Source organism: Pseudomonas sp. TH34 (genome assembly GCF_016650865.1).
Taxonomy (GTDB): domain Bacteria; phylum Pseudomonadota; class Gammaproteobacteria; order Pseudomonadales; family Pseudomonadaceae; genus Aquipseudomonas; species Aquipseudomonas yamanorum.
Map to the genome: position 1 here is coordinate 57,672 of NZ_JAEKFB010000025.1, position 57,671 is coordinate 115,342.

50 protein-coding genes and 2 pseudogenes (2 of these 52 cut by a window edge) are annotated in these 57,671 nt (G+C 57.0%); 25 read left to right on the forward strand and 27 right to left on the reverse strand.

From position 1 onward, the window contains the following. From JFU58_RS20115 to JFU58_RS20160, 10 genes are all read left to right on the forward strand, one after another. Window positions 1-299, forward strand: the 3' end of a protein-coding gene (locus tag JFU58_RS20115; protein ID WP_201141840.1) for an ABC transporter substrate-binding protein. The gene continues 1,339 nt to the left of window position 1, outside the view; only the last 299 of its 1,638 coding nucleotides appear in the window; its start codon lies off the left edge, out of view; its stop codon occupies window positions 297-299. Window positions 300-312: 13 nt separating this feature from the next. After that, window positions 313-1,269: an ABC transporter permease gene (locus JFU58_RS20120; protein WP_201141842.1), complete on the forward strand. Its 957-nt coding sequence runs from the start codon at window positions 313-315 to the stop codon at window positions 1,267-1,269. Beyond that, the gene (locus tag JFU58_RS20125) at window positions 1,266-2,141 is read left to right on the forward strand and encodes an ABC transporter permease (RefSeq protein ID WP_201141844.1); all 876 of its coding nucleotides are present in this window, start codon (window positions 1,266-1,268) and stop codon (window positions 2,139-2,141) included. The genes JFU58_RS20120 and JFU58_RS20125 overlap by 4 nt, the downstream gene beginning before the upstream one ends. A gap of 1 nt (window position 2,142) precedes the next feature. Further along, complete coding sequence (locus JFU58_RS20130) at window positions 2,143-3,984, forward strand: ABC transporter ATP-binding protein (RefSeq protein ID WP_201141846.1); 1,842 nt, start codon at window positions 2,143-2,145, stop codon at window positions 3,982-3,984. Beyond that, entirely contained in the window at window positions 3,981-4,289 is a 309-nt protein-coding gene (locus JFU58_RS20135; RefSeq protein ID WP_201141848.1) for a (2Fe-2S)-binding protein, read from the forward strand. Before JFU58_RS20130 ends, JFU58_RS20135 begins: the two co-directional genes overlap by 4 nt. Beyond that, a complete protein-coding gene (locus JFU58_RS20140) occupies window positions 4,271-5,647 on the forward strand; it encodes an FAD/NAD(P)-dependent oxidoreductase (protein ID WP_201141850.1) in 1,377 nt (458 codons plus the stop codon). The genes JFU58_RS20135 and JFU58_RS20140 overlap by 19 nt, the downstream gene beginning before the upstream one ends. Continuing rightward, the gene (locus tag JFU58_RS20145; RefSeq protein ID WP_201141852.1) at window positions 5,644-6,798 is read left to right on the forward strand and encodes an NAD(P)/FAD-dependent oxidoreductase; all 1,155 of its coding nucleotides are present in this window, start codon (window positions 5,644-5,646) and stop codon (window positions 6,796-6,798) included. The genes JFU58_RS20140 and JFU58_RS20145 overlap by 4 nt, the downstream gene beginning before the upstream one ends. Next, the gene (argE, locus tag JFU58_RS20150; RefSeq protein WP_201141854.1) at window positions 6,795-7,952 is read left to right on the forward strand and encodes an acetylornithine deacetylase; all 1,158 of its coding nucleotides are present in this window, start codon (window positions 6,795-6,797) and stop codon (window positions 7,950-7,952) included. Before JFU58_RS20145 ends, argE begins: the two co-directional genes overlap by 4 nt. Window positions 7,953-8,080: 128 nt before the next feature. Further along, entirely contained in the window at window positions 8,081-9,538 is a 1,458-nt protein-coding gene (locus JFU58_RS20155; RefSeq protein WP_201141856.1) for an NAD-dependent succinate-semialdehyde dehydrogenase, read from the forward strand. 26 nt (window positions 9,539-9,564) lie between these two features. Next, window positions 9,565-10,647 carry a tartrate dehydrogenase gene (locus JFU58_RS20160; RefSeq protein ID WP_201141858.1) on the forward strand — a complete coding sequence of 361 codons (1,083 nt, stop codon included), beginning with the start codon at window positions 9,565-9,567 and terminating at the stop codon, window positions 10,645-10,647. Window positions 10,648-10,686: 39 nt separating this feature from the next. Here JFU58_RS20160 and JFU58_RS20165 read toward each other — a convergent pair whose 3' ends face one another. Then, complete coding sequence (locus tag JFU58_RS20165; protein WP_201141860.1) at window positions 10,687-11,613, reverse strand: 2-hydroxyacid dehydrogenase; 927 nt, start codon at window positions 11,611-11,613, stop codon at window positions 10,687-10,689. Between the two features lie 193 nt (window positions 11,614-11,806). Between JFU58_RS20165 and gabT the strand changes: the two genes are divergently transcribed. The 7 genes from gabT to JFU58_RS20200 all read left to right on the forward strand — a co-directional run bounded on the left by gabT (window position 11,807) and on the right by JFU58_RS20200 (window position 20,158). Continuing rightward, window positions 11,807-13,099, forward strand: a complete 1,293-nt coding sequence (gabT, locus tag JFU58_RS20170; RefSeq protein WP_201141862.1) for a 4-aminobutyrate--2-oxoglutarate transaminase — start codon at window positions 11,807-11,809, stop codon at window positions 13,097-13,099. A 68-nt stretch (window positions 13,100-13,167) separates the two neighbouring features. Then, window positions 13,168-13,812, forward strand: a complete 645-nt coding sequence (locus JFU58_RS20175) for a 2-haloalkanoic acid dehalogenase (RefSeq protein WP_201141864.1) — start codon at window positions 13,168-13,170, stop codon at window positions 13,810-13,812. A gap of 45 nt (window positions 13,813-13,857) precedes the next feature. Then, window positions 13,858-14,346: an Lrp/AsnC family transcriptional regulator gene (locus JFU58_RS20180; protein WP_003174918.1), complete on the forward strand. Its 489-nt coding sequence runs from the start codon at window positions 13,858-13,860 to the stop codon at window positions 14,344-14,346. A gap of 354 nt (window positions 14,347-14,700) precedes the next feature. Beyond that, the gene (locus tag JFU58_RS20185) at window positions 14,701-15,471 is read left to right on the forward strand and encodes a DUF4198 domain-containing protein (RefSeq protein WP_242488289.1); all 771 of its coding nucleotides are present in this window, start codon (window positions 14,701-14,703) and stop codon (window positions 15,469-15,471) included. Between the two features lie 28 nt (window positions 15,472-15,499). After that, entirely contained in the window at window positions 15,500-16,705 is a 1,206-nt protein-coding gene (locus tag JFU58_RS20190; RefSeq protein WP_201141868.1) for a DUF1624 domain-containing protein, read from the forward strand. Between the two features lie 63 nt (window positions 16,706-16,768). Beyond that, window positions 16,769-18,115, forward strand: a complete 1,347-nt coding sequence (locus JFU58_RS20195) for an OprD family outer membrane porin (protein ID WP_201141871.1) — start codon at window positions 16,769-16,771, stop codon at window positions 18,113-18,115. An 852-nt stretch (window positions 18,116-18,967) separates the two neighbouring features. Then, complete coding sequence (locus JFU58_RS20200) at window positions 18,968-20,158, forward strand: MFS transporter (RefSeq protein WP_201141873.1); 1,191 nt, start codon at window positions 18,968-18,970, stop codon at window positions 20,156-20,158. A gap of 820 nt (window positions 20,159-20,978) precedes the next feature. Here the strand turns inward: JFU58_RS20200 and JFU58_RS20205 are convergent. From JFU58_RS20205 to JFU58_RS20230, 6 genes are all read right to left on the reverse strand, one after another. After that, window positions 20,979-21,788: an oxepin-CoA hydrolase, alternative type gene (locus JFU58_RS20205; protein WP_201141875.1), complete on the reverse strand. Its 810-nt coding sequence runs from the start codon at window positions 21,786-21,788 to the stop codon at window positions 20,979-20,981. A gap of 159 nt (window positions 21,789-21,947) precedes the next feature. Beyond that, window positions 21,948-24,074, reverse strand: coding sequence for a 3-hydroxyacyl-CoA dehydrogenase NAD-binding domain-containing protein (locus JFU58_RS20210; protein WP_201141877.1), 2,127 nt, complete (start codon window positions 24,072-24,074; stop codon window positions 21,948-21,950). A gap of 78 nt (window positions 24,075-24,152) precedes the next feature. Beyond that, window positions 24,153-25,415, reverse strand: a complete 1,263-nt coding sequence (locus JFU58_RS20215; RefSeq protein ID WP_201141879.1) for an MFS transporter — start codon at window positions 25,413-25,415, stop codon at window positions 24,153-24,155. 47 nt (window positions 25,416-25,462) lie between these two features. Then, window positions 25,463-26,440, reverse strand: a complete 978-nt coding sequence (locus JFU58_RS20220; protein ID WP_201141881.1) for an NAD(P)H-dependent flavin oxidoreductase — start codon at window positions 26,438-26,440, stop codon at window positions 25,463-25,465. A gap of 36 nt (window positions 26,441-26,476) precedes the next feature. Then, window positions 26,477-27,151, reverse strand: a complete 675-nt coding sequence (locus tag JFU58_RS20225) for a 3-oxoacid CoA-transferase subunit B (protein ID WP_201141882.1) — start codon at window positions 27,149-27,151, stop codon at window positions 26,477-26,479. Continuing rightward, window positions 27,148-27,834, reverse strand: a complete 687-nt coding sequence (locus tag JFU58_RS20230; protein ID WP_201141884.1) for a 3-oxoacid CoA-transferase subunit A — start codon at window positions 27,832-27,834, stop codon at window positions 27,148-27,150. The genes JFU58_RS20225 and JFU58_RS20230 overlap by 4 nt, the downstream gene beginning before the upstream one ends. Before the next feature lie 184 nt (window positions 27,835-28,018). On the opposite strand from JFU58_RS20230, the gene JFU58_RS20235 reads away from it, so the two are divergent. After that, window positions 28,019-28,993, forward strand: coding sequence for a LysR family transcriptional regulator (locus JFU58_RS20235; RefSeq protein WP_201141886.1), 975 nt, complete (start codon window positions 28,019-28,021; stop codon window positions 28,991-28,993). A gap of 19 nt (window positions 28,994-29,012) precedes the next feature. On the opposite strand, the gene JFU58_RS20240 is transcribed toward JFU58_RS20235, so the two are convergent. The 3 genes from JFU58_RS20240 to JFU58_RS20250 are packed head-to-tail and all read right to left on the reverse strand — an operon-like array spanning window position 29,013 to window position 30,849. After that, window positions 29,013-30,056, reverse strand: a complete 1,044-nt coding sequence (locus tag JFU58_RS20240; protein WP_201141888.1) for a DJ-1/PfpI family protein — start codon at window positions 30,054-30,056, stop codon at window positions 29,013-29,015. Between the two features lie 11 nt (window positions 30,057-30,067). Further along, window positions 30,068-30,496 carry a CopD family protein gene (locus JFU58_RS20245; protein WP_201141890.1) on the reverse strand — a complete coding sequence of 143 codons (429 nt, stop codon included), beginning with the start codon at window positions 30,494-30,496 and terminating at the stop codon, window positions 30,068-30,070. Continuing rightward, window positions 30,493-30,849 (reverse strand): DUF3817 domain-containing protein, encoded by a 357-nt coding sequence (locus tag JFU58_RS20250; protein WP_242488291.1) that lies wholly within the window; start codon window positions 30,847-30,849, stop codon window positions 30,493-30,495. Before JFU58_RS20250 ends, JFU58_RS20245 begins: the two co-directional genes overlap by 4 nt. A gap of 30 nt (window positions 30,850-30,879) precedes the next feature. Between JFU58_RS20250 and JFU58_RS20255 the strand changes: the two genes are divergently transcribed. Together JFU58_RS20255 and JFU58_RS20260 are read left to right on the forward strand one after the other, a co-directional pair. Continuing rightward, entirely contained in the window at window positions 30,880-31,935 is a 1,056-nt protein-coding gene (locus JFU58_RS20255; RefSeq protein ID WP_242488292.1) for a GlxA family transcriptional regulator, read from the forward strand. A 40-nt stretch (window positions 31,936-31,975) separates the two neighbouring features. Next, entirely contained in the window at window positions 31,976-32,593 is a 618-nt protein-coding gene (locus JFU58_RS20260; RefSeq protein WP_201141892.1) for a TetR/AcrR family transcriptional regulator, read from the forward strand. Window positions 32,594-32,646: 53 nt separating this feature from the next. Here the strand turns inward: JFU58_RS20260 and JFU58_RS20265 are convergent, their stop codons facing one another. The 4 genes from JFU58_RS20265 to JFU58_RS20280 form a co-directional block, all read right to left on the reverse strand. Next, window positions 32,647-33,738 (reverse strand): Zn-dependent alcohol dehydrogenase, encoded by a 1,092-nt coding sequence (locus JFU58_RS20265; protein WP_201141894.1) that lies wholly within the window; start codon window positions 33,736-33,738, stop codon window positions 32,647-32,649. Window positions 33,739-33,801: 63 nt separating this feature from the next. Beyond that, complete coding sequence (locus JFU58_RS20270; RefSeq protein WP_201141896.1) at window positions 33,802-34,371, reverse strand: hypothetical protein; 570 nt, start codon at window positions 34,369-34,371, stop codon at window positions 33,802-33,804. Next, window positions 34,368-35,009: an MFS transporter gene (locus JFU58_RS20275; protein ID WP_201141898.1), complete on the reverse strand. Its 642-nt coding sequence runs from the start codon at window positions 35,007-35,009 to the stop codon at window positions 34,368-34,370. Before JFU58_RS20275 ends, JFU58_RS20270 begins: the two co-directional genes overlap by 4 nt. A 105-nt stretch (window positions 35,010-35,114) precedes the next feature. Next, window positions 35,115-36,746, reverse strand: coding sequence for an aldehyde dehydrogenase family protein (locus JFU58_RS20280; RefSeq protein ID WP_201141900.1), 1,632 nt, complete (start codon window positions 36,744-36,746; stop codon window positions 35,115-35,117). 116 nt (window positions 36,747-36,862) lie between these two features. Between JFU58_RS20280 and JFU58_RS20285 the strand changes: the two genes are divergently transcribed. Then, window positions 36,863-37,849: a zinc-dependent alcohol dehydrogenase family protein gene (locus JFU58_RS20285; protein ID WP_201141902.1), complete on the forward strand. Its 987-nt coding sequence runs from the start codon at window positions 36,863-36,865 to the stop codon at window positions 37,847-37,849. 535 nt (window positions 37,850-38,384) lie between these two features. On the opposite strand, the gene JFU58_RS20290 is transcribed toward JFU58_RS20285, so the two are convergent. Beyond that, window positions 38,385-39,431: an NAD-dependent epimerase/dehydratase family protein gene (locus JFU58_RS20290; protein WP_201141904.1), complete on the reverse strand. Its 1,047-nt coding sequence runs from the start codon at window positions 39,429-39,431 to the stop codon at window positions 38,385-38,387. 106 nt (window positions 39,432-39,537) lie between these two features. Here JFU58_RS20290 and JFU58_RS20295 point away from each other — a divergent pair, with 106 nt between their 5' ends. Beyond that, window positions 39,538-39,999, forward strand: a complete 462-nt coding sequence (locus JFU58_RS20295; protein WP_201141906.1) for a winged helix-turn-helix transcriptional regulator — start codon at window positions 39,538-39,540, stop codon at window positions 39,997-39,999. Between the two features lie 1,787 nt (window positions 40,000-41,786). On the opposite strand, the gene JFU58_RS20300 is transcribed toward JFU58_RS20295, so the two are convergent. After that, entirely contained in the window at window positions 41,787-45,755 is a 3,969-nt protein-coding gene (locus JFU58_RS20300) for a YobI family P-loop NTPase (RefSeq protein WP_201141908.1), read from the reverse strand. Window positions 45,756-46,166: 411 nt separating this feature from the next. Between JFU58_RS20300 and JFU58_RS20305 the strand changes: the two genes are divergently transcribed. Then, window positions 46,167-47,117, forward strand: coding sequence for a hypothetical protein (locus JFU58_RS20305; protein WP_201141910.1), 951 nt, complete (start codon window positions 46,167-46,169; stop codon window positions 47,115-47,117). 74 nt (window positions 47,118-47,191) lie between these two features. Here the strand turns inward: JFU58_RS20305 and JFU58_RS20310 are convergent, their stop codons facing one another. From JFU58_RS20310 to JFU58_RS20320, 3 genes are all read right to left on the reverse strand, one after another. After that, window positions 47,192-48,262 (reverse strand): UvrD-helicase domain-containing protein, encoded by a 1,071-nt coding sequence (locus JFU58_RS20310; protein ID WP_201141912.1) that lies wholly within the window; start codon window positions 48,260-48,262, stop codon window positions 47,192-47,194. Then, window positions 48,255-49,859, reverse strand: coding sequence for an ATP-dependent nuclease (locus tag JFU58_RS20315; protein ID WP_201141914.1), 1,605 nt, complete (start codon window positions 49,857-49,859; stop codon window positions 48,255-48,257). The genes JFU58_RS20310 and JFU58_RS20315 overlap by 8 nt, the downstream gene beginning before the upstream one ends. Window positions 49,860-50,032: 173 nt before the next feature. Continuing rightward, the gene (locus JFU58_RS20320; protein ID WP_201141916.1) at window positions 50,033-50,401 is read right to left on the reverse strand and encodes a hypothetical protein; all 369 of its coding nucleotides are present in this window, start codon (window positions 50,399-50,401) and stop codon (window positions 50,033-50,035) included. A gap of 125 nt (window positions 50,402-50,526) precedes the next feature. On the opposite strand from JFU58_RS20320, the pseudogene JFU58_RS20325 reads away from it, so the two are divergent. Next, window positions 50,527-50,991: pseudogene (locus JFU58_RS20325) on the forward strand (site-specific integrase); the annotation flags it as partial. Window positions 50,992-51,803: 812 nt separating this feature from the next. Here the strand turns inward: JFU58_RS20325 and JFU58_RS20330 are convergent. From JFU58_RS20330 to JFU58_RS20345, 4 genes and pseudogenes are all read right to left on the reverse strand, one after another. Then, window positions 51,804-51,968 (reverse strand): annotated as a pseudogene (locus JFU58_RS20330) (transposase domain-containing protein); the annotation flags it as partial. 49 nt (window positions 51,969-52,017) lie between these two features. Beyond that, on the reverse strand, window positions 52,018-52,491 hold the full coding sequence (parS, locus tag JFU58_RS20335; RefSeq protein WP_201141918.1) for a type II RES/Xre toxin-antitoxin system antitoxin: 474 nt from the start codon (window positions 52,489-52,491) through the stop codon (window positions 52,018-52,020). 481 nt (window positions 52,492-52,972) lie between these two features. Further along, a complete protein-coding gene (locus tag JFU58_RS20340) occupies window positions 52,973-53,758 on the reverse strand; it encodes an SIR2 family NAD-dependent protein deacylase (protein WP_201141920.1) in 786 nt (261 codons plus the stop codon). Window positions 53,759-54,340: 582 nt separating this feature from the next. Beyond that, window positions 54,341-54,613 carry a helix-turn-helix domain-containing protein gene (locus JFU58_RS20345; protein WP_177072429.1) on the reverse strand — a complete coding sequence of 91 codons (273 nt, stop codon included), beginning with the start codon at window positions 54,611-54,613 and terminating at the stop codon, window positions 54,341-54,343. Window positions 54,614-54,805: 192 nt separating this feature from the next. Between JFU58_RS20345 and JFU58_RS20350 the strand changes: the two genes are divergently transcribed. After that, window positions 54,806-55,222: a hypothetical protein gene (locus tag JFU58_RS20350; protein ID WP_242488294.1), complete on the forward strand. Its 417-nt coding sequence runs from the start codon at window positions 54,806-54,808 to the stop codon at window positions 55,220-55,222. 163 nt (window positions 55,223-55,385) lie between these two features. Here JFU58_RS20350 and JFU58_RS32295 read toward each other — a convergent pair whose 3' ends face one another. The 4 genes from JFU58_RS32295 to JFU58_RS20365 form a co-directional block, all read right to left on the reverse strand. After that, a complete protein-coding gene (locus JFU58_RS32295; protein ID WP_242488295.1) occupies window positions 55,386-55,724 on the reverse strand; it encodes a hypothetical protein in 339 nt (112 codons plus the stop codon). A gap of 4 nt (window positions 55,725-55,728) precedes the next feature. Then, window positions 55,729-56,094, reverse strand: coding sequence for a hypothetical protein (locus JFU58_RS32300; protein ID WP_242488296.1), 366 nt, complete (start codon window positions 56,092-56,094; stop codon window positions 55,729-55,731). Continuing rightward, window positions 56,060-57,154: a fimbrial protein gene (locus JFU58_RS20360; RefSeq protein ID WP_342215288.1), complete on the reverse strand. Its 1,095-nt coding sequence runs from the start codon at window positions 57,152-57,154 to the stop codon at window positions 56,060-56,062. The genes JFU58_RS32300 and JFU58_RS20360 overlap by 35 nt, the downstream gene beginning before the upstream one ends. 204 nt (window positions 57,155-57,358) lie before the next feature. Then, a protein-coding gene (locus JFU58_RS20365; protein WP_201141922.1) for a two-partner secretion domain-containing protein crosses the window boundary here: on the reverse strand, window positions 57,359-57,671 show its 3' portion. 2,705 nt of this gene lie beyond the right edge of the window; 313 of the gene's 3,018 nt are visible here — the last part of the coding sequence; its start codon lies beyond the right edge, outside the window; it ends in the stop codon at window positions 57,359-57,361.

Below are 57,671 nucleotides of genomic sequence, written 5' to 3' on the forward strand. Positions count from 1 at the left end.
ATGCCGACGTGATGTTTTCGCAGTTCTTCCAGTCCAAGGCGCCGTGGAACGAGTCCGGCTGGCAGAACGATCAGTTCGACCAGTTACTGATGTTGGCCCGTGGCGAGACCGATGACGCCAAGCGCGCCAAAATGTACGGCGATATGCAGACCCTGGTTCACGACCACTGTGGCATCGGCGTGCCGGTATTTATCAGCAACATCGACGGCGTCGACCAGCGCGTCAAAGGCTACGACACCAACCCGCTGGGTGGTTTCATGGGTTACATGTTCGCCGAGCAGGTGTGGTTGGACGCTTGAGGAGGGCAGTGCGATGAATAGCCATACACTGTGGTTGATCTGCCGGCGCTTTGGTGCCGGTGCGGTGACCTTGTTGATCGTGTCCATGGTCGTTTTTGCGATCACGGCAGTACTGCCGGGGGATGCTGCGCAGCAATCCCTTGGCCAGTTCGCGACCCCGGAACAGGTGGCGGCACTGCGCCTGAAGCTGGGGTTGGACCAGCCCGGTGTGTTGCGGTACTTGCACTGGTTGATGAGCCTGCTCACCGGCGACATGGGGGTGTCGGTGTCCAACGCGATGCCGGTGGGTGAATTGATGGCGGGGCGAGTGCCCAACACCCTGATGTTGGCGGGTGCCACGGCGCTGGTCTCGGTGCCGTTGGCGCTGGTGCTGGGCATCGGCTCGGCGATGGGCCGGGGTGGGCGCATCGACAGCTGCCTGAGCTTTGTCACCCTGGCGATGGTCGCGGTGCCGGAGTTTCTGGTGGCAACCCTGGCGGTGCTGATTTTCGCGGTCAACCTCGGTTGGTTATCGGCACTGTCTTATGCCAGCGACATTACCTCACCCCTGCAATTCATGCGTACCTATGCCTTGCCGGTGATGACGCTGTGCTGCGTCATCGTCGCGCAAATGGCGCGCATGACGCGCGCTGCGGTGATCGATCAGCTCGACAGCCCCTACGTCGAAATGGCGCGCCTCAAAGGCGTCAGCCCGATACGTATTGTGCTGCGCCATGCCTTGCCCAATGCCATCGGGCCGATTGCCAACGCCATCGCCCTGAGCCTGTCGTACCTGTTGGGCGGGGTGGTGATCGTCGAAACCATCTTCAACTACCCCGGCATTGCCAGCTTGATGGTCGATGCCGTGACCAACCGCGACATGGCGCTGGTGCAGGCTTGCACCATGTTGTTCTGCGCGGCCTACCTGGGCCTGGTGCTGCTCGCCGACCTCTGCGCAATCCTGTCCAACCCGAGGCTGAGAAACCAATGAACAATCTCATTGCGAAGTCAAAGCCTGTGTCCTCAGCCCTGGCACTCGCCAAAGTCTCCAGCGGTCCGTCCTGGTTGGGGCTGGTGGGGGCGATGGTGTGTGTGGCCTGGTTGCTGGTGGCACTGTTTGGCCCCTGGCTGGCGCCACATCCCGTGGGTGAAGTGGTGTCCGATAACATCTTCGAAGGCTTTAGCCTCGCACACCCGTTTGGCACCGATTACCTGGGCCGCGACATGCTTAGCCGTGTGTTGGTGGGCGCCCGGTTCACCGTCGGGCTGGCGCTGGTTGCGGCGTTACTGGCCAGCACCCTGGGCACCGGTTCTGCGCTGTTGTCGGTGGTCGCGCCCAAGTGGCTGGACGAAATCATCAGCCGCATCATGGACGCCTTCATTTCGATCCCCAGCAAAATGCTTGCACTGATCATGGTGTCGGCATTTGGATCGTCAGTGACGCTGCTGATCTGCACCGCCGTTATCAGCTATATCCCGGGTGCGTTCCGCGTTGCTCGCAGCATGGCGGTCAACATTGAAACCCTGGAATACGTGCAAGTCGCCCGTACCCGAGGCGAGCGCCGGTTGTACGTGGCGTGCATGGAAATCCTGCCGAATATGCTCAACCCCGTATTGACCGATCTCGGGTTGCGTTTCGGCTACATCGTGCTGTTGCTCAGCGGCATGAGCTTTCTGGGCCTGGGCGTGCAACCGCCGGACGCGGACCTTGGCTCCCTGGTACGGGAAAACATCGGCGGCCTCAACCAGGGCGCGCTGGCCATCATCATTCCGGCGCTGGCCATTGGCACGCTGACCATTGGTGTGAATTTGCTGATCGACCATCTGTCGTCCCGGCGTAGTCGACGCATGGGAGGCCATTGAAATGAGTGAATTGATTCGCGTTGAAGACCTGCGTGTGGTCGCCGGTGGTGAGCGTGGCGAGGTTGAAATCGTTAAAGGGGTGAGTTTTTCTCTTAAAAAAGGCGAGGTCCTCGCGTTGATCGGTGAGTCCGGCTCGGGCAAGACCACCATCGCCCTGGCGTTACTCGGCTATGCGCGGCGGGGCTGCCGCCTGTCCGGCGGTGTGGTGCAGGTTGGCGATCACGACATGCTTGCCCTGAACGAAAAGCAGCTACAAGGCCTGCGCGGTAACCGGGTGTCCTACATCGCGCAAAGCGCGGCGGCGGCGTTCAATCCGGCGAAAAGACTCATCGACCAAGTAGTGGAGGGCGCGTTGATCCATGGCCTGGGCACCCGGGCCGAGTTGCAAGCCAAAGCCATCGGGCTATTCCGCGACTTGGCGCTGCCAGACCCGGAACGCATCGGCCGACGCTATCCGCATCAGGTCTCTGGCGGGCAACTGCAACGGGTGATGGCGGCGATGGCGCTGATCAGCGACCCGCTTTTGGTGGTGCTCGACGAGCCGACCACAGCGCTTGATGTGACCACCCAGATTGACGTGTTGCGTGCCTTCAAACGTGTGGTGCGCGAACGGGGCACCACGGCGGTGTATGTCTCTCACGACCTGGCCGTGGTGGCGCAGATGGCCGACCAGATCGTGGTGCTCAATGGTGGGCGGATCTTCGAACAGAGCGCCACTGCGCCGCTGCTCAAAGCCCCGACCCATGAGTACACGCGCAGCCTGCTGGCGGCCGCGCGCCCCGACACCACCATCCGTCCGCCTTGCGGGATTGCCGAAGATGTACCGCTGCTGACCATCCGCGGCCTCACCGCCGGCTATGGCAACAAGAACCTGCAAGGCATGCCGTCGATCCGGGTACTCGAAGATATCGACCTTACCGTGCGACGCGGCCAGGCCATTGGGGTGATCGGCGAGTCGGGCTCCGGCAAGTCGACCCTGGCCCGCGTGGTTGCGGGGCTGCTGACCCCGGCCCTCGGCGGGCTGACATTCGATGGCCAGCCTTTGGGCGCGAGCCTGTCCGAGCGCAGCCCCGAGCAGTTCCGACGGATTCAAATGGTGTTTCAAAATGCCGACACCGCACTGAACCCTATGCACAGCGTGGCGACCATTCTCAGTCGGCCGCTGAAAATGTATTTCGGCCTCAAAGGCGCGGCGCTGCAAACGCGCATTGGCGAACTGCTCGACCTGGTGCGCCTGCCCCGCGCAATGGCCGAGCGGCGCCCCAATGAGCTGTCTGGTGGGCAGAAGCAGAGGGTCAACCTGGCTCGGGCGCTGGCCGCCAAGCCCGACCTGATCCTTTGCGATGAAGTGACCTCGGCCCTGGACACTGTGGTGGGCGCGGCGATTCTCGAACTGCTGCGCGACTTGCGTCAGGAGCTGGGCGTGTCCTACCTGTTTATCAGCCATGACATCTCCACGGTACGTGCGCTGTGCGACGACATTGTGGTGATGTACAGCGGCCATAAGGTTCAGGCCGGCAGCCGCCAGTCGTTTGCCGAGCCGCCGTTTCATCCCTACACCGACGTGTTGATTCATTCGGTGCCTGAGCTGCGCCAAGGTTGGCTGGAAAGCTGTGGCGCCACCGGTGGCGCGTTGCCCCCCATTGGCGTACGCGCCAACGTGCAGGAACTCTGCACTTTCCTCAATCGCTGCCCGGTGCGGGTCGACGGCCTGTGCAACCTCACCGCGCCGAGCCGCCGCAGCCTGGAGAACGGTGGTGAAATCCTCTGCCATCACGACACGGCCCAATTGCTGAAGACTCAGCAGGGCATTACCACCATGACTTTGGGAGCCTATGCATGAAAGGGCGTTTTGTGAGGATGGCCGAGCAGGGCCGGCCGACGGTCAGCCTGACCGTGGATGGCGCACCCATCAACGCATTGCAGGGCGATACGTTGATGGTGGCCTTGCTGACGCAGGGCAACACGTTACGTCAGTCGGAGTTCGACACCGGTCGTCGCGCAGGCTTCTGCCTGATGGGTGCCTGCCAGGACTGCTGGGTGTGGACCCGCAACGGCGAACGGCTGCGTGCCTGCTCTAATGAGGTCCGCGAGGGCCTGGATATTGTCACCACACAACCGGAGGCAACATGGCCATTGCACGGGTAGTCATAGTGGGCGCTGGGCCGGCGGGTGTTCGTTGTGCAGAGACCCTGGTGAGCGCCGGTATCACACCGATCCTGATCGATGAAAATCGCCGCGACGGCGGGCAAATCTATCGGCGCCAACCCGAAGGGTTTACCCGCGACTATACGACCTTGTACGGCAGTGAAGCCGCCAAGGCCCAGGACCTGCACCAGAGTTTCGATCGCCTGCGCGGCGCCATTGATTACCATCCCGACACGTTGGTGTGGAACCTCACACCGGGGCAATTGTGCTGCGTCAGCCAGGGCCGACACAGCACGGTGGATTACGACGCACTGATCCTATGCACCGGCGCTACCGACCGCTTGATGCCCATCGAAGGTTGGCAACTGGCGGGTACCTATAGCCTCGGTGGTTCGCAGATCGCGCTGAAAAACCAGGCAGTATCAATTGGCCATAACGTGGTGTTCATGGGCAGCGGGCCTTTGCTGTACCTGGTCGCCAGCCAGTATATAAAAGCGGGCGCGAACGTGGCGGCGGTACTGGATACGTCGCCGATGAGCCTACGTATCAAAGCCTTGCCCAAGCTGCTGGCGCGCCCCGGCTTGCTGTTCACGGGAATCAAGCTGCTGGCACAGCTGTACCGGGCCAAGGTCGCAGTGCACCTGGGAATCAAGCCGTTGCAGGTCCTAGGGGATGCCGCAAGCGGCGTCAGCGGTGTGCGGTTCAGCACCGCCAAAGGGCGAACCCTGACAGTCGAGGCCGACGCTGTGGCGGTCGGTTATCACTTGCGCCCGGAAACTCAACTGGGAGACCTGGCCGGCTGCAAGATGGCGTTCGATGAGCCTTCAAGTCAATGGTGTCTGGCAGTGGATGACGCCGGACGTACTTCGGTCAAGGGTGTATACGCGGCCGGCGACGGTTCGAAAATTCGCGGCGCCGATGCGGCCGAGCATGCTGGGCGCCTGGTGGCGCTGACCCTGCTGGAGGATTTGAAGCAACCTTTCGATATCGGGCTGCGGGACGCGCAACGCCAGGCGCTGGAAGTAATGGACCAGTTTCGCCTCGGCCTGGCGCAGGCGTTCCCTTGGCCTAGCGAGCAGGCCAAGGCCCTGCCTGACAGTGCGATTGTGTGCCGTTGCGAGATGATCAGCACTGGCGAGTTGCGTCGCACAGTCAGTGAAAAAGGCGCTTGCGAAGTGAACCGGGCCAAGGCGTTCAGCCGGGTCGGCATGGGCCGTTGCCAGGGCCGTTATTGCTCCCAGGCCGGGGCGGAAGTGATCGCGGCCGCTGCTGATGTCCAGGTGCGGGAGGTGGGCCGCCAGCGTGGCCAGGCACCCGTCAAACCGCTGTCGATGCTCACCGAGGAGGTCGCTCCATGACCGTGCAAAAAGCAGACGTGGTGATTGTGGGCGGTGGCCTGATGGGGGCGGCGAGCGCATTTTTTCTGCGCAGGCGTGGCCAGTCGGTGATCCTCCTGGAGCGCGATCAGATCGGCCAATATGCCAGCGGCGTCAACTTCGGCAACGTGCGCCGGCAAGGGCGCTTCCTCGGCCAATTGGCCCTGGCCAACCGTTCCTGGGCGCTGTGGAAACGCTTGCCCGAACTGATCGACGACGACCTGGAATTCATCGCCAGCGGGCACATGCGTGTGTGTTATCGAGAAGATGAAATCGCTGAACTTGAGGCCTACGCCGCTGCGCCTGAAGCGGCGCAACTGGACCTGAAAATCTATCGTGGCGCCGAACTGCGCCAACGCTTCGGCTTTCTTGGCGTGCAGGTCAAGGGCGGCTCCTATGCGCCCCACGACGGCCACGCGAACCCGCGCTTGGCCGCACCGGCGTTTGCCCGCGCGGCGAGGCGCCTGGGTGCTCAGATCGAGGAGCTCACCGAGGTCGCCGAGGTACAGAAGGTGGGTGGCGATTTTCACGTCACCACCACCGACGGCCGCCAGTTCCATGCCGCACAGTTGTTGATCACCGCGGGTGCCTGGGGGCAGAGACTCTCCGCGCAGTTCGGCGAACCGGTGCCGCTGGATACCCATGGCCCGCAAATGGCCGTTACCGAGCCGGTGCCGTATGCCTTGCCGACCGTGATCGGCGTGTACACCAAGATCCCTGAGGAAGTGATTTACTTCCGCCAGATTCCCCGGGGCAATATCGTCATCGGCGGCGGTTACCGCAGCAAACCGGACATGCTCAACCGCCGCGCTCAGGTCGAGCCGCGCAGTATTCTCAACCAGGTCAATCAGATGCGCCGCCTGTTGCCAGGTGTAGGCAACCTCAACATTATCCGCGTATGGAGCGGCATCGAAGGCTACTTGCCGGACTCGTTGCCGGTGATGGGGCCCAGCGGAACCGTCGATGGCCTGTTCTACGCCTTTGGTTTTTGTGGCCACGGCTTCCAATTAGGCCCTGGGGTCGGCGATGTGATGGCCGAGTTGCTCAGCACCGGCAGCACCAGCACCCCGATCGAGCCGTTCTCCATCACCCGCTTTGCCCTTTCTGCCGCACAACGGAGCCAGGCCTCATGAAACCCCGCGTTCTCGCGATTCTCAAACAACTGATGGCCTTCGACACCGTTTCGTCGGTGTCGAACATGGCTCTGATCGACTACGTACGCGACCTGTTGTTGACCAAGGGTATCGAGTCGCTGATCGTGCGGGACGAAAGCGGCAAGAAGGCCAACCTGTTTGCCAGCACCGGCCCCAAAGACCAGCCCGGCGTGCTGCTGTCCGGACACACCGACGTGGTGCCGGCGGCGGGGCAGGCCTGGACCTTTCCAGCCTTCGCCGCCACCGTGCAGGACGGGCGAATCTATGGTCGCGGCAGTTGCGACATGAAGGGTTTTATTGCCCTGGCCATCGACGCGATGTTGGATGCAGCAGACCATCGCTTGAGCCGCCCATTACAACTGGCGTTGTCCCATGATGAAGAGATCGGTTGTGTGGGCGTGCGGCGCTTGCTTGACGTGTTGCACCTGGCGCCGGTGCGTCCGTTTCTGTGCATGATCGGCGAGCCGACCAATATGCAGTTTGTGTTGGGCCACAAGGGCAAAGGCTCTTACCGCACTTACTGCCGTGGCCTGGAAGCCCATTCATCACTGGCGCCGCGCTCAGTGAATGCGATCCACGTCGCCTGTGACTTTATCGCCGCCCTGCGCGAGAGCCAGCAGCAGTTGCAACGCCACGGCGCCCAGGACAACGATTACGACGTGCCCTACAGCACCGTGCATGTCGGGCAGATTGTCGGCGGCAAGGCCCTCAATATCGTGCCCAGCCTGTGCACCCTGGATTTTGAGGTGCGCAACCTGCCGGCCGACGACCTCGATCAGTTCCTGGACCAGATGCGCGAGCGCGCCGAAGTGATCGTGCGTGAGGCGCAGAAGCTCTCCAGCGTGGCGGCCATCGAGATTGAAACCGTCAACGTCTACCCGGGTCTTGACACGCATCCCAGTGTCGAAGCGGTGCGCTTCCTCAAGCAATTTGCGGCGCCGGACACGGGCACCTCGAAAGTCTCGTTCGGCACTGAAGGCGGCCTGTTCAAGCAGCGTCTGGATGTGCCGGTGGTGGTGTGCGGGCCGGGTTCCATCGAGCAGGCGCACAAGCCGGATGAGTTTGTCGAGATCAGCCAGATGGAAGCCGGCGAGCGCTTTTTGCAAGGGTTGCTGGGTTCGTTGAAAGGCTAAGCGCGTGCTGGTAGAGCCTGCCGTCCCGGGTTGATTTTCAGCACGCGACACTGCTGGAAGCGTGCTTTCAGCATCCTCACCCGCGGCACCTGCCTAGACTGGAGACTGTCTCGGATCAGGACTCGACCATGCTCAAGAATCGTTTGAAAGACCCCAGCCTTCTGGCAGAACTCGCCTATGTGAACGGGCAGTGGATTGGCGCCGACAATGCCGCGACCCTGGACGTCATCGACCCGGCCAGCGGCCAATTGATCGCCCGGGTCCCGGCCATGCAGGGCCCGGAAACCCGCCGGGCCGTAGAGGCCGCTGACAAGGCCTGGCCCGCCTGGCGCGCACGCCCGGCAGCCGAACGTGCGGCGCTGCTGGAGCGCTGGTACCGGGCCATGATCGACAACCTCGACGACCTGGCGCTGATCATGACCTGTGAGCAGGGTAAGCCGCTGAGCGAAGCCAAGGGTGAAATCCGCTACGGTGCCGGCTTCGTCAAATGGTTCGCCGAAGAGGCCCGGCGGGTCTACGGCGAAACCATGCCGGCCCCCAGCGGCGACCGTCGCTTGCTGACCCTCAAGCAACCGGTGGGCGTCTGCGCGGCGATCACACCGTGGAATTTTCCTAACGCAATGATCACCCGCAAGTGCGCGCCAGCCCTGGCGGCAGGTTGCCCGATCATCGTCAAGCCGTCCGACCTCACGCCGTTGTCGGCATTGGCCCTGGCGGTGTTGGCCGAGCGCGTCGGCATCCCGGCCGGGGTATTCAACGTCTTGACCGGCATGCCCGCTGGCATCGGCGAAGAATTGACCAGCAACCCGACGGTACGTAAGATTTCCTTTACCGGTTCAACGGCCGTCGGCCGCTTGTTGATGCGCCAGAGTGCCGAACACATCAAGCGCTTGAGCCTGGAATTGGGCGGCAATGCCCCGTTCATTGTGTTTGACGACGCGGACCTGGAACAGGCCGTGGCCGGGATTATGCTCAGCAAGTTCCGCAACGCCGGCCAAACCTGTGTTTGCGCCAACCGGATTCTGGTGCAAAACGGCATTTACGAACGCTTCGCTCAAAGGCTGGTAGAAGAGGTGGCCAAGCTCAAGGTGGGCAATGGCCTCGACACCGGTGTCACCATCGGCCCGCTGATCAACACGGCGGCGGTTAACAAAGTCGCCCGGCACATCGACGATGCGCTGAGCCAGGGCGCACAGTTGCTTTGCGGTGGCATTCCCGAGGGCAGCAGCCAGTTCGTGCAACCCACTGTCCTGGGCGACACCCACGCCGGCATGCTGTTGGCCAACGAAGAAACCTTTGGCCCGGTCGCGCCGTTGATGCGGTTCACCGATGAAGCCCAAGCCCTGGCGCTGGCCAACGCTACACCTTATGGCCTGGGCGCCTACTATTTCACTCAGGACCTGCGCCGTTCATGGCGGTTCGGTGAGGCGCTGGAGTTCGGCATGGTAGGGCTCAACACCGGCATCATTTCGATGGAAGTCGCGCCGTTCGGCGGCATCAAGCAGTCAGGCCTGGGCCGAGAAGGCAGCAAGTACGGCCTGGATGAATACCTTGAAGTCAAAGCCTTCCACATAGGCGGGCTGTAATTCAAAGACATTGGGAGTCACGATTGATGAGCAAGGCATTCAGAATCGCCGCGATTGCCGGCGACGGTATCGGCAAGGAAGTCCTGCCGGAAGGGTTGCGGGTGTTGGAGCAGGCCGCGGAGAAATGGCAGCTGGATTTAAGCATTGAAGTGCTCGACTGGGCGCACTGCGATTACTACCTGGAACACGGACAGATGATGCCCGACGACTGGTTCGAACAGCTCAAGGGTTTCGACGCGATCTACTTTGGCGCCGTAGGCTGGCCAGACAAAGTGCCGGACCACATTTCCCTGTGGGGCTCGTTGCTCAAGTTCCGCCGAGACTTCGACCAGTACGTGAACATCCGCCCGGTTCGGCTGTTTCCCGGCGTACCTTGCCCATTGGCTGGGCGCAAACCTGGAGACATCGATTTCGTGGTGATCCGCGAGAACACCGAAGGTGAGTATTCCTCGGTCGGCGGTAAAATGTTTGAAGGCACCGAGCATGAGTTCGTGCTGCAAGAATCGGTATTCACCCGCCGTGGCGTGGACCGGATTCTGAAGTTCGCTTTCGACCTGGCACAGAGCCGGCCGCGTAAACGGCTGACTGCAGCGACCAAATCCAACGGGATTTCCATCAGCATGCCTTACTGGGACGAGCGCACGGCGTTGATGGCTGCGAATTACCCAGAGGTTACCTGGGACAAGCAGCACATCGATATCCTGTGCGCGCGGTTTGTGCTGCAGCCGGACCGGTTTGATGTGGTGGTGGCGTCTAACCTGTTTGGCGACATACTTTCCGACCTAGGGCCAGCCTGTGCAGGCACCATCGGAATTGCGCCTTCAGCCAACCTTGATCCGCAGCGGCGGTTTCCGTCGCTGTTTGAACCTGTGCATGGCTCGGCACCGGATATCTACGGGCGGAACATTGCCAACCCGATTGCGATGATCTGGTCCGGCGCGTTGATGCTGGACTTCCTGGGTAACGGGGATGAACGTTACCGCGCGGCGCACGATGGGATTTTGCGGGCTATCGAAGAGGTGATTGGCGAGGGGCCGATTACCCCGGACCTGGGCGGGAAGGGTTCGACTCAGGACGTGGGGCTGGCGATTGCCGGGAAGCTGCGCTAGGCACCCAAAAACCGGCGATGCCCAGCATCGCCGGTTTCCTCAATACCCTTGGCGCCGATCAACTTCACCCACCATCGGTTCACCGCGCTGGTGGCGCCGAATATTTTCTAACAACACCCCAAAAGCCGTTTGTGGCTGGGTCATTGCTGCAATGTGCGGCGTCACTGCGATCTGCGGGTGGGACCAAAAGGGATGATCTGCCGGTGCCGGCTCTTCCCGCAGCACATCCAGCACCGCGCCGCTGAGCTGCCCTCTGTTCAGCGCCTCAAGCAATTCGTCTTCCACCAGATGCCCGCCACGACCCATGTTGATCAGGGCTGCGCCCCGTGGCAGTTGGGCGAATAACTGCGCGTTGAGAATGCCTTGGGTCTGCTCCGTCAGCGGCAGTACGCACAGCAGAATATCGCACTGGCTGAGGAAGGCGGGCAGTTGTTGTTCGCCGGCGTAGCAGTCCACGCCTGGTACTTGGTGGGCACTGCGGGCCCAGCCCGACAAGGCAAAACCTAGGGGCTTGAGGGTGACCAGAATCTGCTGCGCCTGGGCTCCCAGCCCCATTACGCCAACACGCCGGTTCACCGCCGGTTGCAGTAAATGTGCCTGCCAGCAGCGTGCTGTCTGCTGCTGGCGGTAACGCAGCATATCCCGGTGCAGGCTGAGCACGGCCCAACTAGCGTACTCGCACATGCTGCGGGTGATGCCCGGGTCCAGCAGGCGCACCACCGGCAAGTGCGCCGGCAAGCGGTCGAGGTCCAGTTGATCGATCCCGGCCGACAGGGCAAACAGCACTTTTAGATTGGGCAGCAATTGTTCGAGATTATCCGGGGCCTGCCAGGCGGCCAGATATTCGATCTCGTCAGGGGCGCCGATATCTGGCCAGGCGCGCCACTGAATATCCGGTGCGTGTTCGGCGAACAGTGCCTGCCAGTGTCGGCCGCGCACCGGGTCCGCTTTGTAGAGCAAGGCCATGGGCATTTCCTGTCGGGTAGAGGGAGCATTCATCATCGCTCAAGTCTGGCGCAGGATCTGTTGAAAGGCAGGGTCAAAACAGTCGATCCGAATCTCTCACGGGGCAAGTTCGGCTTAGTTCGTTTCGTACACGTCGTAACCTGAACACCATCGCAACCACCTTCCGGTTGCCGGACTCACGATGGGAAATGCCATGAATAGCAAAGTCGACGAAACCCCTCATTTGCTCCGACAGCGCGATCAATTCGTGCCCCGCGGGCTGGTCACCGCTCACCCCTTGGTGATCGATCGCGCCCAGGGTGCCGAGTTATGGGATGTGGACGGCAAGCGGTACCTGGATTTTGTCGGCGGCATCGGCGTGTTGAACATCGGCCATAACCACCCGAAAGTGGTCGCGGCGGTGCAGGCGCAGTTGCAAAAGGTCGCCCACGCGTGTTTCCAGGTGGTCGCCTACAAGCCTTATCTAGACCTGGCCCGGCGCCTGTGCGAAATGATCGGTGGCAAGGAGGCTCATAAAGCTGCGTTCTTCACCTCTGGCGCCGAGGCCGTGGAAAACGCAGTGAAGATTGCGCGCGCCCACACCAACCGTTCGGCAGTGATTGCCTTTCGTGGCGGTTTCCATGGGCGCACTTTGCTAGGTACTACGCTGACCGGCATGAGCCAGCCGTACAAACAGAACTTCGGGCCGTTCGCACCGGAGGTCTTCCATACGCCGTATCCGAATGCCTATCGCGGCGTCACGAGCGACATGGCGCTCGCGGCACTCGACGAACTGCTCGCGACCCAAGTGGCACCAGAGCGGGTCGCTGCGATCATTATTGAACCGGTGCAGGGCGACGGTGGTTTCCTCGCGGCGCCGGTGGCGTTCCTCAAAGGCCTGCGCGCGTTGACAGAAAAACACGGCATCGTGCTGATCCTTGATGAAATCCAGACCGGTTTCGGCCGCACAGGCAAGTGGTTCGGTTTTCAGCACGCCGGCATCCAACCCGACCTAGTCACTGTGGCCAAGAGCCTGGCCGGCGGCTTGCCGTTGTCCGGTGTGGTCGGTAAAGCCTCGATCATGGACGCACCGTTGCCCGGCGGCTTGGGTGGTACCTATGGCGGTAATGCCTTGTCTTGCGCTGCGGCGCTGGCGGTGATCGATGCCTTCGAGGAAGAACAGCTGCTGGAACGCGGCGAAGCGTTGGGCGATCGTTTGCGTCAGGGGTTGCTGGGCTTGCGCAGCCGTCATCCGCAAATCGGTGATGTGCGTGGCACCGGGTTCATGCTGGCCATCGAGCTGATTAAGAACGACGAGGCGCGCACACCAGACGCCGATCTCAATCAGCGGCTGATCGATGAAGCGCGCAAAGGTGGTTTGCTGGTGATCAAGTGCGGTGTGTACCGCAACGTGTTGCGCTTCCTGGCGCCCCTGGTTGCCACCGAGGCCCAGGTCGACGAAGCATTGCAGATTCTTGAGGGGGCTTTGGCACGGGTCTTGAACTGAGCCAGGGCCGACGCGGGCCGTTATGGAGCACGGGTGAATAAAATGCATCATTGGAGGTTTGACCCACCATGGGGCTGACAAAGTATCGAGCATTGCTGATTGATTGCGACGAAGTGCTGGTGGACCGGGATTCGGGCGTCTGGACGGCCTTGCAGCCGTTGCTCGATAGTCGTGGCGGCCAGCCGCAAAAAGAGCAGGTGTTGGCCGAATACAATACGGTGGTGGCGGCGCTATACCCACGCTTCGCTGAGCTAGGCTTCAGTGGTGTGTTGTGCTTTGCCCATCGGCAATTGGCTGCGGGCTGGGGCTTGCAGGCCAGCTGGGAGGAGGGCATGAGTTTTGCGCGCTCAGCCGCCAACTGGTCACTGTTTGAGGACGCGCCAGGCGCTATGCTTTACTTGCGCAAGTTCTACCGATTGCTGGTGCGCGGGGACCGCGATGCGGGGGATCGCACCCTGTTATGTGAGCGCCTGGGGATCGCGCTGGAAGATTTCATTTCCCTGGCCGAAGACCCCGAATGGCTCAATCATCCAGCGCTGCAAGCAGAGCCAGTCCTGCATGTGACGCGAGCCTCAGTCGGTACTACGGTGGCGCTGGACCGCTGTTTGATTGGCCGCCACCGTGCCAGGCAGCCCGCTCCGTGTGCGGCGGATTACTGCATCAACAGCATGGCGGATCTGGTAGCTCAGCATCAGCTGTCTTTACGGCGCTGATTTTGCTAGAAGATTGTCTTACAAATGGCAGTCGAGAGGTACGCAATGGAAGGGCTAGTAAAACTGGACCGTATTGACATCAGCATTCTGGTCGAGCTGCAAAAGGACGGCCGGATGACCAACGTCAGCCTCGCCGACGCCGTTGGCTTATCGGCCAGCCCATGCCTTCAACGCGTCAAGCGGCTAGAGTCGGCCGGGTATATTTCCAGCTACAAGGCGCACTTGAACCTGGCAAAGATTACCGATTCGGTCACCGTGTTTACCGAGATCACCCTCAGCGACCACAAGCGTGAAGACTTCGCTAAGTTCGAGTCCAACATTCGCCTGGTGGATGAAGTGCTCGAATGCCATTTGATCAGCGGTGGTTACGATTACCTAGTGCGTTTCATGACGCGCAGCATTCAGCACTATCAGGAAGTGGTCGAGAGCCTGCTGGACAAGAACATCGGCATTTCCAAGTATTTCAGCTACATCGTCATCAAGTCGCCCGTGCTTAAAGACGGCGTCCCTCTGCGCAAACTGCTGCGCCATTGAAACAAACCCACCGCATAAGGCCCCCTGCGCTGCCTCCAGAAGAGGCGGTTCGGGCAGTCTCGCCTTGGTAATCGGCTACTCACGGCACCTTGGCGTTGCACCCTGATTGGACACGTTCACGCATGGGCGCCGATTAACGCCTCATATCGACGCAATCCGCATAAAGCACTGTTTTAAGCCTTTAAAACAGTCATCTGCCCCGGCGTATGCGCGTAATTCGGCGCGAGGCGCAAAAGTGCCTGCGTTGTAATGCGTCCAGAGTGAGGGAGCGGAGTGTTGTGCGGTGTTTACACCTCGGTTGAAGCCGCAGCAGCTTTTCGTTGAACACCACCAATCGGAGCGAAAAAAATGCGAATGAGCAACGCAAAAGCACTGTTGGGCTACGGTGCGTTCATGCTGGCAACCACCAGCGAGGCGCATCAGATCTGGTACGAACAACTTCCCGGTCAACCGTTGGCATTGTATTACGGGGAATACGACAAGAATATGTTGGAAGTGACGCCGGGGGGAATGGACCGATTCAAGCAGCTCAAGGCCTGGTCGATGGCCGACAGGTCTGCGCCGTTAAGCCTTACCTTGCAGCGTCAGGCGTTCGCCCTCGCTCAGCAACCCAGTCGCGATGACTCGTTGCTCGCAAGGGACCTGCACTACCCGATTTTCGATCTGCATGAGGCCGGCAAGACCCTGAAGGCCTATTGGACGCCTGCCACCCGCTGGGTCGGCGACTTGCGCGCCCGCCCCCCGGAACTGACGCTGGACATCGTGCCTACAGGCGTCGCCGATACTGGCAGGGCACAGTTCCAGGTGTTCTACGCATCCAGGCCGCTGGCGGACCAGAACGTGGTGCTGGAAACCGCATCCGGTGAAGTCTTCAGCCAGCGCAGCGACGTCACCGGCAAGGTCAGCTTTGAATTGCCATGGCAAGGCACGTACGTGGTGGCAGTGGAATACCAGGACTACAGCCCTGGCGAACGTGTGAACCTTGAGGGCAAGGCCGAGGCGTTTGACGTCAAACGCTTCAGCTCCACGCTGTCGTTTTACCGGCAGCAGGGTCAACCCCCATTACCTCGGGCGCCGTCGCAACTGCCGGCATCGGAAGTCGCCAGGCTGAAAAAACAGGCCTGATTCATTGCCTCCTTCATGAGTGATTGATATGACCCTTTCTTCAGGATTGGCCGGTCAGGCGGGCACTGTTGCCCCGGCGCTTGTCCGCAGTAAAATCACGGCCGCCACGCGGATGTTGGCCATCGATGCCTTGCGTGGTTTCGTGATGCTCTTGATGCTCATCGACCACGTACGGGAAACCTTTTTACTGCACCGCCAGGTCACCGACCCGATCGATGCACTGAGCGTTACCCCAGACTTGTACTTCACCCGTATGCTCAGCGAGATCTGCGCGCCGGCGTTTATCTTCCTCACCGGGCTGTCGGCCTGGCTCTATAGCCAGAAACACAGCGCTCGCGAGACATCGGTATTTCTGCTCAAACGCGGCGTGTTCTTGGTGTTCCTGGAAATCACCTTCGTGTGCTTTGCCTGGAATGCCGAGCTACCGCCCAAGACATTATGGTTGCAGGTGATCTGGTGCATTGGCTTATGCATGATTGTGCTGGCCGGGTTGCTGCACTTCAAGCGCAGCTGGCTGGTGGTGCTGGGTGTGGCAATTGTCGCCGGGCATAACCTGCTGGATGGCGTGACCGTGGGGCCGGAATCGCCGTTCTTTGTGCCGTGGTCGATTCTGCATCAGCGGGTGTTTATCGATATCACCGAGTTCACCCGGGCGCGCACCACCTACCCGATATTGCCGTGGGTTGGCGTGATTCTGCTGGGCTGGGGCATCGGCCCCTGGTTCGGCAAGGACATGCCGCCCGCCGAGCGTATATCCCGGCTGGTCAAGCTGGGCGCTGGTTTGCTGGTGGCGTTTGTGTTTATCCGTTACCTGAACGTCTACGGCGAGAAGCCATGGGTGCAGACCGGTGACACGTTGCGTACGTTCATGAGTTTCATGAGCGCGAAGAAATACCCGCCGTCGCTGATGTTCCTGATGCCAACCCTGGCCCTGTCGCTGCTGTTGTTGGCACTGTTCGAGAAATGGCAGGACCGCGGATTAACGGCGACCCTCGCGATCTACGGCGGGGCACCGATGTTTTTCTACTTGCTGCACCTCTACGTACTCAAGGCCATGTACCTGGTTGCGCTGGCAATCTGGGGTACCAACCAGGGTACTTACTATGGCTTTGACGACCTGCCGATGGTGTGGTTGTGGAGCGTGATCCTTGGGGTGTTGCTGTTCTTCCCGACGCGTTGGTTTGCCAACCTAAAACAGCGCCGTCGCGACATCGCGATCCTCAAATACCTCTGAGGTGCCCAACGGTGTTCCCCGCTCGGCGGAACACCCAGGCCTCAAGCGTTCTGGAGCCAAACCGTGAAGACTCTATCGACCCACACCCTGCTATTGGCATTGGGAGGGCAATCCCTGCTCGCCTTGGCCGCAGAACAAGACATCGCCAAGGGCTTTGTCGAGGACAGCCAGTGGAGCCTCCTCAACCGCAGCGTCTATGACCGCCGCGACTACAAGCACGGCGCACTGAGCAATGGTGCGCGCAACGCCTACAAGCCCCGGGCCCAGCGCAGTGACCTCGCAGAAGAATGGGCATATGGCGCGATGGTCGATTACACCTCCGGCTTTACCACCGGTACCGTCGGCTTCGGCCTTGACGCCCACGTTTATTCCGGCTGGAAACTGGACAGCGGCGGCGGGCGTGCCGGGAAGGCACGGCTGCTGGGCGTGGACAATGACGGCCATCCCAAGGACGAATTCAGCCGTGGCGGCGCGGTAGCCAAGCTGCGGTTTTCTTCGACAGAACTGCGTTACGGCGAGCAGCGGGTGAAAACCCCGGTATTTGGTTCGTCCGACAGCCGCCTGCTACCCGAAACGGCCACCGGGTGGCTGTTGACCAGCCGCGAGCTACCCGCCACCATAATGTATGCCGGGCACTTCAACGAGAGCACTGACCGCAACGCTACCAGTCATGACCGGGGATTTGTCGTCAACTATTCCAATGGCAAACAGGGCAATCGCTTTGACCTGCTGGGGGTCCGCAATACCGCTATCAAGGGACTGAGCGCCAGCTTGTTCAGCGCCGTCTACGAAGACACCTGGCGGCAGCATTACCTGGGAGCCATCTACACCCAGACACTGGTTCCCGGTCAGGCGCTGTCCATGGATTTCAACCTGTACCGAACACAGGACACAGGAAGAGCCTTGTCCGGGCGCATCGACAACACCTCTTGGAGCCTGCTATCGACCTATCGGCTCGGCGCCCACAGCTTCGGTGTCGGTTATCAGAAGGTCGCGGGCGATACGCCTTACGACTACGTCACCCGCGGGGCGATTTTCTTGAGCAACGCTGTCGCGCTTTCCGACTTCAACGCGCCCCGGGAAGCGTCCTGGCAAGCCCGCTATGATCTTGACCTGGCCGGCTACGGTGTACCAGGCCTGACCTTCGGGGGGTTGTACGTGCGCGGCAGCGGTATCGACGGCAGCCACATGGACCCCAATGGCGGCTACAAGTGGCTGGGCTATGGCGAGGGTGGCAAGCATTGGGAGCGTGACGTGCAAGCGCGCTACGTAGTGCAGTCCGGCGTAATGAAGAACCTAGCGTTTACCCTGCGCCATGCGGTGCACCGTGGCAATGCGGCCCAGGCCGAACTGGACGATAACCAGATCCGCCTGGCTGTCGAGTATCCATTGGGAGGGCGCTTGTTATAGGCGAGCCGTGTGGATGGGGGGCATGGCCGCCGATGCGGTGCAAATTTACCTAATGCCAATTATCAATATGTGTTTTATCGGATGAGTCCTTTATGCCCATCCCATTGCGCAAATGCATGGAGGGTAGGGGTAGGGTTACCACCTCTGAATTCTATCCATGCTCGGAGCAGCGACCCCGTGTCAGATACGAGTGGCCTGTTTACTCATCAGTTCTTTAACGGCACCCGCGCCAACCTGAAGTCAGGCGGCATGAGAGCTGTCAAAAAATCAGAAGCTCACAATTATCTTATTGACTAATAATACACCTGTAGTTTATATTGGGCTCTATCTATACTGATCAGCGTAACGAAGTGTGTAATGAAAAAATAACGATTCAGGCTTTCGATCTGCTGGAGACTTCCGCGTGCGTGGCTTCTGGATCACGTCATAGACCTCTATGTTCCTCACAACCGAGTTGGCCTCGGTCTAACGTCGGCGGGTGCGGATGGCCGAACGAAAAAGTTGGGCTCGATTTCCAGGATGTCTGAAATGGCGTAACGGTTCATCCCTTTTGGCGGCCATATTAGTCCGCCTTTTTTTCGTCCAGCAGTTCTAGCATCGGGACCTATCACACGTATCTAATGGGTACTTTAGTCGCTTTCAAGGTAGGGCTAGGCGCGCATTAAGCAACCACTCCAACGCGGTACCTTCCGCATCCAGAATCGCCTTAGCCACCCCACCGTGTTGCTTACCCTCTCAGGGTAATGACTACTGCCATTTATCTAAAAGGTTCTACAAACCTACGACATGCTTGCCACGACTAAACAACACCTGTATTTTTAATGATAATTTTCATTAGCCGAGACACTTAAAATGTTGCCCTCAAGCAAGACCCAACATCAGCTTTTAGCGCAGGCTGATACCGCCTCCACGTGGAGCGCGGTTTGCACGGTGGGGGTAGGCGCTTTTGCCTTAGTCACCACCGAGTTTCTACCCGTCGGGCTCCTGCCGAATATCGCACGAGACTTGGAGATCAGTGACGGGCAGGCAGGCCTCATGATCACTATCCCTGGCGTTCTGGCCGCTATCTCAGCGCCATTAACGCTAGCCATCGCTGGGCGAATAGATCGGCGTCGGGTGTTATTGGCTCTGGTGGGATTGCTGGCGCTATCGAACTTGATGGTGGCTTATGCGGGCGATATGTATTTGCTGCTAGCAGGACGGGTATTGCTGGGCGTCGCGGTAGGGGGCTTCTGGACTGTCGCCGGGGCACTGGGGCCACGCATGCGACCAGGTAAAGACGCCGGGCGGGCCACTGCAATTATTCTGTCGGGTATTTCTCTAGGAACGGTCGCGGGTGTTCCGGTGGGAACCTTGGCAGGGCATTTGGTGGGTTGGCGCGAAGTCTTCATAGCAGCATCAGTCATTGCGCTACTTGTTGTGGGTGCATTGGCTGTCCTTCTACCTCACTTGCCGGCGAATGGTTCGACGGGCATCGCCCAAGCCTTTGATGCATTGAGCAATCGACGGGTGCAGGTAGGCCTGCTGGTGGTCGGCCTGGTTTTTATCGGGCAATTCGCTGCCTATACCTACATCACGCCATTCCTTAACTCGGTACCAAAAGTCAGTGCCTCGCAATTAAGTGCAGTGCTCTTGGGTTACGGGCTGGCGGGTTTTCTCGGGAATCTGTTTGGCGGTTGGGCAGTCACGCACACGATCAAAGGTGTGTTTGTTGCCACTGCTATGCTGATCGGTATCGGCGTTTCGTTATTGCTGTTGCTGGGCGCCTCTCCCGTGCTTGCCATCGCAGCCGTAATGGCGTGGGGATTGGGGTTTGGCATGTTACCGGTTGCCGCCCAAACGTTGATGCTGAACATCGATACAAGCCGCGCAGAAGGTCTATCGGCGCTTCTGGTTTTCGTCTTACAGGCCGCAATTGGCGCCGGTGCGCTGGTAGGGGGCCTTGCACTAGATGACCTCGGAGTTTTCGGGCCGCTGGGAGTTGGAGCTGCCGCTGCGCTTATGAGCGCTGGGCTTGCATTCATTTACCACCGTACTACTTGATACCTAAAAGCTCGGAGATATCATGGATATGACGGGGTTAGTCCTGATACTGCTCAATAGTTCCGTCAAAAAGGACTTTGTCACCGGCGGCGCGGAACGCAGAGAATATGCCCTTGCCAAGTGCGTCCAATCCCAACCTAGCGTTCGATATGGCCTATAAACGAACATCAGGCGCAACGTATTACGCTCGTGGGGCAGGAGATGACCATAGTCGACGATCAAAAAAATAGGCTACGGAGTCGTTCCAGGAGAGGATGTCGAGCTGTTTATTTCGGACATAGCGTGGAATGGGGGGGCAACTGCTTTCACAAGCATTTCAAGACCATCGTTAATCCCGCCCTCCACCATGATAGGCGGTCGCTCGTGAGAAGGCTGTGCGAAGAGATGAGCGCATTCGACGTTGTCAAGTTTTAGCGGCTTTAAAATTCGCCCCAGCGCGCCTTTGCACACTTGGATGTCCAAGCTACGTGTAAGCACTCTCACTCACTCCCGAGAGTACTGCAACCTCTTCTCGACACAGGCCAGACGGGGACCAATTCCTTTCGGAAGTCCAAACTCGTCTGGTTTGAGGCGTGCCATTGGGCTGGAAAAAAGCGAGACCAGCTCTTGGCGTTGTTCGGAGGATGGTCTTACCGGCATGCTCCTATTCGATATGGAATGGGTGTGAAATTCAGGGGGTGCTAAACAGAAATTTCGACTCTTACCAAACTCAAGTCAAGTGGTCACCTTGCAACAATCAGTCAGCTCGATACCCCTGAGTACAACGCCGGATGACAAAAATTAATTAAAAAGAATCAGGACCCACAGACTCCCAGCATCATCAATGCTCTTTCTCCCCACTTTCGCGCATAGAGCGGTAGTTTGCTGCGCGCTTGTTTAGAAAGGCAGCGATGCCTTCTGCCGACTCGGCGTCGCCGAGAGACTCAACCATTAACTGTGTCTCCGCGTCGAGCTGTGTGCTGAGGGTGGAGCGGTGAGCACTGCGCACCAGTGACTTTATCCGCGCGCTGGCACGCGCTGGACCATCACCGATGCGGGTCGCAAGCTCAATCGCTTGAGCTTCGGCATCACCGGCATCGACCAGACGGTTGACAACGCTCAACGAGGCTAGACGTTCGGCGCCGATACGGTCTCCGGTTAGGCACAATTCGGTGAGCAACTGTCGCGAAACGAACTCAGACAGAAAAAACGTGGCACCGCCGTCAGGCGTCAAGCCTGCCTTGATATAAGCGAGGGTGAAGTACGCGTTGCGCGCCATCACGAGCAAGTCGCACGCCAACGCAAGCGAAACTCCTGCACCGGCTGCACCGCCCTCGACTGCAGCGATCACGGGCTTCGTGCAGTCTCGAATTGCACGCACGACATCATGTAACGCTTCGATCCGTTCTTGCCGTTCGGCTGCCGGCAGTTCGCGCCGCTTCTCAAGTTGTTTAAGGTCGCCGCCAGCACAGAAGAAACCGGCAGCTCCGGTGATCACGATTGCACCCGTGTAGCGGTCAGCTTGAGCGTCATCGAGCTCGCGACGAAGAGCCTCATAGAATCCGGGCGTCAGCGCGTTGCGCGCATCCGGATTGTTGTTGATCAGCACGCGTACTGCGCCAGCGCGGTGCACGAGGAGCGGTGGTCTCATGGTCATCTACTCCTCGAGACGAGCGAAGTCGCGTTAATGAATGTTGGGCAGTCCGAAAGAGCCCAGGCCACGGGCAATGAACTGCGGTGTGTGTCGAATATGAGCATGCGGCGGGTCAATGCAATTCTTACTTCACGCATGATTGTGATTCCTCGATGCTCAAAGCGTGTTCAGACTAGCGAAGCGAGTACCGCGCTCGACCAGGTCAATGAGCAGTGGTGACGCCTGCCAGAATAGGGAATCCTCCTTTGCAAACTCGCGAATATCCGATAGCACGTGCGGCAGTCCTAGGCGATCCGCGAAGTGTAATGGCCCACCTCGATGGCGCGGAAAACCGTACCCATTGAGCATCACGACGTCCACGTCGAGTGGGCGCAACGCGATTTTCTGATGCACCACATCTGCACCTTCATTGATCATCGCTGCAAGGTAACGCCGCATGATTTCGTCATGGCTGAATACGCGCGGCACGATGCCCGCTCTGGCGCGTTCTTCGTCGATAATTGCCAGTACCTCAGGGTCTTCTTGGCCTATTCGCGCACCTTCTGGATACAAGTACCACCCGCGACCGCTCTTTTGCCCGAACCAACCGTTTTCGCATAGGCGGTCTCCAATAGCTACATAGCGGGCGAGAGGGTTACGTGTCGCAGCGCGTCGTTTGCGGGATGCCCAAGCGATGTCTCCGCCGGCGAGATCGGATACCTGGAAGGGTCCCATCGGAAAGCCGAACTCCCGCACTGCGCGGTCGATCTCGTATGGCGAGGCGCCGTCTTCAAGCAGGTGGTCGGCCACCTGCCGATACTTCGCGAGAACACGGTTGCCAATAAAACCGTCAAATACGCCTGCACGTACTGCCACCTTTTTCAGGCGTTTGGCCAACTCAAAGCTTGTAACAACTACGTCGGCCGAAACCTTCGCCGGCACGACGATTTCGAGCAACTTCATGATGTTTGCGGGCGAAAAGAAGTGTAGGCCGATGACGTCTCCAGCGCGCGACAGGGTCGCGGCGATCTCATCAATGTCCAGGTAAGAGGTGTTGGTGGCGAGCACTGCCCCTGGTTTACAGACGCGTTCAAGCTCGGCGAAGACAGCTTTCTTGACCATCAAGTCCTCGAATACCGCTTCAACGATCAGGTCGGTGTTGGCAAACGCTTCATAGGAGGTCGAACCGCTGAACCGCGCCATCACGGTTTCACGTGTGGCAGCATCCATTCGATCCTTGGCTACCTGTCCGTCATACACTTTGCTGACGTGGGCGCGACCACGTTCCAGGCTTTGTTCATCACGCTCGACCATCGTCACTTGCAATCCGGCATCAAGCATTGCCACCGCGATACCTGCGCCCATCGTTCCGCCGCCAACAATGCCGACACTGTTAACCACGCGCGGCGTTGCCCATTTCGCTTCAGGCACTTTTGCCGATTCACGCTCGGCAAAGAAGGCGTGAACCAAGCCGCGTCGCTGCGGGCTCTCCATACACTGCAGAAACAACTCACGCTCCAACTTCAGTCCCGCCTCAAAGGGGCGCTCGATAGCGGCTTCAACGGCGTCGACGATCTTTTCCGGGGAAAACAAGCCCCGGTATTTCGCTGGAAGCTGCGCGCGTGCCGCCGCAAGCACTACACGATCTGCGTGGCTATCCTTTGTTGACTGCATGTCGCGTGTGCGCCGGGGCGCGGCATTGGTGGCGATCAGTTCTAGTGTGTAAGCGTGGCCTTCGGCCAGAACATCGTTGCTGCGGGCCACGCGGTCGATGAGGCCCAGCGCATGAGCGCGGGCTGCCTCGATCGGCTTGCCGCCAAGCATCAGCTCTAATCCAGCCACAACGCCAATTAGACGAGGTAGGCGTTGGGTTCCTCCAGCGCCTGGCATCAGCCCAAGTGTCACTTCAGGAAGCCCTATCTTTGCATCATGGACAGCCAGTCGATAATGCGCAGCCAACGCAATCTCCAGTCCACCACCCAACGTGGCGCCATGGATCGCAACGACCACCGGTTTGGTGCAGGACTCGATGCGATTGCATATGTCCGGTAGAGAAGGGGACTGCGGTGCAAGACCGAACTCGCGGATGTCGGCGCCCGCGATGAAATTTCGGCCGGCGCCGACAATCAGCACCATTGCGACTTCGGCATTCGCCTCGGCGGTATCCATGGCTTTGGCGAGGCCGCGGCGTACATTGACACTGAGTGCATTTACGGGAGGGGCGTTGATTGTCACCAGGAGCACGTGACCGAGTTGATTCTGCGTGACAACCTCAGTGGTCGACTGCCTTTCAGAGTTACTCATCGCGTGTTCTCCAAAGGGTTGACCCGTGCCTGTTGCTCGAAATGAAGGCTTGGCCAGTGCGCCGACGCGGCGCTGGCATCATTGCATGGGGTCATACTGTTTCTCCTTGATGAACAGCGCCGGAATCAGGCCGCAACATAAATAGGCAATACCCATGACGAGAAAGCCCAGGCCAATCGAGCCGCCAGTGGCGAGATACCCGATGCCAGCAGGCGCTATCGCGGCGCCAAGGCGGCCAATGTTGTAGGCGCCGCCGACAGCCGAACCGCGAATCCGTGTCTCGAAGCTTTCGGTCATGTAGGTCGCATTGACGCCGTATGGAATGCCATACAGGAAGCCAAAGAGAATGAGCAGGTAGGCGATGTTGTCGGGTGAGTTATAGAAAACGATCAGAGGTAGGAACAGCGCGGTGCCAAACGCGCCAAAAACATACATCCCGCGTCGGCCAAACTTATCCGCCAGCCAGCCGGCGATTATCTTGCCGATGATCATGGCGACATAAGTGCCGACCATATAACCCGTCATCGCTTTGAAATTCATGTGCAGTTCATTTTCCAGATAGGTCGGCATCCAATTATTGACGCCGTAATATCCGAACTGTAGGAAGCCTGAGGTCAGCGACCATAGGATGAACATTCGCAGATGCGCTGGATTTCCGAAAATCAGCTTCATCGAGCCTTCGGCCTTTTGCTGCCTGGCACTGTGCTTGTGGTTCGCGCGGTGCGCCCGTGCAGCGAGCCACGCGGGTGACTCAGGGATCAACCGCTGTATTGCGATGGCCATGAACACGGGCACAATCGCGATGTAGAAGAGCCAGCGCCATCCGTAGTCCGGAAGGATCCAGCCGCTTAACAGCGTGGCCAACACATAACCCACTGACCAGCCCGCCTGCAGCGCGCCGAGGGCAGTGGTGCGACGCTCGGTCGGAACATATTCCGCCAGGAGGGTGTTGCACACTACATACTCGGCACCCAAGCCAAGCGCCGCAATAAAGCGGAACACCGCGAACTCGGTGAAGCTGTGGGTCATGCCGAGCGCGGCGGTCCCGATCGAAAACACGATGATGGTCCAAACCACTGTGCGCACTCTGCCGTATCGGTCTGCGGCCCAGCCGCCGATGATGCCGCCAATCGCCATACCGGCAAGCGTGATACTGCCGAGCATGCCGGCTTCGATATTGCTCAACCCGAACTCAAGTTTCAGGTTTGACAGGCTGTACGATAAAAACATCAAGTCCGCGCCGTCCACCATCAGACCGAGAAAGGCGAACCCGAACACCAATACCCAAGTCTTGTCTTGTAGGGGAGCAAGGGTGTCGCTGCTACTTTTTACCAAGGCCATAAGTGCATCCTCTAATTATTTTAATAAGATGGCTGGCGAACTAGGGGTCAGGCCGTCTGTAAGTGTGTCAATCGATGGCTTATCAAGCCCGACGCTTCGTCAACGATGCGCGTAACCAACTGCTCGACGGTTGGAATGTCGTATACGAGCCCTTGCACCATGCCAACGCTCCACACGCCGTCGTTCCAGTCACCGCTGCTGTACACAGCGCGGCCACGTGAGCCCGCTACCAAAGGCGCCACGTCCGAAAACTGAGCGTTAGCCTGGTTTTCGATGTCGATAACTTGCTCCGTCAGTTCATTCCTGTGCACGCGCCAAGTGTTATTGAAGGAGCGAAGAACCAGTTGGGTCTGACGCTCGTCCGCCTCAACCAGGCGCTGCTTGATATCGGCATGGGCTGGCGCTTCCTGGGTGGCCATGAAGCGCGTGCCCATATTGATGCCATCGGCACCCAGCGCCAGTGCGGCCACCAAGCCGCGTGCATCTGCAAAGCCCCCCGACGCGATTAGCGGGATTTTGATCGAGTCGGCTGCGCGCGGAATTAGCACGAGGCCAGGAATGTCATCCTCACCCGGATGTCCGGCGCACTCGAAGCCGTCGATGGAGACTGCATCAACGCCGATCTGCTCGGCCTTGATCGCGTGTCTTACGGACGTGCACTTATGGATCACTTTGATCCCCGCTGCCTTGAAGTCGTCCATATACGCTTGCGGGTTGTTGCCAGCGGTCTCGACGATCTTGATGCCACTGCGGATGATCACGTCGATGTACTCGTCGTAAGGAATCGGCCGGATCGCTGGCAGGAACGTCAGGTTGACGCCGAATGGCTGTATCGTCATTTTCCGACAGCGTAGGATTTCTGCATGTAGATCGTCGGGTGTGGGCTGAGTCAGCGCGCTGAGAAAACCAAGAGCACCGCTGTTGGCAACCGCAGCCACGAGTTCGGCACGCGCAATCCACTGCATGCCACCCTGAATGATTGGATGTCGCACGCCAAAGGTGCGGGTGAATAGGGTCGATAACATGAGACCTCCTGATAAGACTTCGCGTGGGAGTTAGCGTCAAACAAGCAACTTGGCTTCGGTGCAACTTTGCAGGTAGTCGAATGTGACACCGGGTGCCATGACCTTGACCTGCAGGCCCTCTGAAGTGACGTCCAGCACCGCCAGATTGGTGTAGATGCGTGTCACCACGCCGGCTGCAGTCAAGGGCAAGCTGCAGCGCCGCAGCAGGCGTGGACAGCCGTCCCGCGTGGTGTGCTCCATCAGCACCCAAATCTGCTTGGCACCAAAGGCCAGTTCCATAGCGCCGCCAACGGCTGGCGGTGTGCCAGGGTCAACGCGGGTCCAATTGGCCATATCGCCATTTTCAGCGACTTCGTAGGCGCCCAGGATGGCCAGGTCCAGGTGGCCGCCGCGCATCATCGCGAAGCTGAGCGTGGAATCGAAAATGGCTGATCCCGGTAGCAATGAAATCGGATGCTTGCTGGCATTTATCAGGCAAGGGTCGGCGTCGTGAGCCGATGGATGGGAGCCAAAATGCAGGATGCCGTTTTCGCTGTGTAAGAAGACTTCTCGCTCGGGTGTAATCAAATTTCCGACCAGTGTGGGCAAGCCGATACCGAGGTTGGCGTAGGATCCATCCGGCACATCCTGCGCGGCACGGGCGGCGATCTGTTCGCGACTCCACGGCTTCAGGCTAACGGTACCGCTGGTGGGGGTGTTGGCGTAATTCATGTCGACTCCTGGCTCGTTGAAGAATGGGCGAGCACGATGCGGTCAATGAAAATACCGGGGGTGACCACCACTTCAGGATCAAGCGCTCCTGGTTCCAGTAGCTCGTCCACTTCCACGGCCACCAACTCGGCGGCGGTCGCCATGACAGGATTGAAGTTTCGGCCTGTCAGGTGATAGATCAAGTTGCCGTAGCGGTCAGCCGTGCGAGCCCGAAGTAGCGCAAAATCAGCGCGCAGAGGTAATTCGATCAGGTAATCACGGCCGTCGACACGGTGCGTCGATTTACCTTCGGCCAACATAGTTCTCACACCGATGGGACTGAGAAAACCTCCGAGGCCGGCGCCACCGCAACGTATCCGTTCCGCGAATGTGCCCTGTGGGACCAGTTCCAACTCGACTGATTTGTCGCGATAGGCGTCGCGAAAGACGGTTGCACCCGCAGTCAGCGGATAGGAACAGATCAACTTGCGTACCCGGCCGGCGGCAATGAGCATGGCCACGCCCTGACGGTCATAGCCAGCGTTGTTGGAAATCACTACCAGATCACGGGCCCCCTGGTCGACAACGGCTTCGAGCAAACCGGTCGGTAAGCCGGCACTGCCAAAGCCTCCGACCATTACGCTGCAGCCATCCGTCAAACCGGCGACGGCTGCAGCGTGGGATTCCAAGTATTTGTTGATCACGGCAATCTCTCCCGACCTATGTCGCTTTGCATGGCTTTATCTTCGAGATCGCACTGGATAAGATCAATCAAGCAAAAGTTTTAGTTTTATAAGCTGACCTTATGAAGAATCTCATCATTCACATTGACGCTCGATAAGATAGGATCGAGTGTAAGTGAGTAGCCGATAAGCTCGGGTTTTGAAAATGGATATTGAATTGCGTCACTACCGATACTTTGTGGCTCTAGCGGAGGAGCTGCATTACGCCAAGGCTGCCGAGCGCTGTGGCATATCGCAGCCGGCGTTGAGTCAGCAGGTGCGAGCGCTGGAGGAGCGATTGGGCGCCAGCCTGGTGTCACGAAGCAGGCGCCAATTGGAACTGACTGACGTCGGGAAAGTGTTCTATATGCAAGCAGTCGCCATGCTGCGCCAGGCGGACGCTGCAAACTCCGCGATCGTGGAAGTGGCCCAGGGCAAGGCGGGGCGAGTGGCCATCGGTTATGTCGCCTCAGCCGCGTTGTCGGGCGTGCTGCCAGGCATTGTCTATCAGTATCGCCAGAGCCGGCCCAATGTAGAGCTGGTGTTGCACCAGATGGATATGGCAGAACAGGTCGATGCGGTAGCGAAGGGGCAGTGCGATGTGGGGTTTATTCGTCCTCCCATCGTCTTGCCGGACGGTGTCGTTTCATTCGATGTGCTGTGCGAGCCCGTGCTGGTGGCGCTACGCAGCAACCATCGCTGTGCTGGAAAGCCCAGCGTACAACTGGCTGATTTGCAGGATGACACTTTCATCTGCGTACATCGCAAGCACGGTATCGGCTTTTACGACACGACGATGAGGGTCTGTGGGGCCGCCGGTTTTGTTCCGAAGGTCGAGGTGATGTCCTCGCAAATGTCGGTCGTCATCAGCATGGTGGCCGCCGGTTTCGGCGTTGCTATCGTGCCGGCTTCGACCCGTACCTTCGCGCCGTCCGACGTTGTGTTCCGATGCATTGAGGGTAGCGACGTGACCACGGCGTTGTCGATGATCCACACGTACAACAACCAGTCACCGGCGGTGCAGCTTTTCACAATGACCGCGCGTGATTGGGCCCGTAAGATGCCGGCCAGCCAGATTACTGATGAGATTCATGCGACCGTTTTGGGCGCAAGCGCCGCCTCTAGGACACGTGCTGACTGAGATCCGGATCACCTGTACTTCAATCTATGCTCTCGCGGCGCCTGCCGACCAATCTTGAAGCAGGCAGCACGCCCGCCTTGGCGCTCCCCGTCATTACATTTGCATCCACACGTACGACGAACAACAGATTTAGCTTCATCGGCTTGCTCACCCGCTGGGTCCAACGCAATTGATCACCGTCAATCTGCGGCGCGTTGAACGCCACCGTTTCCTCGCCCTGCGTTGCCAGCCCCCGGATCACACCATCCTTGAGCTCAATATCGAATCTGATTTTCAAAACTCCCACTGGGGTACTGATTTGTGCATCCCATTGTCCGACGAACCTTGACGCCGGGCTAGGTGACTCGGGGGCAAGCGACGGTTCTATTTGCACCTGCGGCTCGACGAAAGTCGGCTGGGATGCCATGCCGTGCGCCCGCCAAACCGTGCCCCTGCGCTCGTAGTCGAACAACGCTTCAATGCTCAGCGCGATTTGCGGGCCCAGCGTACGGCCAATTAAATACAGCGCCAGGTCCAGCCCTGAGGTGACGCCGCCGCCGCTCACCAAATCGCCGTCGTCGACGACCCGCGCGTTCACCGCGGATACACCCAGCGAGGTTAAAACCGGCATTCCCAAGTGATGGGTCACGGCGTGGCGTTGTTCGATAAGCCCGGCCATGGCGAGTATCAACGAACCGCCGCACACCGTTGCTACGAGCGTCTCGGGGCGCTCAAGGGCCTGTCGCATCTGCGGCGCGATGCCAGTTTGTGCGGCTTGGTTGAGCAGCACGGGGATGGAGTCGGCGCCGCTGCTGTCGGTCTTGCCTGCTGCCCCTGGGAGTAAAACGATATCGGCGATTTCGGGGGCCAGCCACCCTTCGGCGGGAATTAGTAGGCTGCTGAGCCCGCACGGCACTTTTCGCGGGCCCTCGGCGCTGACAAGTGTGACCTGCACGGCGCCGTTGCTGGCATCGGCGGCGGCGAGGAAGACTTCGTACGGCGCGATCGCATCCAGCAGGTCGAATCCGTTGAACAGCACGATCTGCACGCGTAATGGTGTGTCCGGCGTGAATGATTGGAACACAGAAAGACTCCTCAAAAAGGTTTGTTGATCACCAGGAAAATGATGGCCGAGGTCATGGCCAACAGGCAGGGCAGCACCAGGCCGAGGCTGGGGGAGGGGGCTTCGGTGGGATATTCCAGGCGCCGACGAAGCACACCGGTCAGTAGACCGTGCAGGGCAGTCAGTCCCAACACACAGGCAAACTTGAAGATCAGCCAGTGGTCACCCACCCAGCCACCTTGCGTAGCAATGAATAGGCCCGTCAGCCAGGTGACCAGCATTGCCGGCACGGTCATGTTTCGGCACCATCGGCGCAGTGTGCGCAGGCGTGACAGCTCCAGCGGCAGAACCGGCCCGGACAGGTGGCGCCCAGCGAGCAGTAATAACGATTGCAGGAACATCCCGCTGATCCAGAACGTAACGGCACACACATGCAGTGACTTGATCAGCAGGTAGGTCATGGCGCGTCGTTCTCGGCAGACGAGTACTGGCTGCGCGCGGCGTTTTGCTGGTGCCGAAAATGCCGCGCGGCAAAAAAGCCTCCCAGCGGAATCAAGGCGGAACCCAGAGCGCAAAACAGCTCGGCGCCTCTCCACCGTTCACTGGTGGCCGCATTGATTACCAACCAGCAATAAAGCAAAAACGCCAAGCCATGCAGCGGCCCCATGATCTTTACCGCCACCGGGTAATCGATCAAATGCTTGAGAGGCACCGCGACGCCCAGCAGGACGATCAGTGTGGTGCCTTCGAGGAGTGCGGCGTATCGCAATTGCCTGAGGATGCCAAAGGTGCGCGAAGTTGAGTTGTTCATCATGGGTGGGGTTCTACTAGTCGGAGGGTGAGTATGTCGGCCTTGTATCACCTCGCCAATTGGCTAAAATGCCAATCATCGAAGGATTCAAGCCAAGCGAAAGCCACCATGCCCACAGTTGTTACCCCCCATAAGGTCGCCATCCTTGCTTTCCATGGCGTGGTGCCGTTCGACCTGACGACGCCGATCGAAGTATTTGGACGTACTCGTCTAGGCGCTGGCCAGCGGGCGTATAAGGTTATGGTTTGCGGCCACTCTCGGGTGATCAGGACTGAGCATTTTGATATGCAGGTGAAGTGGGATTTGAACGACCTTATCGGTGCCGACACGGTGATCGTGCCTGGCGTTCACGACGTCACTGGACCGGTGCCCAAAGTGCTGTTGGACGCTTTGAGGGCGGCATCCGAGGCGGGGGCGCGGATTGCATCGATTTGCTCTGGAGCCTTCATACTGGCCGCCGCAGGATTGCTGGAAGGATTGCAGGTCACCACACATTGGCTGGGCGCCCCGGCGCTAGCGGCGCAATATCCGACTATCACGGTAGATCCAAACGTCCTATTTATTGATAATGGACAGGTGTTGACCTCAGCAGGGGCATCAGCCGGCCTGGACCTGTGTCTGCATATGATCCGGCGCGATCACGGTGCAGTGGTTGCGGCCGACGCGGCACGGCTTGCGGTCATGCCGCTGGAGCGGGCGGGTGGGCAGGCGCAGTTCATTATTCATGAGCCGCCGGAATCAACCGGCATATTGCACCACTTGCAGCAATGGATAGAGCAAAATCTAGATCAGCCATTGACACTGGAGCAGATGGCGGCGAAGGCCTCTATTAGTACCCGCACGTTAAGCCGCCGTTTTCGCGAGCAGTTGGGCGTGACGCCTTTACAATGGTTGTTACACGCGCGGGTCCGGCAGGCGCAGTGCTTCCTTGAAAGCACCGATATGTCGGTTGAACAGGTTGCACAGCGCTCAGGATTTGGTTCACCGACGTCGCTGCGTGAACACTTTCGCCGCGTGGTGGGAACCAGTCCGCTGGCGTACCGCAATACGTTTGGGGGGTTAAGAGAAATCCCCGCAAGAATTGAATGACGCGAACCAATGCGTCGGCAATCAGGAAGGCAAGTAAATTATGATTACGACAAGCGATAGCCTCACTCTGGAAGCGCCTAAAGAGGATGCGCGCCAGAAGCGCACGCGCCTCAGCCTGGAGGAGGCCGTCCTGCAATTGGCCAGTGAGCGGGACATCACGACTGCATCGGTGTCGGAGCTGACACGGCGTGCCGGCGTGGTGCGCACGACGTTTTATGCGCACGCTCAAACGCCGGTGCAGTTGCTAACCAAAGTGCTTTCACGAGAATTGGATGACGTTCGCAGCTACCTGATGGAGGAACTGCAAAATGGCGTACCCAAAGGTCAGTTTCGCGAGCTGACGCACCGTACCACCAACCAGATCATTGACCATGTGATGCGCCATCACGCCGTCTACGGCAGCATGAATTCCGCATCGTCCAGTTATGCACTGCGCACGGTACTGGGTGAGCATGTCGCGGGGTGTGTGATTCGTGTGTTGGAGGGCGGCTACGTGAAAGCCCCATCCAGCAAGCCCGATGACCTGGCGATGTACGCGACCTTTTTGGCGGCAGGCACAGCCGGGGCCATTGAGCATTGGCTACTTACCAAACAGCCCAAAAGTCGGGCCGCGCTCATTGAGGCCATCAATGCCATGATGCCCGACTGGTACGCTTGAACATGCGATGTTGAATGAGCCGGGCGCAGCAGTCTGCCGCGCCCGGCGTTATATCAGAAAGAAGTGATAACGCTCCGAGCGATCCCGCCCTTTTTCAGTTCCTCATACGCATCGTTGATCTCGTGAAGCGAGATCTCTTTGGAGACCAGGTCGTCGAGGTTCAACTTTCCCTTGAGGTACAGATCAGCATACAGCGGGATATCCCGCTTCATATTGCTCGAACCCATGTACACGCCGGTGATATGCACCTGATTGACGATCAGGTCCGACAGCACTTCCACGTCAATCGTCTCGCCCGGTTTGTGCAGGCCAATGATGTAGATGCCGCCACCTTTGCGCGCCATCTTGATGGCCTGGGTTGAGGTTTCATACAGGCCGATAGCTTCGAAGACGTGGTCGGCGCCGCCAGGCAGGATGTGCTTCACCGCGTCGATGGGATCTTGCTCCCGGGCATTGATGAACGCGGTGGCGCCAAACTTGCGTGCCAGGTCTTCTTTTTTAGCTTGGGCGTCGATGGCGATGATGTGTGCCGCTCCCACCAGTTTCGCGCCGGCAATAACGTTCAGGCCGATACCGCCGACACCGATGACCACCACGGTTTGCCCAGGCCTGACGCCGGCGGTATTGATTACCGCACCAATCCCCGTGAGCACGCCACAGCCAAGCAGGGCCGCCTGGGGGAAGGGCATTTCTTTGGGGATCTTCGCCAGCTGGTTTTCATGCACCAGGGTCGAAGAGGCAAATGCCCCTGTGCCAAACACTTGGGCCACCGGCGCATTCCGCCGGCGCAAACGTGGCACTTGCGACGTGCTGCGCAGGACCTTGTCCGGGTCGGTACACTGGAAGGTGCGGCCATCGGCACAGGCGGCGCAGTTGCCACAGTACTGCAACAGTGACCCCACCACATGGTCGCCCACCTCAAGTCCTTCGACGGCGGGGCCGACCCGTTCAACTACACCGGCAAATTCATGCCCCAATATCGCCGGTAGCGGCACGCCAAAATCATGCTGGGCCACGTGCAAATCGGAGTGACACAGGCCCGAGGCCTTTACGCTCACCAGCACCTCATGCCCGACAGGATTGTCGATTTCCACATCTTCGATATCAAATTTCCCATCGATACGGTTCAGGACTGCTGCTTTCATTTGAGTATCCTTCGCGCGGCCAATGCCTTGCGGATTAGGTTGATGACAACGACACGGTGACGACTACCGGCGCCCGACGGGCGTGGACGGTTTGCGTAGGTACTGCACCGCCCTGATCAACAGTGCAACCAGCGCGATGAAGGTGAGCACGCAGCTCATGGCAATGGTCGACGCAGCTAGGCCGAAGGCCGGAACCGCAGCCGCGACAACTAGCGGTGGGACGCTGAAGGCCAGGTAGCTTTGAAGGTAAAAGGCTGACAGTAGGCCCACACGTTCCGAGTCCGCCGCCAAGGGGAATAATTGGTGAGACGCGCCTAGGAAGCTGGCACCTGCGCCGGCGCCCGCCAGCAAAACACCGATTAACAGTAAGGGGGTGATTTGTGCCCATACGGCGATGAGTATCGAGCTGGAGCCGATTAGAATCAGCAATTCACCCATCGCCACGTTGCGCCGGGGTGGGTGGCGCCTGAGTAGCAACACCGTGACCGCGCCGGCGAACGACTGCACGGCTACAACGCCACCCCCGATCAGTGGTGACTTGATGTGCAGTGCGGTCTGGATCAGCGTCGGCAGCAACGAAAAGAAATAACCGCCGAGGGCCCAGGCCGCGATGTTGGCAGGTGTGATGCTCAAGAACGTTCGCCGTGCGGCCTTGGGAATGGCCAGCCGTGGTGTGAAACTGCGCAACCGGATCGGCTGCCCATTGGTGCGCCTGGACAAGCCCCCGAAAACACTCCTAGGACTGCAAAAAAGGCGAGGCCCAGGCCAAATGCAACGGGCTGCGGAGAAGCAGATGCCTGGATGATGACGCTGCCAATCAGGGCGCCTGCACTCAAGCCGATAAATGGTGTGACGCTGTTGAGCAGCGAGCCGCGAGTGTTCAATGACTCTAGAACCGTAGCCCCCAGCGCTCCCAACGCGATGCCGTTCGCCACGCCCTGCATCAGCCGGGCGATTACCAGTTCCGGCAGGCCGTCGGCAATCAGAAACGTCAACATGGCGATTGCACTGAGCACCAGTGAAACACGCACCACTGCGCGCCGTCCCAGTTGGTCGGCCAAGGTGCCCATGGTCAACAGCGTGATAAGTAGGCTCAGCGCGTAGGTGGCAAACACCAGCGTCATGGAGACCGAAGACAGGCCAAAGTCGCGGGTGAACTCACTGTAGAACGGTGTTGGCATAGTGGAGCCGGCGAACAAACTGGCGATGGTGATAACACTGAAATGTCCAGAGCCCAAGGTCCGGGCCTCGGAACGCGTATGTTCAGGCATGGTGAAATTCCATGATTAGTTCAAGCGTGATCGGGCAACGGCAGGCCTCGTGGCGAGTCCTGCCGCACTCCTTGGATCATCTCGTCAGGTGTTAGCGCGCGTGAGTCAGCGCACGAATGGGCTTGAACTCGGCGCTTTGGGCGGGGCGACAGCGATGAATTTTTCTTCCGTATATTGAGCCAATGCCGAGTCGCCGGCCTCGCGGCCTACGCCACTTTGTTTGTAACCACCGAATGGATAGCCAGGCGGCAAGGCATGCCAGTCGTTGATCCACACGGTGCCGGCCTGAATGCGTCTGGCGACGGCCAGGGCGAGTTCGTAGTCCTCGCTCCAGATACCGGCAGACAGGCCGTATTCAGAGTCGTTGGCGATCTGAATAGCCTCGTCGATATCGTCGTACTTGATGACGCAAAGCACTGGGCCGAAGATCTCTTCCCGGGCGATTGTCATGTCGCTGGTGACGTTGGTGAAAATCGTCGGCTGTACCCAGTGCCCTTGTTCGAAGTCCCCGCCCTTGAGCGGCGTGCCGCCGTACCGAAGTGTCGCACCCTGGGCCTTGCCGGTTTCGATGTAGGCCAGGATGCGTTCTTTTTGGCGTGCCGAAAACACCGGTCCGAGGTCAGTTTCCGCCGAGGCCGGATCACCGATGCGCAGTTCACTGATGCGATGCACTAGGCGATCGACAAACTCGTCATGCAAGATACGGGGCAGCAGCAGGCGGGTGCCCGACTCACAGATCTGGCCGGAAAACGCCAGCGCGCCGTAGATCACACCTTCAACCGCCAAATTGATATTCGCATCGGCCAAGACGATGCTCGGTGCCTTGCCGCCGAGTTCAAGGGTAACGCGCTTGAGCGTTGAAGACGCGCGGCGCATCACATCACGCCCGGTGACTGTGGAGCCAGTGAAGGCTATCTTGGCCACGTCTGGATGCTCGGCCAGGTGCGCACCAATCACTGCGCCTTCGCCGGTGACGATATTCAGCACACCTGCTGGCAGCCCGGCGGCTTCTAGTTCTCGTGCAAACTCTATGAGCGTCAGCGGCGCCTGGCGATCCGGCTTGACTACCACGCTGTTACCGACGGCCAGGGCCGGGGCGATCTTCCACATGCCAAGCACCAGCGGGACGTTCCATGGCACGATCGCCGCGCAAACGCCTACTGGTTCACGACGGATGATGCCCTCAGATTCATGGGGGCCGAAACGCGGGCCTTCCACCTCGTATTCGTATTCGGAACTGAGCCGCGCGTAATAACGCAAAAAGTCCACGGAGACGCCGATTACCCCTGGCCCGGCAATACGAATCGGCATTCCGTTCTCGGCGGAGGCGAGGGCGGCCAACTCTTCTGATCGCGCTTCAAGACGATCGGCGGCCTTTAGCAGGATCTGTGCCCGTTGATGGGGGTGCATGGTGCGCCACACGCCCGAATCGAAGGCCTTTTTTGCAGCGGCGACGGCTTGATCCGCAAGCGGGATGGAGCCTTGTGCAACGGTAGCGACTAGTTGTTCGGTGGCAGGACTACGAATCTCATCCTGCTCGGCACTGTCGATCCACTTGCCATCGATGTACATCAACGCATGAGGGACTTTTTCCGCTGAGGAGAGCTTGTTCATGACAACTCCATTGGCCTTTTTCAAAGGCCGTTGATGCCGGTAACGGACCGGCCCGTGGCGCAGCAATGGCGCCGAATATCGCTGCTTGTTTTTCACATTAAACAACAGGTGATGTTTTTGCAAGCGCCAAAAACGTAAATTTTAGCTCCACGAAAAAGCGTAGATTGGCTATTGCGATAAAATACATTTGTCGTTTATCTTGGTTCTCTATAAACGAAAACCAGCGCAAGAGGTGTTCAATGAAACAAGTTCAGATTCAGGCCTTTGGCCAACCGGAAACTGCCGCCCGTGTGGTGGATGTTCCTGCTCGGACGATCCAAGCGGGTGACGATGTGCTGGTGCGGGTTCAGTTCGCGCCAGTGGGGCCGGCGGACATCGGCACACTGTGGGGAGGTTATCCCCGGCCTTATCCGGACTCCGTAGTGCCGGGCGTCGAGGCGATTGGCGTTGTCGAAGCCCTCGGTGCCGACGTCAAGGACCTCAAGGTGGGCGACCGCGTATTAGCGATTCGCCTGGACTGCTGGTCCGAGCAGTTGCTGCTTAAGCGTTCCCAAGTGGCCAAGGTTTCATCGAGCAACGACATCCTCCAGCAGTGCAACCTCAAGGTGAACGGTGGTACTGCATTGCTGCTTCTGCAAAAAATTGTCGACCTCAAGCCCGGCGACTGGCTCGTACAGAACGCGGCCAACTCCACCGTAGGGCAGTACATCGTTCAGTTGGCTAAAGCGCGCGGTATCAAAACCGTGAACATCGTGCGCAACGCCTCTGCGTTCGAACACCTCAAGCAACTCGGTGGTGATGTGGTGATCATTGACGGCCCGGAAACAGTCGCAGCGATTCACACCGCAATCGGCGGTGCGCCGATCAACCTGGGTATTGATTGCGTGGGGGGCGAGGCGTCCGAGCAACTCGCCGACATTCTGAGTGTCGGCGGAACCATTGTCGTGTACGGCGCCTTGAGCCTGCAGCCAGTGCAGATCCAGCCACTGCGCTTTATCAGCAAGGACATTCGCGTACGTGGTTTCTGGATTACGCCCTGGCTCAACAATGCACCGATTGCAGAAGTACAAAGCGTCATCTCTGAACTGGATGAACTGGTTGCCAAGGGCACGTTGAAAACCGAAGTTGCCTCGGTGTACCCGCTCACCGAACTCCCGGCTGCGCTGACGGCGGCGGGCTCGGGCGGACGTAATGGGAAAGTGGTACTAGACTTTCAGGGTTCCTGAAACACGTTAACGATTTGCCTTTTTTTGGCGGCTAACCTGAGTCGCCTTTTTTGTTAGGCATCCGGAATGAGCCTTTCTGACACTGGTTCAAACGCTCTCGAGTGTCACCATGCGCTGGATAGAGTCCAGACACCGAATATCTTTGCCTCAGTAAGAGCATTGAACCAGGATCTGCCGGATGGTTGTGAGCGGCGTTGCATTGTCGTGAACTCACCAAAATACCCACGCATTGCGCAGCAAGCATGGGAGTTTTGGTGAGTTGGTTAGCTACAATAAACAGAGAAGTCTGTGCAGTTTTTTCATCTGCGGCCGGACCGGCGCAGCTGGAAGAGTCTTATTTCCCGCGGCGAAGGCGACAGAATGGCATGGTGTATAGGCCTATATTCATCTGCCTGTAAGCCGTGCAGCGTGCCTTTCCAATCAGTGTTTTTTGTATTCACCATAAAGCTAGGCCATACAGGTGCAGAATTTAATAGGCTCCAGGCACCGATTGGTCCAAGCCATCAGCATCAAGTTTGTCGAACACCGCGAACATTTACTCGCCAGATGCGATCAGTCGCTCCTTAATCAGGCTTTCGACACCGGCCAACACAGCTTCGCTAGCCGAACGGGCCTGCCAGCCAAGCAAGCGTCTAGCTTTTTCAATGCTGAACTCGCGTTTCTGCCCGAGAGTCGGCGCAATCATTTTCATGTCTGCATTTACGTAGGCCATTAAGCGGACGAACAGGTCAGGGAGTCTAGAGGTCGATACTTTCGAGGCTTGGGTGCCAAAACTCTCTTTAAGAAGTCTGGCGACGTCTTCGAGCCAGAGAAAATCGCTACTGCCGACAAACCGTTGTCCGGCAGCAAGCTCTGACTCCATTGCCAATAGATGGAGTTCAACAAGATCACGCACGTCAATGATACTGAAGCCAATGTGGGGGATCGCCGGCATTTTCCCTCTCATCATCTGTGCAATCAGGTCTACGGACCCTGAGTATTCGGCGCCCAGCACGGGGCCCTGTACCATTCCAGGAAGGATCGTGGTGAGTGTCGTCGCGCCGCTGTGTTCTTTGAAGAAAGCCCAAGCGTCTTGTTCCGCCAGCGTCTTTGCCTTTGTGTAGTCGTTGGCAAGTTTGGAGGACAGATCCGTCCAGATGGTTTCGTCGGTAGGTGGCCCACTGTAGGTAGAGGAGGGCAGCGCAGCTTGCAGAGATGAGGTCAACACAATACGACGTACTCCGGCGCGATGCCCTGCATTGATTACGCGCATCGTTCCTTCACGTGCTGGGCGGATAATGTCAGTTCCTTTGTATTTGCCCACGGGCATTGGTGAGGCTGTGTGCAGAATTGAATCAACCCCTTTTGTAGCGTCCTCCCAGCCGTCGTCACTGAGCAAGTCTGCAACGACGAATGTGAGGGATTCATTAGCCTGCGGCTGAGTATGTCTAGCAATCTTGGTTCGAACATCGGCCTCACGAGATTTGCTACGAACGGTCGCACGCACGGCGTAGCCTCGGTTGAGCAACGCGGTGATAATCCAAGAGCCTAGAAAACCTGATCCGCCCGTTACCAAGACAGTTTTTTTAGAGTTGCTATGCATAGTTGACGTCTCAAAATTTAGCCTTCCCAGAGACCTGGAGGATGGCTAGGCTGTTTATTCTTTAAATGCTACGAGCAATCACGAAGCCCCACAAGAAGGCACTTTTATGAAACCAAGTAACGTGAGATCCCCTGCGGCAAGCACGTCAGCCTGCCAGGCACTCGAACTCAACGCTGAGATTTGCCAGTCGGTAGGAGATGTTTTAGCGCTCGCCGGCGATAAATGGTCGATTCTGGTCATCTACACGCTGTCGAAAGAGCGCTTACGGTTCACCGAGTTAAAGCACCGTATGGGCATGATCTCCCAGAAAGTTTTAACGGCAACACTCCGTAACTTGGAGCGAGATGGATATCTTACACGCATTACGAATCAGCATATCCCAAGACGGGTTGATTACGAGCTGACCGCAATGGGCTATGAGGCGCTAAGTCCTATTGCAGCGCTAGCTGAATGGGCAATTGAAAAACAAGCTGAAGTTAGAGCTGCACGTTACAGGTTTGACCAGGCGAAATTAAATCAATTGAGAGTTCCCGTGCATGACATGACGAATAATTCAGTACTTGTATAATCCATGCTCTATGAACCAACTGGCTAACGAATAACCGGTCAGCGCCATGGCTGGGGTGAAAGTGCGAGCTCTAGAGGATTTGTCGCGGTCGGCTCGTGACCCTCCGGAGTCGCTAGCATAAAAGACCAAAACTGGACGCCTGCTAAATAGAGGTACCGATGAGCTGAAGGCAGCGAAAGCACTGCTGCGAAAGAGATCCTGGCAGACCAAGATGGAGATCTCAATTACATCGGAGGAATGATCGTCGTCTCACCAGCTTATCAATATGTGCATGGACTTATTCCTGGCGTGTCATAAGCTGTCGATCGACCCGACTGTCTTGCCTTTGCTCTTTTTGCTTTTGTTTTACCTGGTTTCTGAGTGGTGAAAAGCATGAGTGGCGGGCGGCGAAGCCTGTGTATAGCCAGATACCAGTAACCAAGTTGGGGAGCTAGCCTCTTACTAACAAGCCTGCGGTCTGAGCTGCAAGTGTAGGCACCTTGGGAATTTACGAATACTATTAACTCAACTAAATGACTCTTTAGTTGAGCTATCGTTCAGCGCACTGAAAAGCTCCAAAGAAATCGATTCGGTATGAACCTAAAAGTACTAAAGGCTATAGATAGTAAAGCTGCAGGATATCCAGGGGGGGGGCGTGTCTGCTAGAGAGGAAAATATATCGGGGCATAGACAGCTCATTGCGGCGCGTGCGCTTAATTTCTTCGAAGGTTTAGTAGTTTTCACTGTGAAAACCCTCCATATACTCACCAAAAAGCATTAGCGGGCGCACTAAAACCCTAGGAGCCGCGTCCTTTGGAACGGCATACCGACCCGGCCGTCTCCTATATAGAAAGCTCGACAGGAGCTAACTCCTAATGTCGGACTCTGAGAAGTGATCTCTCTCTACGTAAATCTAGGCAGCCAAGCAGCGGCTAATCACTCACATTTTTCGCAGCACGCTAATCGAATCTGTGCCTTCTGAACGCTAAAAGGCGCCAGACTTTAAATCTGCAGGTAAAGCTGTACTCCGAGCTAGACGCTTCACGATCCAGTCAATCACGTGCCGCGCTGATCGGCTGAGAAAGATCGTCAAAATGAGCCCAGGACAATCAGGTGCAGGTTATCGGGGAGTCACACCGACGATAGGCTCATTAGGTAGAATGCGATTGCGCGAATGACGGTAAATCCTTTTCCTGGCAGCAGAGCACCCATGGAAGGAATTTAGTTCTCGAAATGAAAAGAGATTACTTCGGAGAACTGTGGTGCGCTGGTTGAAATCTGGTTGGCACTGCCCCTGATAATGAATCATATGATTACGCATAATGTATATTATGTTAAATTATGTGTCATAACTGCACAGCGCACAAAACCTGGGCTAGCTTGTGACTCCGCGAATTTGAAACTATTAAGCCCGAACTCTCTTCTATAGCCAGTCGTTTTTTGTAAATATGAAACTCTGGCGCCTATTCTTCTCCAAAATTGAGACTTCATCGTTCGCAACGGTACGAAGGCCGCGATCCGAAGACTGCGCATCAGCATCGTCACATGCTGGCCAGAGGTAACGGCTAGCCAACAAGGCACAAGACAAGCGCCCTCACCCATCATTTCCTAACTCGGTTTTGCGGCCGACCACGCCAGTGGTGAGCGTGGATCTTCGAGCACGGCTGTCGTGAATCAAGCCTCCCGAGACGCGGCCGTTTTGACCGTCCCGGCTTCCATCCTCATGCCTGCGCGCTCCGCTTGCTTGTCTAGGTCATCAGAGCGCGAATAGAGCCAGAAACACTCAACTTGGGTGCAATGTACAACGCTCACGCGATCCATCCGTCCTCAGCCGCCATGGATGAGGGCCTAGTGGTCGCGGTTATTACGTCGTCCTCTGGCGTGAGTGTTGCGAGGTAGCCCTCAGCTTTCATCGCGCCGACCAACCTCCGGTTTGTCTCGGTGTTTCTTACCTTAATTTTCTTGACCTTCGCGCTCACGGTTTTGAAGTCCGCATCGTCGAGCAACGCCAGCGCAGCTGAAACGTCCGGCCACTTCATCCCGGGTAGACATTGTGTCAGCATCTCAGAACGATGCTCCGGTGTGAGGCTTGCGTTGCGAACCACATGTCGCAGCACAAGCATCAGCGAATCAGCAAACCTTTCGCCAGCTTGGTTGGCCAGCGTAGACACACGGGCGAGTTCAGACACCGCTTCGGGTTTGCTTTCAATCGTCTCCAAGCTTAGCCCTGACCACATTTGAATTTTCTGAGTGAGCGGCAACGCTTTGCTTTTGCTCAGCGTGATCATCGAGTCGAACTGGAGAGAACCGATATCGACCTCTGCCTTCGCCAGATCCCAGCGCTCAACCAAGTACTGGCCTTCCAGGTGCGGGCAGGCCTTCAATACGATCTCCCTGGCTTCCGGGCTGTATGGCAGAAACGCCGAGGTCACCAGCATGACCCAGCGTCCCGCAGGTATTGCTGTTCCGATCATTGAGAGATCTTGGAGCACGACGCCTTCTAGCAGTACCTTGAGCACCTCATTGCTGATATTGGGAGAGTTCAGAAGATACTGTTGAAGTGCCCCGTCTTGGCTCGTTAACTGCCACAGCTTGCCTTGAAGAGACGATGCGTTACGAGCAATGAAACCAGTAAAAACCGTTGCAAGATCCGATGCGCTTTCATCGCCCGCTGCATTGCTGTCTGGTGCAATGACTTTGTCAAAGAAACTCCATACGGCCTCGGCTTTGGCCGCCAGTCGATCACCTTCGACTGCCTTTGCCCATAGATGCCTTGGAGTCTCGTTGAGTGTTTGTAGGTTACATGTTGTGTGATCGAACAGTCTGTCTGCCAAGTCCTGATTTGCATCCAGTTCGGCCAGTAAACTTGTTAAGGACTCGCTTGATTCATCTAGGACCGCAGACTGATCCAGTAAAGCGCTGGCAAGCTCATCAGCGTGTGAAAGCAGATAACCAGCTAGCCTATCGATGCCCAGCGCCTGCAGCCTAAGCAGGGATATGATGCCCACATCAGCAGGTTCCGATTTGGCATCTTTGGAAGACTGCTCATTTTCTGACTTTGCGCATACCAGCGACAGCATGGGCAGGTTGATCTTGATGCAGCCCCATTCGATCAGTCTTTCGAGCTCTGAGAGACTCATCACGTTGCCAAGTGAGGCGAATTGGATCGGGTACGCTCTGAGCCACGCCCAGGCTCCCGTATTGCTTTCTAGACCTGGCATTAGTCGAGATGCATCTTCCAGACTGTCGATCATAGGCACTAGATCCGTGAGAGCGTCATCGGCTAAGGTCTTGAATTCGGATTCTGCTAGGTTGTCGACGATTGCCTTGACTAGCGCCTGACGGGCCTCGCTTCCTTCAAACACACCGCCCGCAACCCCTGTGTCCCCGGTGTTGAAAAGCCTAAGAAACAGCTTTGGTTCAAGGTGGTAAACGGCCTTGATGAACTCAGCCGCTTCCGTTCGAGTCAAAAGATCGTGTACTGCGAATGCCATGCGCTCGGTGTGCTCGTTAACGCCACTCTTCAGCACCTGTCTTAGCTGGGCGTCTACAGCAGCGTTTGTGGGCGAGGTTGTTCGGGTGCAGAGACAGGCGATCAAATCGACTACGATCCCCCGGCCCTCATCCAACTCGTCGCTCTTAAGCTTCTCAAGCACATTGTTCGGGTTGTCGACGGACGTAGATACTTCCGGCAGCACACCACGTCGCAGCGAAAGAATCAGGTCTTTGTCAGCAGGCGTCAGCGATCCCTGGTAGAAATAACCCAGGTAATCGGTGTAGTCAGCATCAAGAAAACCATGCTGCATCAGATAGCTCACGACGTCCAAGCTCTGAAGATTGTTCCTTACGACATCTCCATAGCCTTTCTTGACAGCGGACTTGAAAGACATCCTGCTGACCTGATCAGATTGCCTCTGCGTCGCCGCGATCTCATCCGCAATCGTACTGAGCCGCCGCCCAAGCAAGGAATGGCGCCGCTCATAGGAGGTCGCTTTGAGCACCTCAGCCATCGAGACACTCCGAGAGGCGTAACTAGCCACCTGCCCATATTGCTGCAGGGCATCCGTTGTGAGGGTCGTGGCCTTACTCATCAATGAGTCGAATACCTCGTCGGTAACGAATTCCTGCGGCGTGTACCGGGCACCACCGCCTCGGACATGGGTCGCGATGCTGGTTTCGGTCAAGCGAAGAATGGTGAACCAGACGTACGCCCTGAGCTCAGTGACATTGTTGGCCAGTTCGGACACGCGATCTTCACGCTCACGGCGCAAATCATCAAGCTGCTTGGCGTATGCCTTGTTTTGCTGGATTTTCCAGGCGTCAAGTCCCTTGATGACGCCATAAATCGCCCCCCGACGTTTAACTAGGTCTGCATATGCTCCGGGGTGCAGGTTGCGAATGGTGACAATCGCAAACAGTTTGTCTGGTTCCAGGCGTAACCCGCTCGCCAGGATATTGGAGAACATATCGAACTCATTGACAATATTTTTCACCAGCCGGAGGTCGTCGATGTAATAGCAGACGGTCTCCAGCAATCGACGATCGAGATGCTCGCCCAAGGGTTTCGATTTGAAGGTTCGAAGGTTCAGAAGCTCCAGCATTTTTTCTTGGGAGTTTTCCGAGTTGATCACGGGGATCACTGGAACGATGAGGTCAAAAAACTTCGTTTTTTCGCCAACGACGAACATTTCATCGCGCAACGCGTAGACGAAATAGACGGGGCGGCTCACCTGGGGTGACTGCTTGATGATGAAATTGATTTCTCGCAATCGGGTGAACACGTCATGAATGCCAAACCGGTCGAGATCCTCAATGATCACAACGTCAATGCTGCTGCGCTCAAAGCAGTAGATGATCTCATCAATATTTTTGTGTAGGACGGAGCCATGGTGGGTAGTCTCCAGTTTGCCGCCTTTGAGCGTCAGCCCGTCAATGCTGAATAATGAGACCAATCTCAGGCACGAGTGCAGCAGCTGTATGCATCCTATCGCGGCGATTCCGACGGCGAGTGGGCTTGGTATCCACAGCAGCCACTCCAGAAGCCAAGTCGGTTCGATTTTCGGCAGCTTTTCTGCCACGGGAATATAGAGTCTGAGCGCCGCCAAAATGAGGAGGCCATAGCAAAGCGTTTTCCACCAGATCTTTATGCCCGACGCCTGGTCGATCCTCTTAAGACGGGTCTTGGGGAGTTTTTTTGCGGGTACGGCGTAAAGTAGTTGCTGAACGATTGTCTCCTCGATACGCGCAACGAGATCGGATTCAGCCTTATTTTCCTCGGATTTAGATTCTTGCCCTGCCTTGGCCGGTGACCCCGATGAGCGTGCAGAGTCGGAGGGCGTTGTTCCCTCCCCGGCCACGTCAGTCTCAGTAACAAGCTCATAGGCTCCAGAGATTTCGTTGTCCTTGCCGAATGTGGCCAATGAAACAAACGCGTAGACAAACTCTGGGTGTCGATGGACAAAGGTGCGAAGCACGCTGCTCTTCCCTGCCCCGTACTCACCAGTGACCGCGATGTTCCTGACCTGATCGTTCCTCAGGCCGTTTAGTAACTCGCGTTCATACCGATTGATTTTCCCAGGCTCAATAAGCACAGGAGTTAGTGGTTCAAACAGGTTTTCATGAGCAGGCGCGGCCAAATACGCACGTGCGGCCATATAGGCGCTGATGGCCGCACGTGGGTACCGCTTCAAGGCGGCTAGCGTGCGGCGAGTCTCGTTGCTCCAAGTGATATAGACATCTAATGTCCGGTGATAGATCGCGCGCAAGCGAATGAACATCCGTGTCTCCAAGCAGGCTGGCGGCTACCAGGCATTCATCTGCCGAAGACTGAATGATCGATCTTGGGTCTGATCTGGGAGGTGAGCTTCTGGTAAGCCTAATGCGAAGGCTAAGATGATAGCTCACGGCCATCCTCACCTGCGAACGCTTTGTTCTTCTTGTAGACGCTTCGATGTTGGCTTGGCGTTCGGCGATTGGGGCGAGTCAGACCTGCCCTCTACTGCGCTAAATGCTGCAATGGGGCGCATCAGTAACACGCCTAGCCGTCCTCCGCCGAGTAGCGACTACCCGCTCACGTCCCTGCCGAGTTCATTAGACCATGGTCACGTATCAAGACTCTGGCTCACTAACGAGGCAATGGCCGATACTAGCGACCACTTTTCAGACAGCTCAAAAGGACTTGGTGAACTATGTCATTGGATGTGGCCTACAGCATTGAGGCTGACGATTTTGTCGACCCTGATCGCGCCTACGATCTGTACTGGTCTGGGGTGATTACTAACAAGCGCGCATTCGTATGTCCGGCTGCTGACTGCTCCGCCCAAGTAACCTGCGCGAATCTGGACAAAGACGTCCAGAACATGAGGGTAGTCCCGCACTTCAAGGTCTACGGAGCTCATAGTGAAGCGTGCGGCATTGCCAACGGCGCCCCCGCCGACTTGGAGCTCGAACCCGCTGAACTGGATGGGCAGGAACGCAGAACTGTTGACCAATCCATTGTCGACGTCTTCAAGCTTGAGCGACCTGCCTCCTACTATGACGAGCATGCGGTCGAGCCTGACGCGGACGTCCATATAGCGAAAAAGCGTGCGAGAAGCACCCGTCCCTACACCCCGAAGCTAGGGGAATCAGGCATAGTCGGGCCCATTTACTCGGTTCGATCTGTAGTCAGCAGATACATCCGATACCGTTCCGATGAGACCCTTGAGTTCCGGCGGTTGAACATTGCCGGGCAGGACGTACCCTACGCCAGCATCTTCAAATGCATCTGGGAGCAGGATCTGGACGACCTGCCTGACCACCCCATCATTTACTACGGCTGGGCGTATGTGGACCGCACGAAAGCCGATAATGGCTACCGAATCAAATTCAAAAAGAATTTCAAGCGAGGAGACGACAGCCTGATCACCTCATGCTTCGTCTCCGACGCGTTCATAGAAAACTACAAGCTCAAGAACCTGATGGCAGTACGGCTTTCCAAGATCGCCAAGAAGGACAAGCCGACAGCGTTCGTGTTTCTCTACGGCCAACCCGCAATACGGACGTCGAATGAACGTTACTATGCAAACTTCGATCTGAAGAATCTCGACATGATTGACGTGAACTACGACTGCCCCCTACCACCCAGATACGATAAGTAGTGAGTCTCACACCGCGGCCACGGACGGCTCTGCAACGTCCTGCAGAGCCTGGCGAACCCCTAGCTTGTCAGTTTTCAAGGAGATGGAGCCCATACTGGCAGTGTGGATGTACCAACCTTGTCGATGACGATGGCCAGACTTTGTCGCGCACGTGTCGCCGCGACATAAAACGCCGCTGCAGCCGTGGCCTCCAAAGGTGTGCCCTTCTTGATGAAGCTTTCGATGTTGGCGGTGGGTGCGAGCAATACTCGGTCAAACGTCGTACCCTTCACCCCTTTGAAGTTCTGAAAATTCAGATTGAGGTGCTTCGCCGAGCTGACCGAATGCCTTAGGCACTGCGGTCTAAATTGGCCGACGTACTCATCGACATGCTGAGTATGGAGAAGGAACACGCCATCATGCTCAGTCTTATCGAGGTTCTCCGAGGTAGTGCTAGGGAAGCCCCACGTGGCGTCGAAGATGGTATCGGAAAACGTCGCGATCTCGGCTCTGCATCGGTAGGTGATGGTCGCGTAGGCAATGGTGAGAAACCCCTTAGCCTCTTTATCTCTAAACCATTCGAGCGACGCGGCGTACCCAAATTTCTTGTTCTTCTGGCCTCGGGGATTTGTAGACAAAACAGCCTGCCTGACATCTCCCACCATCCGCACATCGATTTTAGAGCCAAGCAGGACTTCCACGACTTCCCAATCGAAGCTGGCTAGATCTTGGACTTCATCGATCAGTATCTCGTCGTAGATGCACTCGAGCCTTCGCAGGAGCGCCGGCGTCGCCTCCATGAGTTCAAAGGCAAGCTTGCCGAGTTCGCAGGCATACACCCGATTTCCTGAGTCCATGAACCTGGTTTTGCCTTTGGCGAACTGGAACGGTCGCCCTTCAAAGTCGAAGCCCATGACCCGATCATTCGGGAATTTGAAGCGTAGGAATGGCTGAGCAAAATGACGGAGCAGGAAGGTGTACCAACCCATGACCTCTATCGTGCTACTGTCGCCTGCCTGGTTCGCTAACCGCGAGCGGATTTCTTGCTGGTTCGTTTGCGTGAACGTGAGCACCGCGATCTTTCGATCAGTCGCTTTCCCACAGTAATCGACGAGGCCCTGCGTCTTTCGTCCGCCAGCTACTGCGAGCGTCAAATAGTTAGGCATTCTGAATGAACTCCGCCGCTTCCTTCATGTAATTCGGTGCGGTTAGGGCTTTCGGGGACTCAGCGATGAGCAAAGCTCCCTCAGTTTTTTCTCGTGTCATCCAGGTCATAAGGTCGGCTTTTGGCGTGATCCTAAGCACATCCCTTAGATGAGCTTCACCGTTCGCTGTGATCAGTTGCGGTTCGAGGGTACGGCCATCACTCACTTCGCCTATGAAGAGTTCTCGTTTTTTGCCGTCCAGCCACTTCTCGACCTGCACCCGAAGATCAGCCGGCTTAATACCGTCGTTATCCCGCATCACAGCGACCGGCTTATCAACGGCAGCACAAAGCTCCAGACAGCGGGCCAGCGCAAGCCCCCGCATACTGATGACATCGACCCCGGCAGCCATGGGCGTTAACCGGTGAACGTCGTTGAACACCCTTTCGAAAATGATTTCGTCAGACGGCCCCTCCACCAAGACAACCTTTTTAGCCAAAACGAGACGGAGCGTGTCATAACCTGGCAGGCGCTGGAAGTACCGTACGGTGCCTAGATCAAGAGCAGTGATCTTCGAGGTATGATTCCGATTCAGCAGGTGCAGGGAATTGAGACCGAGGCGATTCAGCACGTATGTGCTGTGCGTGGAAACAAACAACTGCTGGTCGTCAGATGCAAGCTTTTCTACACGGTCAAGAAGCGTCGACAGGCTGGTATGAGAGAGATGATTCTCTGGCTCTTCGATCATGACGATCTTTACTTTCGCTGAGTGACGCTTCATCGCGAGCGATATCTTGATCGCAGCTTGTTGACCCTGACCTGCCATCGAGAAGGGAACGTTGTCTACGTAAGGCGCAATGACGCTTTCCCAGGACGTGCGCGACGTCTGATCCATAGCCAATGCCATGGGTTCCGCCAGCAAAGATGCACCCAGTGTCGAAAACCTTCTATTCACTGTCGCCAGAGCACCCTCAGTCATCGACGCTTTCACCGTACGAAAGCCCAATGAGATTTCAGCTTTCTCGGTGGTCTCCAAGTGATCACTCAGAATCTGACGCAGGTGGTAGTCCACACCTGCTGAGGACTTGACTGTCCTAGAATCGATGGTTGCCACCGACAGTACCCGTGGGCGCTTCGTTAGCTCCCGGTCAGCGAACGATCGCCATTCGCACGTGTAGTACTCAACGGGCAGCAGGGCATTAGGTGCTTTTAGCCAGTCATCCAGCATGTCCTGATACTCTTCGTTGGGGTAGATCCTTAAGAAGACGCCCGGGCATGCATGAGTTGGTACAGCTGTGTTCACGGCACCGCAGAGCACCTGCAATTCATCGTCATCGCGAAGGTAAAGTTCGATCAGGATTTCGGGTAGTGCGGGCTTCTTGCCGGCGGTTCGTTGCGCTACAAACTCCTGAACGAGCTCGGTGTTGAACCAGTGCGGATTCAATTCTTCGAGAACGCTGCGGCCGCCGATCCGGCCGTTCAGGGCCAGCGAGACCGCTTCTATCAAGGTAGATTTACCCGCGTCGTTGCCGCCCACCAAAATGTTCATTTTGGGGTTGGGAAGAAGGTTGAAATCCTTGTAGATGCGGTACCCACGGATGTGAATTCTGGTGATCATGATCGTCATTCCCTTGGCGAAAAGTACAGGTTTATTAGCTGTTTCAGTCGATGCCACTGGGATGCTATAGGCGAATCGTTGTACCTGTCGATCTCACTACACCTAATCGCACCGCTGCGAAGCAGCGATGGCTAAATCGTTACGGTTATTCAGGGTTTAAGTCACGCTGGAAATTATCGAATCCCGTAATGGCGTGCCCTGTCTGACCAAGGCTCATGGCGAACTGGATCAGACTTATATGTGAAGCTCACACCTTGGATTTTATGGATTGTAATGCCGCCTCTAGCGAGCCGCAGACTGGCCTCGGGCGCATGTATACGACCCATGAAGTCATGTGCTGAATCTTCGGTAGGTGGGCTGCCCTCCCAGATCTGTGGGTAGAAAATCCATTGGTCTTCGTCCGACTCCCACAGGCTCACCTGATCAAGTGCATCTTGATCCTCAGTTTTCTCGACCGCGCTGGCCTTGTGAAACAGGATGGCGTTCAGACCTGGCGATGCATCTTTGGGCACCTGAACAGATGGAAAGAGGATCCCGTCCAAGTTAAGGGTTTCGTTTGTCGCAAGGCTAAAAGGGAGAAATTCCGGCAAGAGACACAGAGATCTGACTTATATTCATAAAATCAATGAGTTGTGAGTTGCAGATATTTGGAGAATTTCCTAATTCTGGAAACTGGTGGTACCACACTGTTGGTAAAGGCAACAAGGCGGCAAAGATTGCTGTGCGGGATGTATACGTAGAACGCTACCTTAAGCGCTATCGACGATTTCTGGGATTGCCAGAGTTGCCTGCTAAAGACGAAAGCACGCCTCTGATCAAAACACTCAATGGCCGTGCGGGTTTGTCAGATCGACAGATCCGCGCCCTCCTCCAAGCCGTTTTTGATAAGGCCACGGACAATATGCGCAACGAGGGTCGAGCCCTTCATGAGTTGGAAAGCCTGCGTTGCGCTTCGGCTCATTGGCTACGGCACACCTCCGCCACCTTTGATGCACCTTTGCGCAATCCAAAAGACCTGCAGGAAGACTTACGTCACAGCAATCTCAGCACCACCCAGAACACTTACTATCACTCTCATGACCAAGAACGGGCGCACTCTGTTAAGCGTATCGGCATGCGGGATCGCGGTTGAGCTCGCACCATATGCGTAAGCGGGCGGAGGACACATCTTGCGTTTTATCGTCGCGAGTTGCGACTCTAGGTATAGGCAAGTAGACCTCTCTTCAAGCCCGACAAATCCGAAGCGTAGCGATCGTGCGAAGAGCCAGTTCTTGCGGCTAAGAGCCCTCTGAACTGGGGGCTGAGGGATGATCGAGGTGAGTCCAAATAATCCACGAGGCGACAGCAGGATTGACATAGCGATTATGGATATTGTTCATTTGCGCCTTTGCGTGAACCACAGAGTGGTTACGGGGATCTCCGTAGCGCACCCCTCTTCTGATGAAAATCAGATGGCCCAGTGCCAGGTAACAATGTCCTGCCCCGTCGAACGTATGCGATCAACGGCTGAGAATCCCGCCTAGAGCGGGATTCGTCGTTTCTAGCCCTTCAACTACTCGGAAGTAAATATCGAAATTTCTGGCATGTAAATATCACCGTCCGGCCGAGTCACCTACCGAACTCCAGAATTAAGGGCGATGGTGTCCGTGTATTTTTAAGCGAACGCGAACACCCTTATCGATAGGATTTCCATGCGCCAACGTAGCTCTTATCCCAAACCTTTCAAAGTCCAGGTCGTCCAGAAAGCGTAATGCGGCAAGGTGTGATTGCGGGACGCTTACCGCCGATAAGCGGAACCCCCAAAAATAGTGGTTGCGCGGCCATTTTCGGTTAATATTTTCTGAGTGTTGGGCGCACATTTTAAGAAAATCTTGGCGCGGTTAAGAAAATCTAGCCAACGACAGGGGAAAAAATGGGAAATCTAGTGGGTTACGCCCATTAGCATCAATGCGATGGAGCTACCCATTGGTGCGGCAGCAACTGTCCAATCTCACTGGCCCTCTGTGTCGGCATCCGCGCAAGTACATCCTCCAGATAGCCACATGGGTCATGCCCGTTCATGCGTGCCGACTGAATCAGGCTCATGATTGCTGCAGCCCGTTTTCTGCTGCTACGCACCGACGGCTTATAGCTGCTCTCTTAGTCGATACGGATGCAATTAAACTATGCCTCCAGAGTCCAAAGCACGGAGTGCCCGGCGGACTTGCCGAGCACCAATTTCAGTCTCGCACAGCATAATTGGTAAGCTACCGCCGATGGCTTTATTTGGTCTTGCCATCCATTGAACCGCGGCATCTCTATTCTCAAAGACTTTTTCGGCCTGGTGTGAAACGGTAGCGATGCGATCCAGCCGCTCGGACGCGGCGGTGCCAAGGGTTCGCTGCTCTCGTACTCTCCGTTCAAACGTTGCCATTGATATATTGAGGAGAACGGCGAAGGCGTGTTCTTGAAGGTTAAAAGTCCGGAGCATGGCTTGAAAAAGATGGGCGGGAAATCCGTTCTTGATTTGGAGCAATCGCTCTGAGTCCCTAAGTGCATAGCGAACGGAACTGAAGGCCCAAAACTCTTCGGCGCCTAAGATACGCAACCTTTCACTCCTTTTATTTCGGTGCTGTTCAGTTGCAAAGCTCAACGGGTCTACTCCTCCAAGCCGGACTAGCAAGATTTTGATGATCCTATCATCAGGTTACGTCGACCTTTTGTTAAAATACCCCCTTGCAAATGTCGAGAGTCTCCCTACCTACTGCCTGGAGTCACGAAAAAAGTCACCCCTGACAACCAGGCCAAGTTCTTCAGAATTAGCTTGGTCACTTTCATCGAAAATATTCTGTATGCGCCGCTCTTGCTTTATGTAAGCAATCGTTCCGAAGAAGCAGTTCTCACAGAGATGAAGCTCATACCGTTCGCCATCATGTTTTGTGCCAAAACCCCAGTGTGCTTGGAGAGTTGCGAACTGAAATCCATCGATCTCCGATCGGGTTGAGCACCTACACACGTCGCACTTTACGTCTGTTACTGCCTCTATCTCGACTCGCTCAATAATCTTCATCGCTCGCCTCAAGACTTACCGCCATTCGGTCGGTTTGATTTAACGTTTATAGGGCATCGTCAACTTAAATTGCTGGAGCGTTTGCTGGGGAAGGATCATCGACGGCTAGTAGTAGGAGAGGTAGTACCTTCGCTGCCGGGCCTACCAGCATCAACTCGTTCGGGTTACCAAGAGCCACATCTGACAGGTTCACATGGATGACCGTTGCACCCGCTGCCATAGCGATTTCGGGAATATCAGCCGCAGGGCGGACAACGCCCGAGGTGCCGACAGATATCAGAACGTTGCAGCTTTTAACTTCAGCCATCGCTGTTTTCCACGCTCCGTAAGGGAGATCCTCCCCAAACCAAACTACCCCGGGACGTAGCCGACCGTTGCAGCGCAGACAACGAGGTGGTTGGATTAACTCGAACTCATCCGAGATCGCCGCTTGCTCGTTTGTCAGATCCGCAGGACGCTTGCAGGCGAAACAGATTGGCGTGGCCAAGCTTCCATGGAGGTGCAATACATTTCGAGAGCCGGCACGCTCATGCAAGTCGTCAATATTCTGAGTTACCACAAAGACACTTCGGCCTGAGTCAGCCAGGCGCGTAACCACTTGGTGTGCGGCGTTAGGTTTTGCTTGCTTCGCCTGATTGCGGCGCCATAGGTACCAACCCCAAACCAAAGCAGGATTCTCTCGAAACGCGGCCGCCGTTTCGAGGCGCTGGGGATCATGCTTCGCCCAAAGCCCCGTGAGCTTATCCCTGAAAGTGGGAATACCGCTCTCTGCTGAAATACCTGCACCCGTGAAAAATACAACCTTTCGAGCAGCACGAAGAGCTTGTATAGCCCTGCTCATGTCGTCCATCTGATCAGCCTCTGTTCACGTATTCACGATTCACCGCGTATTTACGCTAATTCACAATTTCGGTGCCGACAAATACAGGACGGCGAGAAGGGACTCGAGAACCGTACGGCATCGCCATCCCTGCCCTCTTCGTCTATCCGACCCCGGCCTTACGAGCGTTTGTGTTTTAGCAGTCGACACCTAATGTTGCATACCTTACGCACTGACCAAAGGCAGTACGGCGCGCTCCACCACTTCAAGTACCTAAGAAAAATTTGCCGCGGTTATGAAATGATTATATTGGCCTTAAGGTTGGTGGTTTTTTGCGGTGAGTAAGTCGGGAATAGCCTCGTCAGCCATAGGCATTTCTTTATAGAAGGGGCTGACTTAGACATTGGAGGTTTTACGCATATCTATGCTATTACCCTAAAATCGAAGGCTGCAACCTGAGTTTTCCGGCTGCCGAGAAGCTATTGTGTCCTATAGTGTTCATCTTTCAAGTGCCGACGTGCGATTGTTTTGCTCAGATGACAGCGATCTTAGCTCGAAAGACCGTCGGCCAAGCCGCTTGGGGCCACTGATTTGTGTTCGTTTGATCCAAAATCAAGACTCGATTTCTTTGATGACTTGCTTAAAGAGCGAGGCAAGATCCGCTTCTGGCTCAAGAACTAAGAACATTTCCACTATGAGGGTTAGAGGGTGGACCCCGGTACGTCTGGCAAGCTCGACTGCTTTTTCTAAGGTGACGTTCTTAAGCCCCCTCTCCAGGGTGCTCAGGTAGGTCCGGCTGCTGATCCCATGGAAATCCTCCTGAGTCAGTCCCCGCCGAGCGCGCGCGTTACGCATCGCAACCCCAAAGGCTTCTTTGACTTCCATTATCGTTCCTCGCAAAAGGAACGATGAAGCCTTTTTGAATACTATAGGACTACAATCTATAGTGTTCATTTAGCTAGAATTAACGTGTTCGCGTGATTCTCTGCCGAAATCCTTCCCGTACGCCATCCTTACGTCGGGCTAGTCCTTGCTGCTCACTAGAGCAGTTACAACTCACTTATCACGGTGCCTTGAGTGATTTTTGTTTTTGACCCAGCCCATCTAGAGGTTCGCACCTGGACTCACGGGGAAATCGAAGGTCCTTGCTTCATCGCTACCATCACGTCTATGCGCACGGGTGAGAAAAACCGCGCTGCAGTGATCGAATGCGCGTATGAATTGCAGCACTACCTGTCCGTGGTGAAAGACGTAGTGGTCGAGCATGTCCACATGATGTGTCCTCCGACGGTCAGCGGTCGAAGTGAATGGGCTCTTGAGAAGCTTGAGAGCATCATCGTATTTCAGGGGGTCGCAACTAACGCAAACGCGGTTGTTTACCGAACCGCCATCGCAAGCTACAAGGTCGGCGACCTAGACTTGCGGAAAAAAAGAGTTCACGAGTTTTGTACTCGCCTCAGCATCTTCAAAACCACACACCAACGCGCGGGCTAGAAAGGCTCCAGAGCGATAGTGCATCTCTCTATGGTCCTCTCTGGCGGAAGTAGTTGATTTGGCACTAGGGGAGCGGAGAAAGCGGCCGCGCCCACGGAGCTGGACAAAGCCCGACATTCGTTGCTCAATCAGGTCTGGTGCTGGCCGGGCCAAAGGCAAGGATTCAGGAAAGGCTGTGAAGCCGTCGCAAGGCATGTCGGGCCATGATCAGATTTTCGTCAGTGGGTATGACCCAGGCCGACACAGGGCTATCAGGCATCGACAGGCAGCCTGATAAATCATTTGCCTCACTCTTATCGCGCTGCACACCCAACCATTGGCAACCGTTAAGAATCGCGGTGCGCACCGGGGTGGCGTTTTCACCGATGCCTCCCGTAAATACCAACGCATCTACCCCGCCCAATACGGCCGCATACGCTCCAATCTCACGCAAAACGCTGCGTACGAACAAAGCAACCGCCGCCTTGGCTTCAGGCGCTTCACTGGTCTGCAATACATGCATGTCGCTAGAGATTCCCCCTGACACACCCAGGAGCCCGCACTCGTAGCCCGCACTCGTGGTACAGCAGGTGTTCCAGGGACGAAACGCTCATGCCGCGTTCACGCATCAAGTAGAGCAGGATGCCCGGGTCGAGATGCCCAGGCCGAGTGCCCATGAGTACCCCGCCCAGTGTGGAGAAGCCCATGCTCGTTGCCTGACTGACACACTTATGCATCGCGCACAGGCTGGCACCGTTGCCCAGGTGGGCGACGATGGTCTTGCCCTTCGCCGCTCGTTTGTCGTTTCGGGGCAGAATACTGGCGATAGGCGACTGTTTTACCGCCGCCAGGAAAACTCTATGGAAAAGTGAAGGTGAACTCCACTGCGCCATCGGCCTCACCCGCCCTCAACTCAGCAGGAGTTCCTGTACGAATGTAACTCGCACGCAGCGGTATCTGCGCCCTGTCGCCTATTCGCTGCATAGCGTAATCCACAAGGTCGTAGATGATTCGCTGCGAGGTCAGTACATTGGTCATGACAATGCCGAATCCCTGTGCAGATTGTTGCGAGGGTTTGATATTCAACAAGTCTGAGCCTGAATGTTTTGCGTATTTGTCGCTGAAAGTAATCCTGGGCCTGGCATTAGCTGCGCACTGGCTTAATTCAATATTGAACATTTTTTCTGCAGACGTCGAACCGACATAAGGAAATCCGCTGATGGCAAAACTGCCCAAGTCAACGGGTATCGTTCTGTACGCCTCGACCTGACAGGTGTTCGGAACAACGACAGGCCCTCCTCCTCCCATATTGATGATCGCCGGGCCCATTAACGGATAAGGTGCTCGACATATACCCCTGGGTATGACCGTAGACGGGACGTTGATGCCTGCCCCAAGACGGGCGTCACCTTGAAGGAGGTCAACTGCGTACAGCATCAACAGGGCGCTACCATCGACACGATCCACGGTCAGTTTGCCGCTGGGTAACAGGTTCGGAGGCACTGTGAGAATCAGGTATTGAATGTAATTGGTGGTGAGACTGGAGCCCTGGTTTTGACCGCCGCTTGAATCGTATTGCACGAGTTCCTTCTCGAATGCGACTGGCAAAGTGCTTTGCGTGATTGATCGCAGGATACCGTCTGAAGATCTGACGAAAACCTTAAAACCGATGCCGAAGACATTCGTGGGTGCAATGCCGTCGGGCAGGGGCGTACCCCCTGTCCAGTACCCGGCAGAAACCAGTTCGTGCCGGACGCTACCGGTAGATGGGCCAAATACATAGTTGGCGTTCAGCGCTACAGCACGCTGCCAGAGAATAGACCCGACAGGAGTGGAACTGGTCAAGGGAGTCACTTCTACCCACCCCCCCCCGATGCCGTTGCTGAAATCGCAATTGATCGCCTGGCTGTTGATCGTTGCGGCATCCAGAATACCGCTTATCAGAATACACACGAATAATGTGCCTGTGGAAAGCAAGGCAGGTTTAGGGCAAGCGAAACAGTCCCTCATGCAATGCATGAGGAGCAGTAGGCGTCTGATCATGGCGCTCTCGATGTCTTGGGCGTTGATGACCCGCAGGCGCGAGCTCTGCATGCTCTCGCTTAAGCGAAGACACACAGGGCTCCGCCTGCGGTTATCTGCAAGCGTTATGTCAGGTTATCGAATGATCCCCTGGTTAATCCCCGCCAGCGGTACCAGCAGAGCATTACCCGAGACGCCGTTGTACAACATCTCGCCATAGTTGGCCCCCACGAGACCACCATAGGTTTGGTAGTAACCACTCGAGGGAACGTTGATCTTGCCGCTGGCGACCGATTGACGAACGCTACCCTTGTTCAGCCCTATCAGGCCGCCCATAGTTGTGTAGGACCCGCCACTGACCATGCTGCTGGTCGACGAGTTAACAATCTGCGCATCGTTCTGACCAGCCAGGCCACCGACTATGCTGCGGCTTTCGCCTTTGACACTG

Excerpts from the sequence above, each read along its gene's own strand:
- JFU58_RS20300 (WP_201141908.1), bottom strand. The coding sequence starts at position 45,755 with ATGTTCATTCGCTTGCGCGCGATCTATCACCGGACATTAGATGTCTAT.
- JFU58_RS20340 (WP_201141920.1), bottom strand. The coding sequence starts at position 53,758 with ATGGACGACATGAGCAGGGCTATACAAGCTCTTCGTGCTGCTCGAAAG.
- JFU58_RS20125 (WP_201141844.1), top strand. The coding sequence starts at position 1,266 with ATGAACAATCTCATTGCGAAGTCAAAGCCTGTGTCCTCAGCCCTGGCA.
- JFU58_RS20145 (WP_201141852.1), top strand. The coding sequence starts at position 5,644 with ATGACCGTGCAAAAAGCAGACGTGGTGATTGTGGGCGGTGGCCTGATG.
- JFU58_RS20200 (WP_201141873.1), top strand. The coding sequence starts at position 18,968 with ATGTTGCCCTCAAGCAAGACCCAACATCAGCTTTTAGCGCAGGCTGAT.
- JFU58_RS20205 (WP_201141875.1), bottom strand. The coding sequence starts at position 21,788 with ATGAGACCACCGCTCCTCGTGCACCGCGCTGGCGCAGTACGCGTGCTG.
- JFU58_RS20260 (WP_201141892.1), top strand. The coding sequence starts at position 31,976 with ATGATTACGACAAGCGATAGCCTCACTCTGGAAGCGCCTAAAGAGGAT.
- JFU58_RS32295 (WP_242488295.1), bottom strand. The coding sequence starts at position 55,724 with ATGCATGTATTGCAGACCAGTGAAGCGCCTGAAGCCAAGGCGGCGGTT.
- JFU58_RS20180 (WP_003174918.1), top strand. The coding sequence starts at position 13,858 with ATGGAAGGGCTAGTAAAACTGGACCGTATTGACATCAGCATTCTGGTC.
- JFU58_RS20155 (WP_201141856.1), top strand. The coding sequence starts at position 8,081 with ATGCTCAAGAATCGTTTGAAAGACCCCAGCCTTCTGGCAGAACTCGCC.
- JFU58_RS20165 (WP_201141860.1), bottom strand. The coding sequence starts at position 11,613 with ATGGCCTTGCTCTACAAAGCGGACCCGGTGCGCGGCCGACACTGGCAG.
- JFU58_RS20250 (WP_242488291.1), bottom strand. The coding sequence starts at position 30,849 with ATGATGAACAACTCAACTTCGCGCACCTTTGGCATCCTCAGGCAATTG.
- gabT (WP_201141862.1), top strand. The coding sequence starts at position 11,807 with ATGAATAGCAAAGTCGACGAAACCCCTCATTTGCTCCGACAGCGCGAT.
- JFU58_RS20175 (WP_201141864.1), top strand. The coding sequence starts at position 13,168 with ATGGGGCTGACAAAGTATCGAGCATTGCTGATTGATTGCGACGAAGTG.
- JFU58_RS20135 (WP_201141848.1), top strand. The coding sequence starts at position 3,981 with ATGAAAGGGCGTTTTGTGAGGATGGCCGAGCAGGGCCGGCCGACGGTC.
- JFU58_RS20310 (WP_201141912.1), bottom strand. The coding sequence starts at position 48,262 with ATGCCTAACTATTTGACGCTCGCAGTAGCTGGCGGACGAAAGACGCAG.
- JFU58_RS20315 (WP_201141914.1), bottom strand. The coding sequence starts at position 49,859 with ATGATCACCAGAATTCACATCCGTGGGTACCGCATCTACAAGGATTTC.
- JFU58_RS20285 (WP_201141902.1), top strand. The coding sequence starts at position 36,863 with ATGAAACAAGTTCAGATTCAGGCCTTTGGCCAACCGGAAACTGCCGCC.
- JFU58_RS20120 (WP_201141842.1), top strand. The coding sequence starts at position 313 with ATGAATAGCCATACACTGTGGTTGATCTGCCGGCGCTTTGGTGCCGGT.
- JFU58_RS20140 (WP_201141850.1), top strand. The coding sequence starts at position 4,271 with ATGGCCATTGCACGGGTAGTCATAGTGGGCGCTGGGCCGGCGGGTGTT.
- JFU58_RS20185 (WP_242488289.1), top strand. The coding sequence starts at position 14,701 with ATGAGCAACGCAAAAGCACTGTTGGGCTACGGTGCGTTCATGCTGGCA.
- JFU58_RS20225 (WP_201141882.1), bottom strand. The coding sequence starts at position 27,151 with ATGAATTACGCCAACACCCCCACCAGCGGTACCGTTAGCCTGAAGCCG.
- JFU58_RS20190 (WP_201141868.1), top strand. The coding sequence starts at position 15,500 with ATGACCCTTTCTTCAGGATTGGCCGGTCAGGCGGGCACTGTTGCCCCG.
- JFU58_RS20215 (WP_201141879.1), bottom strand. The coding sequence starts at position 25,415 with ATGGCCTTGGTAAAAAGTAGCAGCGACACCCTTGCTCCCCTACAAGAC.
- JFU58_RS32300 (WP_242488296.1), bottom strand. The coding sequence starts at position 56,094 with ATGGCGCAGTGGAGTTCACCTTCACTTTTCCATAGAGTTTTCCTGGCG.
- JFU58_RS20220 (WP_201141881.1), bottom strand. The coding sequence starts at position 26,440 with ATGTTATCGACCCTATTCACCCGCACCTTTGGCGTGCGACATCCAATC.
- JFU58_RS20255 (WP_242488292.1), top strand. The coding sequence starts at position 30,880 with ATGTCGGCCTTGTATCACCTCGCCAATTGGCTAAAATGCCAATCATCG.
- JFU58_RS20265 (WP_201141894.1), bottom strand. The coding sequence starts at position 33,738 with ATGAAAGCAGCAGTCCTGAACCGTATCGATGGGAAATTTGATATCGAA.
- JFU58_RS20160 (WP_201141858.1), top strand. The coding sequence starts at position 9,565 with ATGAGCAAGGCATTCAGAATCGCCGCGATTGCCGGCGACGGTATCGGC.
- JFU58_RS20275 (WP_201141898.1), bottom strand. The coding sequence starts at position 35,009 with ATGCCTGAACATACGCGTTCCGAGGCCCGGACCTTGGGCTCTGGACAT.
- JFU58_RS20245 (WP_201141890.1), bottom strand. The coding sequence starts at position 30,496 with ATGACCTACCTGCTGATCAAGTCACTGCATGTGTGTGCCGTTACGTTC.
- JFU58_RS20305 (WP_201141910.1), top strand. The coding sequence starts at position 46,167 with ATGTCATTGGATGTGGCCTACAGCATTGAGGCTGACGATTTTGTCGAC.
- JFU58_RS20130 (WP_201141846.1), top strand. The coding sequence starts at position 2,143 with ATGAGTGAATTGATTCGCGTTGAAGACCTGCGTGTGGTCGCCGGTGGT.
- JFU58_RS20295 (WP_201141906.1), top strand. The coding sequence starts at position 39,538 with ATGAAACCAAGTAACGTGAGATCCCCTGCGGCAAGCACGTCAGCCTGC.
- JFU58_RS20235 (WP_201141886.1), top strand. The coding sequence starts at position 28,019 with ATGGATATTGAATTGCGTCACTACCGATACTTTGTGGCTCTAGCGGAG.
- JFU58_RS20290 (WP_201141904.1), bottom strand. The coding sequence starts at position 39,431 with ATGCATAGCAACTCTAAAAAAACTGTCTTGGTAACGGGCGGATCAGGT.
- JFU58_RS20210 (WP_201141877.1), bottom strand. The coding sequence starts at position 24,074 with ATGAGTAACTCTGAAAGGCAGTCGACCACTGAGGTTGTCACGCAGAAT.
- JFU58_RS20345 (WP_177072429.1), bottom strand. The coding sequence starts at position 54,613 with ATGGAAGTCAAAGAAGCCTTTGGGGTTGCGATGCGTAACGCGCGCGCT.
- argE (WP_201141854.1), top strand. The coding sequence starts at position 6,795 with ATGAAACCCCGCGTTCTCGCGATTCTCAAACAACTGATGGCCTTCGAC.